The following is a 41,871-nucleotide window of genomic DNA, read 5'->3' as shown; positions in this document are numbered from 1 at the left end:
ACCCCCGGGTCGTCAAACGCAAAGTCCTCAAGTGGGCAGCCAAACGCGCACACCATCAACACCATCCACAACCCACCCAGCCGCCGAAATGCACCATCCTTGTTCACTAACTGAACGGTATTGGGGCTAAAGCAGCCACCCCTCTCACAGCCAGTGAGAACGTGAGCAGCAAACCCGCGTCCTTCAGGACCGGGTAGTTGATATTCAAGCTGGCCGCGGAGCGAGCGGTGGCCGACTCGGGCCTGCCGTGGACGACGTTGCGCGCAGCCCAGTTTCACGAACTGGTGCTGAGCATGCTGCAGAAGATGGCGAAACTGCCGGTGATCCCGGTCCCGGGCGGACTGCGCTTCCAGCCGGTCGACTCGGGGGAGGTGGCGGCGCGTCTGGTGGAACTGACGCTCGGCGCCCCGGCAGGCCTGGTTCCCGACCTGCCCGGGCCGACGGTGTACGGGATGGGCGATCTGGCGCGCAGTTACCTGCAGGCGACCGGCAGGCACCGGCTGACGATGCCGGTCCGGATGCCGGGCAAGGCCGGCCGCGCGTACCGGGACGGCGTCAACCTGTCGCGCGAGGCGGCGACGGGCAAGCGGACGTGGGAGGACTTCCTGGCCGCCTACCCGGGCATCTGACCGCTGGCGTCGGCGAGTTTCCCGCGCAGGTCCGCCAGGGTTTTGTTCAGCAGCCGGGACACCTGCATCTGCGAGACGCCCACCCGAGCGGCGATCTGCGACTGGGTCATGTTGCCGAAGAACCGCAGAACGAGGACGGTGCGTTCGAGGTCGGGAAGGGATCCCAGCAGCGGCTCGAGAACCACGTGGTCCTCGACGTGTGCGAGGGACGGGTCGACGTCGCCGATCGTCTCCGACAGCGGGCGCTCGTCCTCGCCGAGCGGGAAATCGACGGACAGGGTGCTGTAGGCGTCGGCAACCCGGAGGCCCCGGACCACCTCCTCCTTGTCGATCCCGAGGGCCTCGGCCAATTCGCTCGCCGTCGGGGCGCGTCCGAGTGTGGTGGTCAGTTCGGTCGTCGCGGTCGTGAGGGAAAGGTGCAGTTCCTGCATGCTGCGCGGGACGCGCATCGCCCATCCCGTGTCGCGGAAGTGCCTGCGGACTTCGCCGGTGATCGTCGGGACGGCGTACGACACGAAGTTCGCCCCGCAGCGGGCGTCGAAACGGTCGACTGCCTTGACCAGACCGATGCGGGCGACCTGGATCAGGTCGTCGAGGGGTTCTCCGCGACCGAGGAAACGCCGGGCGATGTGTTCGGCGAGCGGCAGGCACCGCTCGATCAGTCGCTGTCGCAGCAGTTCGCGGCGGGGGTCGGAGGCGGCGAGCCGGCCGATGGCCTCGCACTGCGCGGGCACGTCACGATACTGGTCACGCTCGCGGCGCGCGGTCTCGTTTCGGGCCTGCCGTAGCTCTACTCGTGCGGCGTCGGCGTCGGCTGCGGACTTCGTGCGATGCACCGGCTTCGACCGCGTGGGGATGCGTCGGATTTCGAGCGATGGTTCGACGAGCGGGGTGGACACTTTCATGGCTCTGCCCTTCTCTGACCTGCCGGCATCGGCGATGGCGTCGCTATTCGACGAGTGCGGGGGACGTGTCTGCGGCCTCGTCGGCGAACATCGCCTCGATCCGGGCCTTGATTTCCTCGGTGCTCATCGTGGCTCCGCCGCGCGTGGTGCTGGTGGCGGAAGCGTGGAATGCGGAGCTGGCGGGCATGAGGGCTGCGTCCTGTCGTGTGCGAAGAGTCTGTGTCTGGGTCTGTGTCGGTGTCGAACGGGTGCGGGTGTCGGGGTGTCCGGTCACGTCGGCAGGGACGAGAGGAGAGTGAGCGCGCTGAGCGCCAGCGTGGCGATCAGGCCGCCGGCGATCGCTCCGCCGCTGCCTGCACCGAGAACGAGGACCTCCCCGTCGTGGGGAGTGCTCTGAGGGTCGTGGGTGGTCATCTGCGGTTCTCCTTCGTGCGGCCTCGTCGTGAGAACTAATCTGCGTTGAAGAATATAGATTTGTTCTACAGCGGTCGGACGGGAAGTTCAAGCCGAATCGGCAAGATTGCTGGTCCAGCCCCGCGGGGGTGTGGGCATTCCGGAGCGAACCTGCGCGCCCCGCGGCATATTGTGTCCACCGGCGCTTGCTAAGGTTGATGTGCCCTGAGAAGAAGGGAGACCCGGTGACGTCCTCTCATATGCCGCTTCGTTCGCAGCGGGGTGTATACGGGATCTCGGTAACGTCGGAACTGACGGGTATCGGACCACAGACGCTGCGCCTGTACGAGCGGCGCGGGTTGATCACACCGACTCGCACGGGCGGTGGCACACGCCGGTACAGCGAGGACGATGTCGCGCGCCTCCAGAAGATCACCGAACTCGTCGCCGCAGGAGTCAATCTCATCGGCATCGGCCAGATCCTTCGGCTCGAGGCCGAGAACGCGGTCCTCGCGGCGCGGAACGCCGAACTCGAGCAACTCGTCCGATCCGAGGTCCCGGACCGCGCCTGAGCGGCGCCGGATCAGCTCGCAGACTGGTCGTTCGTGGGGTTGAACTCGTCGAACGACGCGTCGGCCGACTGCCATTTACCTTCGGCCCGGATGTCGGCGAACGCGAGGTCGAATGCGTCGACCAGCCACGCGTGCCCGGCGGTGGCCAGCAATTCGTCGGACGTGCCGTCGGCGGCGCCCTGGAACAGGCTGACCCTCCACTCGGACGCGTCCTCGACGGCGTCGGTCAGTCCGTCGGTGGCATTCGACGCGAGAAGGTACCGGTTGAACTCGAAGTCGACCCGGATCGCGTAGCCCGCACCGGTGTTGACCACGTTGGCCGGTCGCTGCGTGGCCGCGGCGAGCGCCGTGAGGGCGTCGCGGTAGCGATCTGCGTGTTCCTGAGTACGGGGCACCGTCTTCTCGTCTCTCGCACAGAGGCCGCGGCGCTCACGGCCACGACACCTCGACGAATCCGTCCGGGGTCGGTGGCGGTTCGYGTTCGGTTCGGGTCCGAGATTACGTGACCCGATGGTCGTCTTGGCGGCCGCCGGCCAGGCATGACGGGTCCGAGATGCAAAATCTGTATTTACGAATGCAGATTCATTTCATTTGCGTGTTAATATCAGGTGTTCCTTAAGCAGAAGGGAGCCTGTTATGACCATCGACGTCCTGCCCCGCTCACGTCGCGGGGTCTACGGAATTGCGGTGACGTCGGAGTTGACGGGCATCGGCCCGCAGACTCTCCGCCTGTACGAGCGGCGGGGGTTGCTCACCCCCGCCCGGACCAGCGGCGGCACCCGCAGATACAGCGACGACGACCTGATCAGGCTGGCACGCATCGCTCAGCTCATGGACGACGGTGTGAACGTCGCCGGCATTCGGCGCATCCTCGCGCTCGAATCCGAGAACGCCGAACTGGCGTCCCGGCTGGACGGGCCGGGCCGCACGCCCGGATAGTGATCCACCACTGCGCCGGGGAGGTGAACTCTGTACCCGCCAGGGCTCCGACTCTGGCCCCGCATTCGACTCCAGACGGGACAAAGAATCATGACCCTCACGGCCCACAATGCATTCCGCACGCACAGTGCCCGGCACGCGAAGGACCGGCAGGCAGAGCCCGACCGCCGCTTCTCGCTCGGAACCGCGCTCGTCGCCGCCCTCGTCGCGGCGGCGCCGGCAATGGCCGTGACCGGTTCGGTGGTCCTCGCGGCCGCCACCGCCGGATCCGTTCTCGTCGGCGTGCTGCTTGCCGCCTTCCTCATCTCGAGCCTGATCTGACCGCTCCGGATCCGCTCAGCGAAGTCCGGCGAAGAAGTCCCGGATGTCCGCAGTCAGGGTCGCGGGCTCCTCGAGTGCGGCGAAGTGGCCGCCGCGATCCTCGACGTCGGTCCACCGCGTGATCGCATGCTCCCGCTCCGCGTAGCGGCGGATGCCGACGTCGTGGGCGAAGACGATGACGGCGGTCGGGATGCCGGACACGGAATTGGCGGTGCCCCAAGAAGATTCCTGCATGTAGCCGACGTACGCGGCCGAGGACGCGGTGTCGGTCAGCCAGTACAACATGACGTTGGTGAGCAGGCGGTCGATGCCGACGACGTCGTGGGGGAGCGCCTCCCGCGGATGCGTCCACTCGCGGAACTTGTCGACGATCCAAGCGAGCTGACCGACCGGTGAATCGGCGAGCGCGGCACCGAGCGTCGCAGGTCGCGTCGACTGGATGGAGATGTAGCCGAACTCGTCGGTCAGGAACCGCAACACCCGGTCCAGGCGGTCCCGCTCCAGCGGTGTCAGGCTCGCCCGCTCCGCCTCGTCCACGTCGTGGACGGGAACCCCGATGTTGCCGTTGAGGTGCACCCCGGCCACCGCGTCCCGGGCGATGCGGGCGACCTCGGGCGAGACGCCCGCGCCGATGTCGCCGCCCTGGACCCCGTAACGGTCGTATCCGAGCCGGCTCATCAGCTCCGCCCACGCCCCGGCGATCCGGTGGATGTTCCAGCCCGATTCGCGGACCGGTCCCGAGAATCCGAATCCGGGCAGCGACGGCACCACCACGTGGAATGCGTCCGCGGGGTTGCCACCGTGCGCCACGGGGTCGGTGAGGGGCCCGATCACGTCGAGGAACTCGACGAACGAACCCGGCCAGCCGTGGGTGAGGACCAGGGGCAGTGCGTCCGGTTCGGGTGAGCGGACGTGCAGAAAGTGGATGTTCTGCCCGTCGATCTCGGTCACGAACTGCGGGAAGGTGTTGAGCGATTTCTCCTGTGCCCGCCAGTCGAACTCGTCGCGCCAGTACGCGACGAGTTCGACCAGGTAGGACGTGGGCACCCCGGTTTTCCAGTCGTCACCCGGGAGCGGGGTGCCGAACCGGGTCCGCGCGAGTCGTGCGGCGAGATCGTCGAGTTGCGCCTGCGCGATGTCGATGCGAAACGGTCGGATGGACTTCGTCGTGTCGGTCATGCAGACCACGCTACGAAGGATTGAGGACAGTTCCGGTCCTTGATCGAGGGACGGGTCAGCAGGCCCCGGTCTTGGCGGCGTCGTAGGCCTGGATCATCTGATCCTTGCGCTCCTGCGGAGCGTCCTTCCACTCCGCCGTCTCGGCCGACTGGGTGAAGAGGTCGTCGAGGGCCTTCGTGCGGTCGAACGTCTCGCCGCTCTGCTGCGCGCGGGCCTCGGCGCCCTTCGCGTACTGGAGGAGGCCTTTGCACAGGTCCGCGACGGCGGGCAGGCCTGCGGAGGACGCCTCGGTGGCCTCGGTCGTTGCGCTCGCCGTGGACTCGGCGTCGGTGGTGGTCGATTCGGAACTGCACGCCCCGAGCAGCAGGGCGGCCGGGATCAACAGCGCAACGATGGTTCGTGTCATGCGAAATACATACCAGAGGCAGGTGTCGGTCAGTGTCGGCCGGTCGCTCCCAGGCCGTCCCGAGCGGACAGCGTCAGGCGGGGCCGAGGGTGTAGTCGACGCCCGGACGGTCGCCCTTGCCCTTGTTGAGCCAGCGCCCCGGCAACTTGCCCGCCAGTTCACCGAGCGGCCCGACGGCGGCGCTGAGAACCCCCACCGTCTCCTGCAGCAGGTCGACGCTCGCGCTCATCCGCTCGAGGTTGGGCGCCAGCGCCGTCAACGTCTCGGACAGTGCCACGATCTGATCGAGCGGGCCGCCCTCGGCGATGAGGCGTTCGAACGCGCCGCCCTCTGACAGCAGTGTGTCGAGGATGCCGTTCTCGGCGAGCGCCCGATCCACCAGTCCGCCCGGCGCCGTGAGCCGTTCGACCGCGCCGTCCTGCGCAGTCAGCCGTTCGAGGGGTCCCTGCTCGGCGGTGAGACGGTCGAGCAGGCCGTCTTTCGCGAGCAGTCGCTCCAGGGTGCCGTCCTCGGCGAGGACCCGGTCGAGCGGGCCGTCCTTGGCGAGGACCCGCTCGAGCGGCCCACCCGGCTCGAGCAGTCGTTCGAGGGTGCCGCCCTCCGACGTGAGACGGTCGACGGGGCCGCCCGGGGCGAGGAGACGATCGAGCGGACCGCCCGGCTGGAGGGCCTGCCCGAGCGGCCGGTCGTTGGCCGCCAGCGACGACAGTTGGCTGATCACCTGCAGCGGGCTCCCCTGGGTGCTCATTCCCGTGACCACGCCGGTCCCGGCGACCGCGGTCCGCACCGACACGAGGGCGGCCTCGGCGATACCGAGACCGACATCGGCCGCCGCGAGACCGGCACGCACCGGGAGGGTCATCAACGACACCAGGTTCATGGAGTTACTGTAACCCGCGACACACAATCATCGAGCGTGTCGATCAGGTCAGTGCAGAGCCTTCAGTCCGACGACGCATCCCACGATGCCCAGGATCAGCAGAATCTTCACCGGCGTGGCACTCTCGGCGCCCGTCAGCATCGCGAACCCGACCGTCAGCGCCGCGCCGATGCCGACCCACACCGCGTACGACGTTCCGGTGGGGAGACTGCGCATCGCGTAGGCCAGACCCGCCATGCTGAAGACCAGGGCGACGCCGAAGACGATGCTGGGCCCGAGCTTGCTGAATCCCTCCGACCGGCCGAGGGCGGTGGCCCAGACAGCCTCCAGAACCCCCGACAGCACGAGCACGATCCACGCCATGACAAACCTCCGGGCACCGTCTTGTCGCTGGCCGGGTACGGTGCGCTCGTCCGGATGTCGTGTCGACGAATTCCACGGTACCCAAAGACGCGCTCCGCGCCCGTGAGTGGTGAGCGACTCCACAGGCTCGCTCCGCGCGCACGGCGCGGGAATGCACCGAATATCTCGCAGATCGAGACCTGCTGACTTATTGTCGAGCGCGACAGTGAATTCTGTGCGTATACCACGGAAGATAACGAGGAACATCATGATGCTCGGACTGCTCGCCGCAATCAACAGCGCTTTCACCCTCGGACTCGCCAACACGATCGGCACGTTCGGCGGAGTGGTGCTCAACCTGAACGTCGTCGCCTGAACTTCCTGCCTGTCAAGACAACTCCGGTCGCAACCCCGCCGTCGGCTCGACGGCGGGGTTGTCGCGTTGTGCGGCGACCGTGAGCGCCGGGGCGCGGGAGAGCAACTGTCCCATCCTCGCTCATGCGCCCGGAATTTCATCCTTTTTCGCTCGAGAAGAATGGGTGATTTTATTCAGGGAAATTGCGTGCGCGTGTCGCCACGAATTTGTCGAACGTGACTTAGTGTCATCCGCAACGCGTACGGACAGCGCGCAAACACCCCTTCACCGGGGCGACGATGGAGGTCATGATGCTGGGACTGCTCGGGGCGCTCAACAGTGGTGTCACACTCGGATTGGCCAACACGATCCTGACGTTCGGCGGGGTAGTGTTCAACCTCAATATCGTCGTCAACTGACGATCGGAATCCGTCCGGCCAGGGCCGGCCGCACCGGCTCACAGGAACCTCCCAGGAAACCTACAGCGACGATCCAGCGTCACGAGTGATGATGGGTTGCGTGAATGATAAGCCTGTCGAAGCCCGCGTCCTCGTCGTCGACGACGAACCGAACATCCTCGAGTTGCTCTCCGTGAGTCTCCGATTCCAGGGATTCGAGGTGGCGACGGCGTCGACCGGGGCCGAGGGACTCGACACGGCGCGCACCTTCCGCCCGGACGCCGTCATTCTCGACGTCATGATGCCGGGAATGGACGGGTTCGGCCTGCTCAAGCGGTTGCGCGCCGACGGTGTGGACGCGCCGGTGCTGTTCCTCACCGCGAAGGATGCGGTGGAGGACAAGATCAGCGGCCTGACCCTCGGCGCGGACGACTACGTCACCAAGCCGTTCAGCCTCGAAGAAGTGGTGACCCGGCTTCGCGTCATCCTCCGGCGGGCGGGCAAGGTGTCGGTGGAGGAGCAGTCGGCCCGCATCAAGTTCGCCGACATCGAACTCGACGACGACACGCGGGAGGTCTGGAAGGCGGGCGACCTGGTGTCGCTCTCTCCGACGGAGTTCACGCTGCTGCGGTACTTCATGGTCAACGCCGGCACGGTGCTGAGCAAGCCGCGGATCCTCGACCACGTCTGGAACTACGACTTCGGCGGTGAGGTCGGCGTGGTCGAGTCGTACGTGTCGTACCTGCGCCGGAAGGTCGACACCGGCGAGACCCCGCTGATCCACACCCTCCGCGGCGTCGGCTACGTGATGCGCGAACCGCGGCGATGACCGCGCCCGCGGCTCCCCGGGAGTCGGCCGAGGTGGTCGCCACCGTCCCGAACAGGCCTGCGCGACGGTGGATCCGGGCGATGCCACTGCGCATCACGCTCGTCGGCGCCGTGCTCCTGCTCGCTGCGCTCGGGCTTCTCGCGTCCGGTGTCGCGGTGACGTCGGCGCTCGAGAATTCGCTGACCAACCGCGTCGATCACCAACTCCACGAGGCCGCTCAGGGGTGGGCGAAGCCCGGCAAGTCGCGTCCGCTGCCGCCGCCCGACGAACCGAATCCCGGACGTCCGCCGAGCCCGTTCTACGTCCGCACGACATTGGCCAACGGCACCGTGCTGCGTGAGATCAACGACGAATCCGTCTCGCCCGCACTGCCGGAAGACCCCGCCTCCGTGCCCGTGACGGTCGGCTCGACCGACGGTTCCGACGTGCGGTGGCGGGTGCTGACCACCACCGCGCCGGACGGCATCGAGACGACGGTCGCGATGACGCTCACCGAGAACGACGAAACCGTGAACCGGCTGGCCGTGCTGCAACTCATCATCGGTGTGGTGGTGCTGATCGTGCTCGGAGTGGTCGCGTATTTCGTGGTCCGGCGCAGTCTGCGTCCCCTCGTCGAAGTGGAGGAGACCGCCGCGGCGATCGCGGCGGGAGACCTGCACCGACGCGTCCCGGAACGGGACGACCGTACCGAGATCGGGCGACTGTCTGTGGCGCTCAACGGAATGCTCGCGCAGATCCAGCACGCGTTCGCCGCCACCGAGGCGTCGGAGGAGTCGGCGCGGCGGTCCGAGGAGAAGATGCGGCGATTCGTCGCCGACGCGAGCCACGAACTGCGCACCCCGCTCACCACGATCCGCGGCTTCGCCGAACTGTATCGACAGGGCGCGATGACCGACACCGAAACCCTGATGAGCCGCATCGAAGGGGAAGCGTCGCGGATGGGTCTCCTGGTGGAAGACCTGCTGATGCTCGCCCGGCTCGATGCCCAGCGACCCCTCGAGACCCGGCCCGTCGACCTGCTGTCGGTGGCATCCGACGCCGTGCACGGGGCGCGCGCCGTCGCCCCCGAGCGGTCCATCGCCCTCGACGTCCGCCCCGGACCCGGGACACCGGAGGTGATCGGCGACGAGGCCCGGCTGCGGCAGGTCCTCGGCAACCTGCTCGCCAACGCCGTCAAACACACCCCCGCCACCGCGGACGTGACGGTCCGGCTCGGCACCACCGAGCACAGCGTCGTGCTCGAGGTGGCCGACACCGGACCCGGACTGACCGAGGAAGACGCGGCCCGGGTGTTCGAGAGGTTCTACCGCACCGACGCGTCCCGCACCCGGGAGAGCGGCGGCAGCGGGCTCGGCCTGTCGATCGTCGCGGCCCTGGTCGCCGCCCACCGAGGGTCGGTAACCGTCGACAGCCGGCCCGGCGAAGGTGCCACGTTCCGGGTGGAACTGCCGCGGTCGAGCTGACCGTCAGTCGGGGACGTTGGCCCCGTGGCCGAGTTCGCGCAGCGCCGCCTTGATCTTCGCCTGCGCCTCCTCGAGCGATTCCTGGGACGGATTCTGCTCGGCGTTGCTGATGTTGAAATCGCCGAGATCGTAGGCGGGGAAGACGTGCAGGTGCAGGTGGGGCACCTCGAGGCCGGCGATCAGCAGTCCCGCCCGCGGTGCGTCGAACGCCGGGCGGACGGCCTGCCCGATCGTGCGGGCCACGTCCATGACCTTGTTCCAGACCTCACCGTCGACGTCCTGCCACTGGTCCACCTCCTCGCGCGGCACGACGAGGGTGTGGCCCTGGGTCACGGGGGCGATCGTGAGGAACGCGACGACGTCCTCGTCCTCCCACACGAACCGTCCCGGCAGATCTCCGTTGATGATGGCGCTGAATACAGATCCCATGGCCGCCATTATGCGGCTTCGCCACCCGTGAGTACTTATTAACCTTCCGCGGTTAATAAGTACTCACGGGCGCGAAGCGCACAGGAAACTCCCAGCCTCCGTCCAGAGTGATCGCAGCGTCCGGGCCGAACCTTGGACGCATGACGACGAATTCCCTCTCCCGAGCACCGGGCGCCATGGGACGACTCGAGACCTCCGGAACCTCCGAGACCGCGCCCGTGCTCGACGTTGTCGTGCCGGTCTACAACGAGGAAGCCGGACTCGAACGTTGCGTGCGCCGGCTGCGGCGGCACCTCGACGAGAACGTTCCCTACACCGCCCGCATCACCATCGCCGACAACGCCAGCGTCGACGCCACCCTCGCCGTGGCCCACCGACTGGCCGCCGAGATCGACGGCGTCCGCGTCGTGCACCTCGACGAGAAGGGACGCGGCCGCGCCCTGCGCGCGGTGTGGAGTGCCTCCGACGCCGAGGTGGTGGCGTACATGGACGTCGATCTGTCGACGGACCTCAACGCCCTGATGCCGCTGATCGCACCGCTGCTGTCGGGGCATTCGGACCTCGCGATCGGCTCCCGGCTCGCCCGCTCCTCGCGGGTGGTCCGGGGCCCGAAGCGTGAGTTCATCTCCCGCAGCTACAACCTCATCCTCCGCAGCGCGCTGCACGCGCGGTTCTCCGACGCGCAGTGCGGGTTCAAGGCGATGCGGGCGGACGTCGCGCAGCGTCTGCTGCCGCTGGTCGAGGACACCGGATGGTTCTTCGACACCGAGCTGCTGGTGCTCGCGGAACGCGCAGGCCTGCGCATCCACGAGGTCCCCGTGGACTGGGTCGACGACCCGGATAGTCGCGTCGACATCGTCGCGACCGCTGTCGCCGACCTCAAGGGCGTGTGGCGGGTGGGCCGGGCGCTGTCCACCGGATCGCTGCCGATCGGCAGCTTGCGGGACAGCTTCGGACGCGAGCCGCTGGTGCCCGGGGTTCCCCGCGGCATGGTCGGGCAGTTGGCCCGGTTCGCGGTGATCGGTGTCGCGTCCACCGTCGCGTACGCGCTGCTCTACCTGGTTCTGCATCCGGTCCTGGGCGCGCAGTGGGCCAACGCCGTCTCACTGCTGGTCACGGCCGTGCTCAACACGGCCGCGAACCGCGCGTTCACGTTCGGGGTGCGCGGATCCGAAGGCGCCGCCCGGCATCAGATGCAGGGTCTGCTCGTGTTCGCCTTCGGACTGCTGCTCACCAGCGGTTCCCTGTTCGTCCTGCACTCGGCGGCCCCGGACGCGTCCAAGCACGTCGAACTCGCCGTCCTCGTACTCGCCAATCTCGTTGCCACCATCAGTCGTTTCATAGCCCTTCGCTGGGTGTTCCGGAACGCTCGCCCCGAAGGAGTTCACGCATGACGACGACCCTCGAACAACCGAAGGTCGAAACGCCCGAACCTCCTCCGGCCCGGCGGAGGTGGGAGCCCTGGGCGCTCGCCGCACTGCTCGTCGGGACGGCGGTCGCGTACATCTGGGGGCTCGGCGCTTCCGGCTGGGCCAACTCGTTCTATGCCGCCGCGGTGCAGGCCGGTTCGGAGTCGTGGAAGGCGTTCTTCTTCGGGTCCTCCGACGCCGCCAACTCCATCACCGTCGACAAGCCGCCGATGTCGCTGTGGCTGATGTCGCTGTCGGTCCGGATCTTCGGCCTCAGCTCGTGGGCGATGCTGGTGCCGCAGGCCCTGCTCGGCGTCGGTTCCGTCGCGCTGCTGTACGCGACGGTGAAGCGGTGGTTCGGGGCCCCGGCCGGTCTGCTCGCCGGTCTGGTGCTCGCACTGACGCCGATCGCGGTGCTCATGTTCCGGTTCAACAACCCCGACGCGCTGCTGGTGCTGCTGATGATCGCGTCCGTGTGGGCGATGCTGCGTGCCGTGGAGGACGGACGCACCCGGTGGATGGTGCTGACCGGCGTGTTCGTCGGGCTGGGGTTCCTGACCAAGCAGCTTCAGGTGATGCTCGTCGTTCCGCCGCTCGCCCTGACCTACCTCTTCGCGGGACCACCGAAGTTCGGCAAACGCCTCGCCCAGTGCTTCGCCGCGCTCGGCGCGATGATCGTCTCCGCGGGCTGGTGGTTGCTGACCGTCGAGCTGTGGCCGGCGTCGTCGCGGCCCTGGATCGGCGGTTCGCAGAACAACTCGATCCTCGAACTCACCCTGGGCTACAACGGTCTCGGCCGGTTGAACGGTGAGGAGACGGGCAGCGTCACGCCCGGTGGCGGCGCGCGTGGCGAAGCCGGAGCAGCAATGGGTGACGCCATGGCAGGCGGGGGCTTCCCCGGAGGCGGCCCCGGCGGTGGCGGCGGAATGTGGGGCAGCACCGGCATCACGCGCATGTTCGAGTCGGCTCAGGGCGGTCAGATCGCCTGGCTGATCCCGGCCGCTCTGATTCTGCTCGTCGCCGGTCTCGTAGTGCGTGGCAGGGCGCCACGCACCGACACGCAACGTGCGTCGTTCGTCGTGTGGGGCCTGTGGCTGCTCGTCACCGGGCTGACGTTCAGCTTCATGGCCGGAATCTTCCACGCGTACTACACCGTCGCGCTCGCACCGGCCGTGGCCGCGCTGGTGGCGATCGGTTCTGTGACGCTGTGGCGTCGACGCGACACCCTGTGGATGCGTGCTGTTCTTGCGGTGACACTGCTGGCCACAGCGGCCATGTCCTGGGTTCTGCTCGGGCGCAGTGCGTCGTTCGTGCCGTGGCTGAAGTGGGCCGTGGTCGTCGCCGGTGTTCTCGCCGCGGTGGCCGTGCTGATCCCGGCGCTGACCAGGGGACGGATCGCGGCCGTCGTCACGCTGGCCGCGCTGTTCACTGGGCTCGCCGGACCGACGGCGTACGCCGTCGACACGATCGCGACGCCGCACACCGGTTCGATCGTCTCGGCCGGACCCACCGTCGAAGGCGGTCGCGGTGGCTTCGGCGGAATGGGTGGCCCCGGTGGCATGGACGGTGCCGGACGCATGGGCGGGCGCACCGACGGCGGCGCCGCGCCCACGATGCCGGGCGGTGCGGCTCCCGGTGCCACCGACGGCGCAACGGCAGGCGCCGCCGACGGCATGGGCGGCATGGGAGCCATGGGCGGCGCTGCCGGGGGACTCCTCTCCGGCAGCAACCCCGGCGAGGAACTGGTGTCGTTGCTGGAGCAGGATGCCGGCAACTACACCTGGGTGGCCGCGGCCATCGGATCCAACAGTGCGTCCGGTTACCAGCTGGCCACCGAGGACCCGGTCATGCCGATCGGCGGGTTCAACGGCAGCGATCCGTCACCCACGCTGGAGCAGTTCCAGCAGTACGTGGCGGACGGGAAGATCCACTACTTCATCGCCGGCGGCCGGGGCGGCGGAATGGGTGGCGACGGCACCGCGTCGGAGATCTCCACCTGGGTGCAGGCGAACTTCACCGCAGTCACCGTGGACGGCGTGACCCTGTACGACCTCACGTCCTGACCGAAACCCCCTGTGAGTACTTGTTAACCGCCCGCGGTTAACAAGTACTCACAGGTGTGTCAGAGGGGGAACGAGATCTCGGGCGTGCGGCAGATGAGCAACCTCCGCACGAGCCCGGACTCGTCGAGCTGTGCCGAGGTGTTGAACGACGCCTCGAATTCGCCGTTCCGGGTGGTGCGTCCCAGTGCCAGTTCGACGTCACCCACCCGCGAGCCCGCGAGGATCTCGTGTACCAGCACGCTCTTCTCGCGTTGCTGCAGGTACCCGACGAGACCTGCGCGATCGCCGACGAATTCGGCTGCCTTCCCGCCGCCGGTGGAGAACTGGATCGACATCCGGAAGTCGTCGGTGATCATCGTCAGGACGCGGTCGGGATCGTCCGAATCCATGAACGCGAACCATGCGACCAGCACGGGCGTCGGTGACGTCCTCGGATTCAGGTCAGTCGCGCTTGTCATGTGCCAACTCCCTTGTGAGAATGCTGAATTCCGTGTCGAAGGACACTTCATATGCGTCGATGGTGCCGTCGGCGTCGAGGTGCATGGCGGCGAGGAAGTAGCCGGTCGTCTTCGTCTCGTTCTCGACGACGGAGCCGTAGGCGAACTGGACGTCGCCGGCGCTGCTCGTCCGGAGCAGCACGTGCCGCCGGTCGACCGGGGGTCGTCCCCGGAGGTAGTCGAGCATGTCGGCGCGGGTGTGGCCGCGACGGACGGTACCGGGAAGAACTATGGCGAACTCGATCGATTCGTCGAGCAGGGCAACCGCGTCTTCGATCCGGCCGCTGTCGAGGATCGCGTAGTACTGCTCGATCACGAGTGCATCGGTCATGAAATGAACTTAGTTCAACATGGGTGGGTCTGTCGAGAGTCCTTGCCGTCTCGTCTTCTGCGAAACTAAACTGAACTCACGTCAATTTATAGGAGAGTTCAATGCAGTCCTCCCATTCCAGCCCTTGGCCCGAGACCGAACCCGCGGCGATGACCCCCGTCGCCGAGCACGAAGACATCCGCGACGTCATACGCCGCCTGCTCGACCGCCACTCGACCCTCGAGGACGGCCGACTCGCCGCCCGGTCCCCGGTCGGCTATTCCCCCGAGTTGTGGTCGCTGCTCGTCGAGGAGATGAACGTCGCGGCCCTGACGGTGCCGGAGGATCGCGGCGGCCTCGGATACAGCGTGGTCGAACTCGGCATCGTTCTCGAAGAATGCGGGCGCGCGCTGGTCTGCGAACCGGTGCTCACGTCCGCCACGCTGGGAGTGCACGCCCTACTCGCGGCCGAAAGGTCGCAAACAGTAGACGAACTGCTCGACCAGGTCGTCCGGGGCGAACTCGTCGCGACGGTGACGGCCCTGAGTGGGCAGACCGATTTCGTCGACGCCGCGCGCGCCGGCGACCGATGGTCGCTGTCCGGTCGCGCGACGAATGTCGTGCAGGGCGGCGCCGCCGATGTCGTCGTGCTGCTCGCGCACGCCGACGACGGACCCGGCCTCTATGCGGTCGATCTGCGGACCGCGACGGTGCGGCGAACAGAACTTCCGGTGGTCGACCCCAGTCGACGGCAGGCGAATCTGCTCTTCGACGACGCGGAGGCGGTGCGGCTCGCCGGACCCGGTGACGCACCGCGCGCGGTCGAATCGTTGCAGAGCCTCGGAGTGATCGGACTGGCCTGCGAGCACGTCGGCGTGATCGACCGATTACTGGACAGTACACGGGAATACACCATGCAGCGCCGCCAGTTCGGGCGGGCGATCGGCTCCTTCCAGGCTGTCAAGCATCGACTGGCGAACACTCTCGTCGAGCTCGAGAAGGCGCGATCGGCGGCGCGGTACGCGGCCGCGGTGTTCGCGGAAGACCCGGGCGCCGCGGCGCTTCCGGCCGCTGTCGCGGGTGCGGTCTGCACCGAGGCCGTGATCGCCACCGCGATGGAGGCCGTGCAACTTCACGGGGGAGTCGGCTTCACCTGGGAACATGCGACGCACTCCTATGTTCGCCGCGCGCTCGGAGACGAACCGCTGCTGGGGGATTCGCGGGCGCACCGCGGGCGGATCGCGGATCTCGTCGGACTCTGACATCGGGCCGGCTGCTGCCGGCCGAATCCGACGCTCTTCGACCCCGCTATTGACGGAACACCTCCCACCCAGTAGAACTGAAGTGAATCCAGTTCAGTTTTCATCCCTCGAAAGGACCCCGACATGGTGGACACCGATCACATCGTTCTCGAGAAGGACGGCGACGTCRCCCGCGTGTGGCTCAACCGCCCGCACAAGAAGAACGCGGTCACCGTCGAGTTGCTGCACCGCCTCGACGAGATCATCGTCGAGGTCGACAACGACCCCGAACTCAAAGTGCTGGTCCTGCGTGGACGCGACGGCACGTTCTGCTCGGGATTCGATCTCGACGAACTGCGGGAGAAGTACGTCGGCTCCACCACCGCGATGGATGTCGCGGTGCTGTCGGCCCGGGTGTGCGACCGCCTGTACTCGATGAACACGCCGTCCGTCGCGGTCCTCGAAGGCTTCGTCACCGCGGGCGGTTTCGAGCTGATGATCTCCTGCGACTTCGCCATCGCGGCCGAGGACGCTCGTATCGGCGACTTCCACATTCGCCGCGCGCTGTTCGGTGGTGCGGGCCCGATCTACCGGCTCCCGCGGATGATCGGCATTCGGAAGACCAAGGAGCTCATGCTCACCGGCAAGCTCCTCACCGGCAAGGAGGCGGAGGCCTTCGACCTGATCAACGCTTCGGTGCCGGCCGAAGACCTCGACAAGCTCGTCGCCGAGTTCATCGCGCCGATCGTGGACAAGAGTCCGTTCATGATGAAGCTCACCAAGATGTGCATCGACCGCGGTCTCGACGCGGACATCCAGTCGCTCATGGTGATGGAGCACCTCGCCGTCGGCAACGCGCTGCAGTCCGAGGACGCACGCGAAGGCGTGAACGCGTTCCTCGAAAAGCGTGACCCGGTCTGGGTCGGTCGCTGACCCGAACGCCGCCGACGAATCCCGAGGAGAGATTGACGATGGGCGAGACACATACCGCGCCGGCACTCGGCGCGAGCCGGTGCTCCCACTGCTCGACGGTGGCGTTCCCGGCCACCAGCCTGTGCTCGCAGTGCTCACGACCGGCGATGTCGCCGGTTGCGCTGAGCACACGCGGAACGGTCTGGGCGTACACGGTTCAGCGGTTCGCCCCGAAATCGCCGCCGTATGTTCCGCCGCCGGACGGGTTCTCGCCGTTCGCGGTCGGCTACGTCGAACTCCCCGAGGGAATCAGGGTCGAAGCCGTGCTCGACTGCCACGACTTCGACGAGTTGGACGACGGGGCGCCGGTGACCTTGGTCGCCACGGCACCGGTGCCCCGGTTTGCCACCGACGCATATCTGAAGGAGACCCGCTGATGTCCACCGTGTCGATCATCGGGGCCGGACTGTCGAAATTCGGGCGCCAACAGGACAAGACCGGCCGCGGGCTCGCCCTGGACGCGATCGCGTCCGCCCTGGCCGACGCCGGCATCGCGTGGACCGACGTTCAGGTCGCGTTCGGTGGCAGTGACGGCTCCGGGCTCGCCGACACCCTGGTGTCCGAACTCGGACTCACCGGAATCCCGTTCACCAACGTCAAGAACGGTTGCGCGACAGGGGGTAGCGCTCTGGTGTCGGCCGTCAACGCCATTCGTGCCGGCGCCGCCGACATCGCGCTCGCGGTCGGCTTCGACAAGCACCCGCGCGGTGCGTTCGACCCGGCGCCACAGGACTGGGGTCTGCCCGTCGGCTACGGCGAGGCGGGTCTCATGGTCACCACCCAGTTCTTCGGCATCAAGATCGCGCGGTACATGCGCGAACACGGAATCAGCGCCCCCACACTGGCCGCCGTCGCGGAGAAGGCGTATCGCAACGGCTCCCTGAACCCGAATGCCTGGCGGCGTGAACCCATGTCCGCCGAGACGATCGCCGCCGCGGACATGGTCAACGACCCCCTGACCAGGTACATGTTCTGCTCACCCGGCGAGGGCGGTGCGGCCGTCGTCGTGGCGAGCGAGACCGCCGTCCGGCGACTCGGCGGACGACCGGTGCACCTGCGGGGCATTTCGGCGGGCACCCGCCGGTTCGGCTCGTTCGAGGTGTTCGGCCCGTCGATACAGGGCGCGGGTACCCCGTCGAGCGTGAGCACGTCCACCGCGGCGGCCGCATTCGAGCAGGCCGGACTCGGACCTTCCGACGTGGACGTCGCGCAACTCCAGGACACGGAGAGCGGCGCCGAGATCATGCACATGGCCGAATGCGGATTCTGCGAGCACGGCGAGCAGGAAAAGCTGATCGCCGCAGGGGAGACGGAAATCGGCGGGCGGATCCCGGTCAACACCGACGGCGGTTGCATCGCGAACGGGGAACCGATCGGCGCGTCCGGCCTCCGGCAGATACACGAGATCGTCACGCAATTGCGCGGTGAGGCCGGTGCCCGGCAGGTCCCCGGAAACCCGCGCATCGGATTCACCCACGTCTACGGTGCGCCCGGGATCAGCGCCTGCACCGTCCTGTCAGTCTGAGGAAGAGCCATGAATCAAGCAACGATGCCCGGCCTGGACCAGTTCGTGGACGGCGCCCGCGCGTGGCTGCGAACGGTCGCCGAACCGCGCACCCAGATCAAATGGGGGGTGGGACCCGACTCGGTCGCCGTCTTCGAGAACTGGACCGCTGCGCAGGAACGCGAAGAGACCGACCACATCCGGGCGTACGAGCAGACGAAGTTCGACGCCGGCTGGGGTTCGATGAACTGGCCGGTCGAATTCGGCGGACGCGGACTGCCGATGTCCTATGTGCTCGCCTTCCGGCGGGAGGAGAACTGTTTCGACGTGCCCCGCCGAACCGAAATGTTCTCGGTCACTCAGCAACTGGTCGCACCGGCCATCGCCCAGTGGGGAACGCCCGAGCAGTGCGATCGGTATGTGCGGGCGATGCTTCGCACCGACATCATCGCCTGTCAGCTGTTCTCGGAAACCGAAGCCGGATCCGACCTGGCGGCGGTCCGGACGAGAGCGGTCGAGCGGGACGGCCGGTGGACGATCACCGGGCACAAGGTCTGGACGTCCGGCGCCCGGGTCGCCGACGTCGGGGTCGCGGTGTGCCGCACCGACCCCGACGCGCCCAAACACAAGGGCCTCACCGTCTTCCTGGTCCCGATGGACGCTCCCGGCGTCACCGTCCGGCCGATCCGCCAGATGACCGGGGGCAGTTCCTTCAACGAGGTGTATCTCGACGGCGTCGAACTCTCGGACGACCACCGGCTGGGGCCGGTGGGGCAGGGCTGGCCGGTCGCATTGACCGTGCTGGCCGCCGAGCGCCTCGACGCCGGTAACCTCGGCCTGGCCAACGCGGACCAGGCCGTCGAACTCGCCCGCCACCTGGGCCGGGAGCTGTCCGAGATCGAGCGCGACAAGGTCGCGGATCTGGTGACGCGCAGCTATGTCCAGCGGGTGACGGGAATGCGGGTGGCCGCCGCCGTCGTCGCCGACAAGGACCCCGGCCCGGAGGCGTCGGTGGGCAAGTTGCTCGCCACCGACACCATGGCGCGCACCTCGGAGGTCGTCCGGATGCTGCTGGGGCGCGACCTGATCGCCGACTCGGGCGAGTGGGGAACGTTCGCGTGGACCGAGCACGTGCTCGGCGCACCCGGCTACCGCATCGCAGGCGGCACCGACGAGATCCAGCGCAACATCCTCGCCGAGCGCGTGCTCGGCCTGCCGAGGGAGCCCCGCCCGTGAGTGCAACGATCACCCTCGACGACCGTGTGGCGCGTCGCCTGCGCGAGCAGAACCCGGGCCTGGACGTCGGCCCGCTCGAGCCGCTGCCCGGCGGGCACTCCGGACTGACCTACAAGGTCCGGACCGGTGGGGGCGACCTCGTCGTCAAGGCTGTGCCCGAGGGGCAGCGTCCCATCGGGCGGCACGACATGGTGCGCCAGGCGAGGATCATGGAAACGCTCGGCGCCACAGCGGTTCCCGTGCCCCGCATCGTCACCGTCGACGAGGACGGTCCGGCGTGGTTCGCGATGGAGTGCGTCGCCGGGGAATCCCTCGAGCCGGTGCTCGATACACCGGCGGTCGAACCGGCCGTCGCTGCCGCGCGGATGCGCCGGGCCGCCGAGGTGCTCCCGCTGCTGCACGCGGTGCCCCTCGACACGATCCCGGCCGCCGGTGATCCGTTGTCGCCGGCCGCCGAGCTGGCGCGGTGGCAACGCACCCTCGGCGCCGTTCCCCCCGAACTCGTGAGCGGGGGCGAGGAGTTGCTGCGTCTGCTCGCCGCCGATGTCCCGGACGGGATGGCGCCCACGTTGGTGCACGGCGACTACCGGCTCGGCAACATCATCGCGCGGGGCACGGAGCCGGCGGCATTGATCGACTGGGAGATCTGGAGCCTGGGCGATCCGCGGGTCGAGCTCGGCTGGTTCCTCGTCTTCGCCGACGGTGTGAACTTCCCCGGTGTGGGGCGCGCGGTGCCGAACCTGCCGAGCGAGGACGAGCTGATCGACCTCTACACCGGGGACGCCCCGGCACTGCCGGACATGAACTGGTTCAACGCACTCGGCCGTCTGAAGATGGCGGCGATCATGGGCCACAACCTGCGCAGGCACCGAGAGGGCCGCCACCACGACCCCGATCAGGAACGGCTGCCCGACACCATCTCGCAGCTCATTCGCAGCGGCACCGCACTACTTGCCTGACCACTCTTTCGCGCACCGCTCGAGGCGCTGACAGGAACAGAAAGGACGACACGTGGACTTCGGATACTCCGCACGCACCGAGCGACTGCTCGAGCAACTGCGGACCTTCATGGAAGAGCACGTCTATCCGGCCGAGGCCGTGTACGACGAGCAGATCAGGTCGAACGACAACCCGCACGAACAGCCGAAGGTCATGCTGGACCTGCAGGCGAAGGCACGGGAACTCGGACTGTGGAACCTCTTCATGACGCACGGCGAATGGGGCGCCGGGCTCACCAACCTCGAGTACGCCCCTCTTGCCGAGATGGTCGGACGATCGGTGATCGGCAACGAAGCGATCAACTGCTCGGCACCCGACACCGGCAACATGGAAATCCTCGCCATGTACGGCACCCCGCAGCAGCAGTCACGCTGGCTCGCRCCGCTCCTGGACTGCACGATCAGGTCGGCGTTCGCGATGACGGAACCGGAGGTGGCGAGTTCGGACGCCACCAACATCACCTCGACCATCCGCCGCGACGGCGACGAGTACGTCCTGAACGGCCGGAAGTGGTACACCTCGGGCATTCTCGATCCCGACTGCAAGCTCGTCATCTTCATGGGCAAGTCCGATTCCGACGCCCCGACGTACCGGCAGCAGAGCATGATCCTGGTGCCGGCGGATGCTCCCGGCATCGAGGTGCTCCGCGATCTGCCGATGTTCGGCTACCGGGACCGGCTCGGCCACGGCGAGGTCCAGTTCACGGACGTGCGGGTGCCCGCCGACCACATGCTCGGCGCCGAGGGCGACGGGTTCGCGATCGCGCAGGGCCGACTCGGGCCGGGGCGCATGCACTACGCGATGCGGGCGATCGGCATGGCCGAACGCGCCCTCGAGCTGATGTGCCGACGGGTCCTGCAGCGCACCGCGTTCGGGGGACCCCTCGCCGATCGCGGTGTGGTGCGTGAGTGGATTGCGCGGAGCCGGATGGAGATCGACCAGATCCGGCTGCTGGTTCTGCAGTCGTCGTGGCTGATGGACACCCGCGGCAATGCCGCGGCCCGCTCGGAGGTCGCCGCGATCAAGGTGGCGGCGATGGAGGTTGCGCATCGAGTGGTCGACCACGCCGTCCAGGCGCACGGCGCCGCGGGCGTGAGTGACGACACGATCCTGGCCCGGCTGTACGCGATCACCCGGGCACTGCAGATCGCCGACGGCCCGAACGAAGTCCATCTGCGCACGATCGCGCGCCTCGAACTGAAGAAGTACGCATGAACACGACACAGGAGTTGACGGGCAAGGTCGCACTGGTCACGGGCGCGACCCGCGGGCTCGGATACGCCATCGCCGGCGGCCTTGCCGCCGCGGGAGCCACCGTGATCGTGTCGAGCCGCAAGGAGGAGGCGTGCGTCTCCGCGGCCCGTGCGATCGTCCGGGACACCGGTGGAATCGCCGAACCGCTCGCACTGCACGTCGGGAAGTGGGACGCGATCGAAACCGCGGTCGACCACATCGTCACCCGATTCGGGAAGCTCGACGTCGTCGTGAACAACGCCGGCATCGCACCCCTGTCACCGACACTGGAGTCGGTGTCCGAGTCGCTCTTCGACAAGACGATCGAAGTCAACCTCAAGGGACCGTTCCGGCTGATGGCGGTGGCCGGCGCCAGGATGAGCGCGGCCGGAGGCGGTTCGATCATCAACATCTCGAGCATCGGCGCGGTGCGGCCCAGCCCGCCCGAGGCGATGTATGCGGCGTCGAAGAACGGCCTCAACGCGCTGACGATGGCGTTCGCGCAGGAATACGCGCCCCGGGTGCGGGTGAACTGCATCATGCCGGGCGGATTCGCGACCGACATGGCGGCCGACTGGGACGACGAGTTCGTCGGCAAGATCGTCGACCGGCTGCCCGCCGGACGGCTGGGGCATCCGGATGAAATCGCCGGCCTCGTCGTGCATCTGGCCGGGGACCGTGCCGGCTACACAACAGGGGCCGTGATCCCGGTAGACGGCGGACGCACCGCCGTCTACTGACGCGCGTGCCACGAACAGGAGTAGGAGCCAACCACATGCAGGTACCCGAGCTGTTCCAGCTGAGCGGTCGCGTCGCCGTCGTCACGGGTGCGTCGTCCGGACTGGGGATGGGATTCGCGCGGACGCTGGCCGCGGCAGGCGCCACCGTCTACGCGGCCGCCCGCCGCATCGATCGGCTCGAGGCACTGGCAGCGGAGGTCGACACCGTGGTCCCGGTCGAATGCGACATCACCGTCGACGCCGACCGCCGCCGCCTCGTCGACCGCGCCCGCGAGCGAACCGGCCACGTCGACGTCCTGGTCAACAATGCCGGCAAGCCCGGACCTCCGAACGCGGAGGACGAAACCGCCGACGGGTTCTCGTCGATCCTCGACGTCAACCTCGCGGCGGGTTTCCATCTGGCCACGTATGCCACGTCGACCGTTCCGGAGGGCGCGGGGATCTCGATCATCAACATCTCGTCGGTGATCGGTCTGGTGTCCACCGCTCCCATCGGCGGTGCGAGCTACGCGGCGTCGAAGGCGGGCATTCTCGGGCTGACCCGCGAGTTGGCGGGTCAGTGGGGCAGGCGGGGCGCCCGTGTCAACGCCGTCGTGCCCGGGTGGTTCGATACCGAAATGACGGACGGACTGTTCGGCAACCAGCGCTCGGCCGACTGGGTGCGCCGCAATACGATGCTCGGCCGCGGTGGCCGGGCGGGCGAGGTGGACGGCGCCGTGCTGTTCCTCGCATCGGATGCTTCTTCGTATGTCACCGGACAGACGCTCGTCGTCGACGGCGGCTGGGCAGCCAGGTAGGCGACAGGACCATGGACATCGAGATGATGCGTGCAGTGCGCCTGACCACCTGGGGCCAACCGGTGGAGGTCCAGCGCGTCCCAGTCCCCGAACCGCGGGGCGCCGAACTGCTGATCGAGGTCCGGGCCGCCGGGCTCTGCCGATCCGACCTGCACGTCATGGACGCACCCGCAGGTGCGTTCGACTACCCGCTCCCGCTCACACTCGGGCACGAGGTGGCCGGAACCGTGGTCGGCGCGGGACCGGACGCCGACAGGTCGTGGATCGGCGAGTCCGTGGTGGTCCACGGTGTGTGGTCCTGCGGGGAGTGCCGCAACTGCAGGCGGGGCCGGGAGAACTACTGTCACGACCTGCGTCCGCGGGCGGACGGCAGGCTCGCGGCGATCGGCAACGGTCTCGGACACGACGGCGGCCTCGCCGAGGCCATGATCGTTCCCTCGGAACGGTTCGTGGTGCGCACCCGGGGGCTCGCTCCCGAGAGTGCCGCCCCGCTCGCCGATGCCGCCCTGACCGCCTACCACGCGATCCGAACGAACCGGGACCTCGTCGACGGCCACTCGGTCACCGTCGTGGTCGGTGTCGGGGGGCTGGGCCATCTCGCTGTCCAGATCCTTCGCGCTCTCGGCGCCGGCACGATCATCGCGGTCGATCCACGCGAGGACTCGCGCGACCTCGCCCTCCGGTTGGGGGCGGACCGGGCGGTGTGCGAGGTGGCCGATTCCGGCACAGAGCCTCGCTTCGCCGACGTGGTGTTCGATTTCGTGGGATCACCGGCCACGATGGAATCGGCGGCGCAGTTGCTCGGCCCCGGTGGCCGCCTGGTGACCGTGGGCAGCGGGGGCGGCCGGCTCACGGTCGGCAAGGACCTCGGACTGCCGGGCGGCTGGCAGGTCAGCGCCCCGTTCTGGGGAACCCGCGCCGACCTCGAGGCGGTGGTCGATCTCGCGCAACGAGGTCTGCTGAGCGTCGAATCGACGTCTTACCGATTGGACGACGCCGTCGACGTGTACGACCGGCTGCGCCGCGGAGCGATTCGCGGGCGCGCCGTCCTCGTGCCGTGACCGACGACGTCTGCGCAATACCGCGCATGATGACCGAGAATGACAGTGGTTCGCTGAACAGGAGGATTGCGGGATGTGGGAGTTGGCTCGCGAATTCGTTGCTCGCGCAAAGAATTCGCCCGATGAGATCGTGGTCGTCGACGCCTCGGGCGAGTACACCGCCGCGCGCATCGCCGCGGCGGCGACAGAACTTGCCGCACTTCTGGACACCGCTCGCGGGGGTTCGCCCACCGTGCTCGTCCAAGCGGACAACAGCTGGCGGACGCTGACTGCCGCACTCGCCGTCGGTCTGCGAGGCGGCGTCGTCGCAGTGTTCAGCAGGCACGCCACCCCGTCGGAGTTCGCCGTGGCCCTGCACGACATCGCACCCGACGTGGTGATCGCCGACCCCGGGTCCCTTGCGCACTGGGGCGCGTCGGACGACCACTTCAGCGAAGAGGCGACCGCGCTGGACGGCTGGTCGATGCGCTGGTCGCGGACACCGGTCAGCGACGTCGCACGGTGGAACGGCGGAATCGCGATCGCGATGACGTCCGGGTCCACCGGACACCCCAAGTGCGTCGTGCAGTCGGAATCCGCGATCCGTTACGCCTGCCGCTGCACGATCGACGCCGTCGGCCTCGAACCCGGAGACCCGGTCGCCGCGTTCGTTCCGCTGTCGTCGGTGGCCGCATTCTGCTTCGGTCTCTACCTCCCCACGATGCTCGCCGCGCCGATGGTCTGCATGGACGGCTGGAAGCCTGCAACCGCCCTCGAGGTGGTCAGGAAACACCAGGTTGCCTGGACGATGCTCGTCCCGACCATGGCGCTTCAGCTGGCTGTCGCGCCCGACGCGGCGGGCGCGCTGACCTCGCTGCGGGCGATGACCGTGGGCGGCGGCCCGATGGACGCCGGTGCGCTCGGTCGCGCCGAGCAGATTCTCGGGACGACGTTCCTGCGGGTGTTCGGGATGTCCGAGTGCCTCGGGCACACCACCCCGCTGCCGTCGGACGCGCCGGACATACGCCTCGGACGGGACGGCAGGCCGTTCCCCGGCACCGTTGTCCGAGCCGTCGACGAGCACGGCGCTCCGCTGCCACCGGGGCGGGTGGGCGACGCTCAGGTCAATGGGCCCTCCCTCTTCGTCGGTTATGCCCGAGCCGGGGTTCCCGCGCCGCCCGGACTCACCGCGGACGGGTTCCTGCCCACCGGCGACCTCGTCGAGATCGCGGACGACGGGAGCATCCGGGTGATGGGGCGGCAGAAGCAGATCATCATCCGCGGGGGCCGCAACATCGACATCAACGAGGTCGAAGCCGCCATCGCTCGCATCCCGACCGTGTCCCAGGTGTGCGTGGTACCGGTGCCGGACGAACTGCTCGGTGAACGCGCCGCGGCCCTCGTCGTGAGCACGGGTGCAGCAATTACCCTCGGTGAGGTGGTTGCGCACCTCGGTGACATCGACTTCCCCAAGTTCAAGTGGCCGGAGTTCGTATTCACGATCGACGATCTGCCGCAGAACCGGGTCGGCAAACTGTCTCGACCGGATGCGGTGGACCTCGCAACACGCCTGCTCGCCGGTAGCGAGACCACCTGATCTCCACCCGACCTGACCTCAGTTCAGGTAGTCTTACCGATACCGACCCGACGACAAATGGATGGGGATCCCGTGTCCGTAGAAGCCATGACGCTCCGCGATGGTCCGCGTTCCAAGCGCGGGCTCATCCTTACGGCCGCAATCGAGCGCTTCGGGGAAGTGGGCTTCGAGCACACGAAGTGGGCGTCGATCGCCGACGAGGTCGGTATCGGCCAGACCGCGCTCTACCACTACTTCGAATCCAAGGCACACTGCCTGCTGACGATCATGCGTCTCGAACTGGCGCAGTCGCTCGAGCGATTCACGACCGCGATCGAGGGCATCGACGACCCGGTCGAGGCGTTGAGCGCCGCCATCACCAGCGCCCTGGAAGCGACCCCCCGCGACGCCCTGCAGCGTCGGATCCTCCAGAGCCACATGGATCTGCTGGCCACGCCCCGTCAGTCCGAGAAAGAAGAAGCCGAGCGCCAGACGTCACGGGCGCTGGTGAATTCGATCGAAGAGGCATGGTCTCTCCTCATCGCGAAGGGGATGGGCGCCGGGGCCTTCGCCGATGCCGATGCGCGTTTGATGGCCCGGCTCGTCCTCGGACTCGTCGTCAGCGTGTGGCGCTGGTACCGGCCCGACGGCGACATGACACTCGACCAGCTCAACCGGCACGTTCGCGACGCCACTCTGCGTATCGTCCGCGCGTGACCCGCGGAGATCGGAGAGTGGCTTTTGCACACCCTCGATAATTGAACCTAATTCATGTCAGTAATGGAGAGATGATGTACAACTTGATCGTCCTGGCCGCCCGTCCGCACGACTGGAGCCACGAGCAGTTCATCCAGTGGTGGCGCGGTGAGCACGCCGACGTGACCTATCCGCTTCCCGGCCTGCGACGCTGGCAGCACACCGAAGTGCTGGACGCGATGGACGACAGGTCCCGGGAGTGGGACGGTGTGTCGATCCTGAGCTTCGACTCCCGCGAGGACCTCGACGCCGCGCTGGCCAGCCCGGAATGGCAAGCCGCAGTGGAGAACGTCGGCAAGATGCGCGGAAAGCGCATCCTCGTCATGGGCGAGGAGAAGACGATGGTCGAAGTGGACAGCGCAACATCATGAGGGCGGGGTGGATGGAGCCGGGCTGCTACGAGGTGGCGCCCGGTGTGCATCGAATACCCCTCCAGATGCCCGGTGACGGTCTCGGGGCCGTGAACGTCTACGCCCTCGAGACCCCGGACGGTCTGGCCCTCGTCGACGGTGGCTGGCGAGTCGGCACGACGTTCGAGGAGATGGAGCGGGCACTGCTCCGGATCGGCCACGGCACCGAGCAGATTCACGACATCTACGTCACCCACGTGCACCGCGACCACTACACGTTCGCCGTCGAACTCCGCCGCCGTCACGGTTCACGCGTCCACCTCGGAGTCGCGGAGGCGGACGGTCTGGCAGCGGTCGGCGCCCTCGGCAGCAACGTTCCGACGGATTCGCTGAACGAACTCCGCCGCGCGGGAGCCCCCGTCCTGGCAGACACCGTCGAGGCCCTGACCGCCGCGGAACCGTTCTACCCCGCGGACTGGGAAGAACCCGACCACTGGCTCGCCGCGGGTCCACTTCCGATCGGCCGGCACGCCCTCGACGTCGTGCACACCCCGGGCCACACCAAGGGACACATGGTGTTTCACGACGTGGATCAGGGGCTGCTGTTCAGCGGCGACCATGTCCTGCCCTCGATCACGCCGTCGATCGGCTTCGAGTTGGGCGAGTGGGACCTGCCGCTGGGGCGCTACCTCGACTCGCTGTCCCGGTTGCTCGACCGCCCCGATTCGCAACTTCTGCCGGCACACGGAGATCCGACACCGAGCGTGCACCGTCGAGTAGAAGAGCTTCTCGCGCACCACGACCAGCGATTCGATGCCATGCGCAACGCGCTGATCTCTCTCGGGCAGGGGACCGCGACCGCCGTGGCACACGTGGTCACGTGGACTCGTCGCGAAAGGCCGTTCACCACGCTCGACCCGTTCAATCAGATGATCGCCACCTGTGAGACCCTCGCGCACCTCGACACCCTGGTCGACCGCGGCCGGCTCACCGTCCGAAAACGAGACGGCCACGACGTCTTCTCCGTCGTCTGAGTCGACGTCGTCTCCGTGGTCTGAGTGGAAAGGATTCCCGTGCAGAGTCGTGAGCTCACACTGGCACACCATCCCCAGGGGAGGGTTCGACCGTCGGACTTCCGCCTCGACGTGGTGACGGTTCCCGAAGAACTCGGGCCCGGTGACATTCTCGTGCGCAACTCGTGGTCGTCGATCGACCCGTCCGTCAGGATGCGACTCGGCCCCACCGGCCCCGCCGGCTACCTGCCGCCGTTCCGCATCGGGGAGACGCTGACCGGGTTGGCCGTCGGGGAGGTGCTCCGGTCCCGTGCCCCCGGCTTCGCGCCGGGCGACACGGTGCTGCACATCAACGGTTTTCGTGAGTTCGCCGTGATCCGGCAGGACGGTGACACCCTCGCCGGGGCCGGTGGTGTGACGCGACTCGACATCGGCGAGCACCCGCCGCAGGCATATCTCGGAGCGCTGGGCAGCGCCGGGCTCACCGCGTACGTGGGATTGCACTGCATCGGTGAACTCGCAGGCGGAGACGTCGTGTGGATCTCGTCGGCGGCCGGAGCGGTCGGCAGCCTCGCCGCCCAGATTGCCAAGCTCCGAGGTCACTACGTGGTCGGCAGCACGGGATCCACCGAAAAGGTCCGGTTCCTGCTGGAAGAACTGAATCTCGATGCCGCGTTCGATTACCACACGCCGGACCTGACGCGGGCCCTCGACAGTGCGGCACCCGACGGCATCGATCTGTATTTCGATAACGTGGGCGGAACGCATCTCGGGGCCGCCCTGCATCGCCTTCGGCCGGGAGGCCGAGTGGCCATGGCCGGCGCCGTCGCGTCCTACGACGCCGAGACGGCGGCAGCAGGTCCGGACAACCTCTTTCAGATCGTGTCGAAGAGCCTCACGGTGAAGGGTTTCCGGGCCGGTGCCTACGACCACCTGCTCGGCGACATGCGAGCCGAGGTCGGGGCCTATCTCCGCGACGGGCGGCTCGTGGCCGAGGAGACCGTGTTCGACGGTCTCGAGTCGGCGCCGGACGCGATCGTTGCGATGCTGCGCGGCCGCACCGTGGGAAAGACGCTGTCCCGTCTGCGGTGACGACCCAGCCACACAGCAAACCTGGCCACAGCAAACATGGCCTCCGCATCGCGCGGAGGCCATGTTCGTGTGCCGGGGTTCAGGCAGCCGTCCACCCGCCGTCGGCGTAGATCTCCGATCCCGTGATGAAGGTGGAGTCGTCGCCGGCGAGGAAGGCGACCGCGGCCGCGATCTCCTCACCGCGCCCGAGCCGGCCCATCGGCGTGCCGGCGAGCATCTCGCGGTGACGCTCGGTGCCCTCCCACCGTTCGAGCAGCGGTGGCGTCGCGATGAATCCCGGGTGCAGCGAGTTGACCCGCACGCCCGCTTTCGCCCAGTGCAGGGCAGCGTTCTTCGTCATCGTGCGGACGGCGCCCTTGGCGGCCGCATAGGCGACACTGTTGCCCAGGCCACCCACGGTTCCCAGGATCGAGCACATGTTCACGATGGAACCGCCGCCGCTGCGTTCGATCAGGGGGCCGGCATGTTTCATGCCCAGCCACGTGCCGGTCTGGCCGATCCCGATCACACGATCCCAGTGCGCTCGGGTTTCGTCCTCGGCTGTTGCGACACTGCCGATGGCAGCGTTGTTGACCAGGGCGTGCACAGCGCCGAACTTTCCCTCGACTGCCGCGACGACCGCCTCCCACTGCTCCTCGGAGGAGACGTCCAGGGCGTGCGCGGCATGTCGCTCGGGCTGGGCGAGAGTGCGGAGCAGGTCGTGGCAGGCCGATTCGTCGAGATCGGTGACGACGACGTGGGCGCCTTCGTCGGCAAGCCTGCGGACTATCTCGACGCCGATTCCACCGGTCGCACCCGTCAGCAGGACGACCTTGTCGCGAAGCCGGTCAGGTCCCACACTCATCTGTACTCCTCGTCATTCGTTCGGATCGGGCAGGACATACCGATATCACAGGTTGCTCAACACGTTCCGGCCACCGACGAGCATCGCGAACACGACGCCGATGCTGGTCACGGCCGTCATGAGCAGCGCCATCGCCGCCACCAGCGGGTACGAACCGTTCTCCCACAGGTCGAACAGCAGCGTGCCCATCACCTGTGTCGTGGCGGCACGGACGAGCAGCGAGGCGGCGAACTCGTGGGTCAGCAGGATGAACATCAAGGCGACGGCACTGAGCACGGTCGGTCTCATCAGCGGCAGGATCACCCGGAGATTGGTGACGAACGGGCTCGCGCCACTGGTCGCCGAGGCCTCGGCGTAGGTCTCCCCGAGCGACAGCATCGCCGTCATCTGCATCCGGGTGGAGAACGGCACCATGAGCACGACGTACACGAGGATGATGACCGCTTTGGTGCCGTAGAGGATCAGCGGAGGCTGCGTGTAGGTCAGCAAGAACCCGACACCGAAGATCACCGCCGGAATGCCCAGGGGGAGAGCCGTGATCACGTCACCGATGGTCCCCAGGACCCGGTGCTTGCGGCCTCGCACGAGCAGAGTGGCGGTGAGATAGCCGATCGGCACGCAGATCGCCACTGCGACGACGGAGGTGAGAAGACTGGTGAACACCGAGTCGACGATGCTCGCCGTCTGGAAGAGTGCCCGGAAGTTGTCGAGCGTGAACAGATTCCAGGACAGCGATTCCGACCAGTACGGAGACACCGCCACGATGGCGAGCCCGATCAGCGGAACGACGAGTGCGAGAATCGCGTACACGGAGATCGCGGCGGCGGCCCAGACCGAGCGACCGGTGTTCGGTGCGAACGCTTTTCCGCCGTGGGTGACGAAGCGCTTCTGATTGCCGAGAAGCATCTTCTGCGCGAGCACGACAACGATTCCGAAGATGACGAGCGGTGACCCCGCGGCCGCCGCGGCCGCGAAATCCGCAGGCGACTCCGACACACGGCGGTACATTTCGGTGGTGAGCACCTTCACACCCGCGTTCTGCCCCAGCAGGAGCGGCCCCGTGAACTGGCCCAGTCCGAGAAGCAGCGCGATTCCGCCGCCGTACACCAGGGACGGGCGGAGCAGCGGAAGCACGACGCGAAAGAACACCCCGAGCGTCGACGAACCGCTGATCTGTGCGGCCTCGAGGTGCTCCGAACTGATGTTCTGCATTCCCGCGCTCACGAACAGGTATACGAACGACGTGAGTCCGAAACCGGTGAGAATGATGATCCACGGCGTGCTGTAGACGTCGATCGGTCCGGAATCCACGGTGTTCCACCAGGGAAGCTTGCGCAGGAGTGCGTTCAGGTACCCCGGCCCCGGAGAGAGGAGGAATGCCCACCCGACCACGTTGGCAACCGCGGGCATCACGATAGGCAGGATGGGGACGATCCGGAGAAAGCTCAGCCGGCGTGGCAGCCTGGTGGCCGCGAACGCGAGCACCGTTCCCAGCACCATCGCGATGGCGAGCGACGTGACGGCGAGGGCGATGGTCGTCCGGATGGTCTGACCGATGTCGTACCGCCCGTACTGGGCCTGATATCCGCGAGCGCCGTCTTGGAACGCCAGCGACTGCAGCCGGAACAGCGGGAGCACGACGAGGTACGCGAGAAACGCCAGCAGCGCGCCGTACCCGAGCCGGGTCCGCCACACCGCGCTGACGACGAGCGGCCGCGCGCTACGGCTCACGGCGACGGTAGCCATCATGCCTCCGATCGGGCTGCGGCCCGAGCGAGCTCGGGAGCGTGCAGATCGACGTGCCCGTCGGGGTGCGGGAACACCCGTAGTGCGCTGGGGGAGAAGCTGACCACCAGAGGAGATCCCGTGGCGGCGCCGCGCAGCCAGGACCCGTGCCGTCCCGCATCCGCGCGCAGGTACAACCGCTCACCGCCGGCGTCGACCGTCACGTCGAAGTAGCGGCCGCCGTACTCGGAGGTGACGAGTTCACCGGTCAGGCCGACATCGCCCGGGGCGACCTCGTCGAGCGAACGGTGCAGTGCGAGGTCGTCGGGGCGCATTCTTCCCAGGGCCGCGTCGCCGCCGATGTGTCCGCCCTGGATGCCGGCCGCATCGAGATCTACCGGGGTGCCCGCGCGCGTCGTCCAGCCCTCGTGCCGCCGGACGAGCTCGAGTCGGTTGGCCATGCCGATGAAGGCGGCGACATAGTCGGAGGACGGCGTCTCGTAGACCCGCTCCGGGGTGTCGTACTGCTCGATCTTGCCCGCCTTCATGATGGCGAGCCGGTCTCCGAGCGCGAACGCCTCGGCCTGATCGTGGGTGACGAAGACGGCTGTGAAGCCGAGACGTTGGTGGAGCTGATGGATCTGGGACCGCACCTGATCGCGCAGTCGCGCATCGAGATTGCTCAGGGGTTCGTCGAACAGCACCAGGTCGGGTTGTGCGACCAATCCGCGCGCCACCGCCACCCGCTGTTGCTGCCCACCGCTGAGCTGGGAGGGATACCGGTCGAGCAGGGCCCCGCAGTCCACCATTCCCGCAGCGGTTTCGACCTGGCCGGACGCCATGGCGCTCTTCATCCGGCGGACCTTCAACGGGTACCGGATGTTCTCCCGCACCGTCATGTTCGGCCACAGCGCGTAGGACTGGAAGACCATGCCGATGTTGCGTTTGTACGCCGGAACATTGATCCGGGCCGATGCGTCGAAGACGGTGTGGTCCTTGAACGTGATCGACCCGCCCTCGGGTGTCTCGAGGCCGGCGATGCAGCGGAGCGTGGTCGTCTTCCCACAACCGCTCGGGCCGAGCAGGACGAGGAATTCACCGTCCTCGATGTCGAGGTCGAGCTGGTCGACGATGGTGTTGGACCCGAAGGTCTTGGTCAGGTTGGAAACCCTGAATTGCGATGTCACCTGGCACCTGCTTGGTTGCGAGTGGTTTGTCTTGGAGGGCGTCCGTCCGGCTCCCGGGTTCGGAGCGCCGGTCGGAGATAAAATGAATTCAGTTCATTTCAGCGTAGCGGTGGGAAGCCCGGCGGGCAAGGAGTTGCCCGGCCGGGCCGTCACGACGACGAGAGCTTGGGAGTCCTGGCGCCCGCCGACGTTCCACCGTCGATCATGAGGTCGGTGCCGGTGACGTAGCTGCTCTCGTCGCCCGCGAGGAACAGGATGGCCTTCGCCACCTCGAGCGGCAGACCCCGGCGCTGCATCGGAATGCTTTTCACATACGCATCCATGTCGTCGTCGGCGAAACCTGCGCCCGCGGTGATGGCCGTGTCGATACTGCCCGGGCACACCGCGTTGACCCGGATGTTCTTCTCCGCGAACTCCAGCGCCGCAACGCGGGTCAGGGCGCGAACGCCGAACTTCGACGCGCCGTACGCACCGAGTTCGGCGGTCGCGAGGACACCGCGCAGCGAGGACAGGTTGACCACCGACCCGCCTGCGGTCATCGCGGCGCCCGCGGCCTGCAGTCCGAGGAACGTGCCCACCAGGTTGAGATCGATCATGCGTCGCAACTCGGCGAGCGAGGTGTCCATGATCGACGCCTTGGACGCGGCGCCGGCCGAGTTGACGAGAATACGCAGCGGGTGGCCGCGGTCCGCCATCTCGGCGGTCACCCGTGACCAGTCAGCTTCGTCGGTCACGTCCAGATGCCGATAATGGGCTCTCGCACCGAGTTTCGCCGCGACACTGTTGCCCAGGTCGTCGTCGACGTCGCACAGGTACACCGTCGCGCCGTGCGCATGGAAGAGTTCCGCGGTCGCGGCGCCGATTCCTCGTGCCGCACCGGTGACGAGAGCGCAGGTGTCACGCAGTCGCACATCGTCTGAAGTCACTGGATGAATCGCTTTTCCCAGTCGGCCTGGTATTCGGTGAGCGATTCGGGCGTCAGATCGGACGGGTTGGGCAGTGCGATGTCCTGGGCCCGCGCGACGCTGCCTTCGATGCCGGGAAGGGCGCTCGCATAGCCGAGCGACAGCGCCTTCTGGCCGGCCGGGGTGACCATGAAGTTCGCCAGTACCTGAGCCGCATTCGGGTGCGGCGCCGCGGACAGGGCATGCGTGAACCAGGGTGTTCCCCACGGCGGCGTGGGCAGAGCCCAGTCGACGGGCGCACCCGATTCCTTCTCCCGCACCAGGGGTTGCACCACCGGGGTGGCGACGATCTCGCCGGACGTCAAGGCCTGGGCGACTCCCAGCGCGCTCGGGTAGATGCGCGGTTTCAGTTCGGCGAGTTTCTGGAGATAGCCGGGGCCGAAGTTCTTTTCGAAGAAGCGGTAGAAGTCGACATAGGAGGCGATACCGGACGGGTTGACGATGCCGATCTTGCCCTTCAACGCCGGGTCGAGGAGGTCTTCCGGCTTCTGCAGACCGCCGGGAAGTGCTGTCGTGTTCCATCCGAGGGAGAACACCGCCGCGCTGGTCAGGAAGAACTTGTCGGAGATGATGCTCTTCTGTGGTTCGTACTCCGGCGCGTCGAACGCCGGGCCGACGAGGTCGGCCGAGTACGTGCCCGACTCCGCGGCCGTCTCGATCCAGGCGGAGTCGGTGAGCATGTGGACGTCGGCCGTGCCGCGTTTCGTCTGATTCTCGACCTCGACCTTCGGGTTGATGTCGGCGTCCGTTCCCCGGACGTATTCGAGGGAGATCTCGGGATACTCCTGCTCGAACGCCACTTTGAGCGCCTCGAGATTGGCGGGATTCTGGCTCGAGTACAGCAGTACGCTGCCTTCGCTCTTGGCTGCCGCGACGACGTCGTCCCACGTCCCCGACACTGGTTGACTGACACCGGACCCGCCGGATCCGCAGGCGGCGGAAGCGAACGCGGCGACCACCGCGACCGCCATCAGCTTTATCGGCACACTTCTCATGGCATGAACGTCCTTCCGGAATCGGTTCGCCGGATGCGAAACCGTGTATTTGTTTTGCGGAGCGAGGGATTGAATGCGCGGCGACGGCCTACGACGAGAGCCTGTGAAGCAGCGCGGCGACCTGATCGGGAATCGTCACCATGGCCATGTGGCCGGATTCGAGAAAGACGGTATCGCCGCCGACGACGGCGGCCGATCGCTCCTGCAGTTCGGGCGGATAGCAGGCGTCCTTCGTCAACCGTACGTATGTGCGGGGTATGTCGGCCCGAAGGCCGGACAGATCGACGGACTCGGTGAGTAACGCGGCGGAGTCGTCGACCAGCTGGTCGATCATCCAGCCGGTCTGCTCGGCGTCCATGTCGTTGCAGAGCATCGCTGTGGCGCCCCCGGGATCCTGGCGATAGACACCGCCTTGTACCGACTCTTCCACTGTGGCGCGGACGTCCGGGTCGATCTGGTCGAGCACTCGCGTGCCGTCGGCCGGGACGACGGCGGAGAGGAAGACGACGTGCCGCAGTCGGCCCGCGAGCGCCGGCATGGCCGGCGTGGCCGTCACTCCGGCGAATGAATGTGCGACCAGAACGATGTCCTCGAGGTTCGCCGCCTCCACATCCTCGACGACGGCCGCGGTGCAGTCGGCGAGGGTGACGGACCGCGGGTCGGCGGACCGGCGTCTACCCCGTCCGGGGAGATCGACTGCGAGAGTGTCGCCTTCGAGCAACGGCAGGAGTGGGTCCCAGCAGGAGGCGCCCATTCCTGCGCCATGGATGAGAACGAACGACATGATTCCCCTCAAATTGAACTGATATCAGTTTGAATCTAAAGAAGTTACCGTGTGATGTCAATCACCTGCTAGCGTGAAGTGAATCCAGTTCAGTTAGGAGCATTCATGACGTCTCCACGTGCTGCTCGGCCGCTGCAGCTCGGCCCGCTTCGGTTGGCGAACCGACTCGTCGGGACGGCGCACGCCTCGGGAGCGGTCGCCGGCGGTGTCCCGTCGCCCGGCGACGCAGACTACTGGCGCCGCCGGGCAGCGGGCGGGGCCGCGATGCTGATCGTCGGCGGCACCGTGGTGTCACCGAACTCGGCCAACCGCAACGGCAACATCACCGAGGCCTGGCGTCCGGAAATCGTCGCAGGCCTCGAGGCCCGGGCACGGGCGATCACGGAGGAGGGGGCCGTGGCGGCGTGCCAACTGGTCCACCTCGGTCGTGAAACGCTCGGCGCCGAACTGTGGAGCCATCCCGTGGGGCCGACCGTCGTCCGCTCGCCTCGCGAACCGACGCGTCCCCGCGCACTCGGGCCCGCCGAAGTCGACGGGATCGTCGACGCCTTCCGCACATCCGCTGTTCACGCGTGGTCCGCCGGATTCCCCGTCGTCGAACTGCACGCAGCCCACGGATACCTGCTGGCGCAGTTCCTCTCGCCGGTCACCAACTTCGGCCCCGACGCCACGACGGTCTCGCAGCGGGTGCGGATCCTCGACCGCATCGCGGCCGCGGTCCGCGACGCGTGTCCCGGTCTCGTCCTCGGTGTGCGCGTCTCCGCAGAAGGGGGCGAAGAAGCCGGCCTCGGCATGGACGGGCTGTGTGAGCTCCTTCCGTACCTCTCCGGCTTCGACTACGTCAACGTCACTGTCGGCGTCCGCACCACCTACGTCCGGGACATGGCCGTCACCGACCCGCCGCTGCTCGATGCGGTCGGACGGCTGCGCGCGGCCACCGCGACACCGCTGCTCGTGTCACAGTCCTTCCGCACCGGTGCGTCCATCGACACCGCCCTGCGGTCGGGTGCCGACCTCGTCGGCGTGGCACGACCGCTGATCGCGGACCCGCACTTCCCGCGGAAGATGCTGACCGGCCGGGAATCCTCGATCCGCCCGTGTGTGTCCTGCAACGAGGACTGCCGGGCGTTCGACCCGGTCCTGCTCTGCTCGGTCAATCCGGAACTCGCTCCGCCGGGCGAGTCCGCACGCCCGGCGTACCCGCTGACCCTCGGCCCGACGCGCCGGTCCACGGACCGGCGCCGGATCGCCGTCGTCGGTGCGGGCCCGGCCGGGCTCGAGTGCGCGACGCGGCTCGGACCCGACCACGACGTCACCCTCTTCGACGGTCGCGACCGGATCGGGGGCCAGCTCGCGATTGCCGCGGGCGCACCACACCGCAGCGGCTGGCGTCGCCTCCTCGACTACTACTCCGACAACCTGTCGGGGGTGACGATCCGGCTGGGCCACCGGGTGAGTGCCGCCGAGCTGGAGGGCTTCGACGACGTGGTCCTGGCGGTCGGGGCCGAGGAGACGCTGCCCCGTGAAGCGGCAGGAACGACGTCGCTGCTCACGTCGCAGGCACTGGCCGGGGGAGGGGAGCCCCTGCGCGGCGCCGGCCATGTCGTCGTGGTCGACGACGGATTCGGGCTCTGGCCCGCGGCGAGTTCGGTCGAAGCCGCACTCGCCGCCGGCGCCGACCTCGTGACGGTCCTGACGCCGGCCGCGGCCTTCGCGTCGGGCCTTCCCGCAGAGGGGCGCGTGCAGTATCTGCGCCGGCTGTCGGGCCAACCGGTCGACGTGCGCGTGCTGTCGTCGATCGTCTCGGTCTCCGACGGCTCGGTCGAGTTCGAGAGCACGCTGTCGGGGGCGAGGACCCGCCTCCACGCCGACCGGGTCGTCGTCGCCGGCGAGCGGCGCTCGGCCGACTGGTCGCTCCTCGCGCCCGACAACCCACGCGTACACGTCATCGGCGATGCGCTCGTCCCACGCAAGGTCGCACACGCCGTCGCCGAAGGCCATGCTGTCGCCCGTGAGTACTTGTTAACCGCCGGCGGTTAACAAGTACTCACGGGGGCAGCGGTGTGGTTGCGCTCACACTCGCGGTCCCTTAGGTTACTGAACTGAAGTCAACTCAATTCGAATCGGCCGCCCTCGGAGGCATCGTGGATCAGTTGTTCATCACCTTGACCACCGGCATCGCCAACGGTGCCGTGTACGGTCTCATCGGACTCGGATTGGTCATCATCTTCCGATCGACCGACGTCATGAATTTCGCAATGGCATCGCTGTCCACTCTCGCCATCTATGTTGCTCTCAGTGCATACGGGGCCGGCGTGGGCATCGTCGTCGCACTGGTCGTCGCGGTCGTTTTCGGAGCCCTCAGCGGAGTCGTGGTGCGGGAAGCGCTGATCCGTCCACTGGGGCAGGGAAAGCTCTTCGCCGCGCTCGTCGTCACGATGGGCTTGTCGATCATTGTCGAGCATCTGATCGGCCAGTACTGGGGAGAGCAGCCGCGACGCTTCCCGCAGCTCATCGACGGCACGATCTCGATCGGCAACTCGAATCTGATGCTGCAGGACATCGCCACGATCGTCCTCGCCGCGCTGGCCGTGTCGGCCATTGCGTACCTCTTCACGCGTACGCCGCTCGGATCTGCGATGCGCGCGGTCGCCGAATCTGCCGAGACCGCCGAGATCATGGGCATCAACGCGCACAAGGTCGCGCGGACCGCCTGGGCTCTCGGCATGGCGCTGGCGGTGCTGGGAGTCTTCCTGTACGCCCCGAAAACCGGGGTGTCGCCGGTGATCCTCGCCCCCGTGTTGTTCCGTGCTTTCGCAGGCATCCTGCTCGGTGGCCTCACCAGCATGTACGGCGCCGTCATCGGTGGGCTCATCATCGGTGTCCTGGACAACCTCGCTGCAGCCTATATCTCCGCCAGCTTCCGCGACACGTTCGTCTTCTGTGTGGCGGTGCTCGTGCTGCTCATTCGTCCCCAGGGCATCTTCGGCCGCCAAACCTTCGAGAGGGTCTGATATCCATGGTCACAAAAGACATCTCGGCCCAGCCCACCGGACGCACCGCCCAGCGGCTGTACAGCGCCGGTCAGCTCCTCGGAGGCCCGGCTGCCGCGCTCCTCACGCTGGTGGTGCTGTCTTCCGGACTCGTACCGGGCTACCAGATGTACACGGTCGGACTCGCTGCCGTGTACGGACTGATCGTCCTGTCCATCTCGCTGCTCGCCGGGTGGACGGGTATCTGGTCGATCGGGCACCCCGCAATGGTTGCGATCGGCGCGTATGCAACCGCCTACGGCAGCAGTCACGGTTGGGGACTTGCCTTCACCTCCGTTGTCGCCGTTGTCTTGTGCGCACTGCTGGGAGGCTTCCTCGGTTTCGCCGGCTCCCGCTTCTCCGTGCTGTACGTCGCCCTTCTGACGTTGGCGTTCACCTTGGTGATCCTCGAGATCATCGGTGCGTGGAAGAGCGTCACCGGCGGCGACCAGGGAGTGCCGGTCGAGACGTTCGAGACCGCGCTCGGCGACCTCGTTCCGTCGTCCGACGAAGTCACCTACCTGGCCGTCGGAATTCTCGGTCTCGCGATCGCGGTGTCGGTGTTCCTGCGCCGCACGACCATCCGTATGCGTATGGTCGCCGCCAAGACGCACCCCCTGGCGGGCAGGTCGATCGGTATCGCTCCCGAATTGCAGTCGAGCCTCGGCTTCGCGATCAGTGCGGGTGTCGCGGGCCTGTCCGGTGTGCTACTCGCCTTGCTGTCGGGCTTCATCAGCCCGGAGGGCTTCTCGATGGTGTTCGCGGTCAACCTGATTGCCGCGACCGTCCTCGGCGGGACCGGCAGTGTGATCGGTGCCGTTCTCGGCGGCGCGTTCCTGGCGTCCGCACCGACCTTGGCGTCGTCCCTGTCGATCGACCAGCCCTACCTGATCGGGGGTGTCCTGATTCTCACCCTGCTGTTTCTCGCCGATGGAATCGTCCCGACGGCCGGGAAGCTGTTGCGCCGATTCGTCCCGGTCACCCGGGCACTCGGCCGCCCGGCGCCGTCCCTCTCGGGACCCGATCTCGTCGACACTGCGGGATCGGGCGCGAACCTGCGGGCCGATGCCGCCGAGGCGGCCGTGCTGAGGACGGAGGCACTCGGTGTCCGATTCGGTGGTCTTCAGGCCGTGCACGATATCGATCTCCGCGTCGGTGCGGGTGAGGTGCTCGCGATCATCGGGCCGAACGGGGCCGGCAAGACCACGTTCGTCAACGCCCTGTGTGGCCTGATCGGTGGCGGTGAACTCGAGGGGACGATGGAACTCGGTGGCCGACCGCTGAACGGCGTGCGGGCGACTCGTCGACGTTCGCTCGGCCTCGGCCGGACATTTCAGCATGCCGAACTTTTCGCGGAACTGACCGTTCTCGAGAATGTCAGTGTCGTCAACCGTTGGGAGCGCCGTGCCGATCGCGACTCTGCGTTGCAGGTACTCGCAAGTGTCGGGTTGGCCGACCACGTGCACCGACTCCCCGGAGAACTGCCGTTCGGGCTGCAGAAGCGGGTCGATCTGGCCCGTGCGGTCGCGGCGCTGGCCGACAACCCGCGATTGATGGTTCTCGACGAGCCGTTCGGTGGCCTCGACGCGGACGAACGTCGGACCCTCGCAGAACACATCCGCCGGCTCTCGGATTCCGGTACCTCGGTGGTCATCATCGACCACGTCCTCGACGATCTGTTCGCCGTCGCGGATCGGGTGGTGGCGTTCGACTTCGGTGAGCTGATCGCCGATGGAACCCCGGATACCGTTCTCCAGAACCAAACGGTCCGCGACTCGTATCTCGGAAACATCGACACCACACTGATCGCACCCGACATCGACCGAGCGGCGACGCCGTTGATCTCCGTGCGGGGGGTCGAGCACCACTACGCGGGTGTACGTGCGTTGTCCGGCATCGATCTCGACGTCCACGCGGGCGGCATCCTCGGCATCGTGGGCGCGAACGGCGCCGGCAAGAGCACCCTGGGCCGGATCCTGCACGGCGACCTGCACTCGACCGGCGGCACCCGGACGGTCACTGGCACAGATGCGCTGCGGCTCAGCCTGGTTCCCGAGGGGCGTGCCTTGTTCCGCACCCTGTCGGTGCGCGAGAACCTCGAGGTCRCGGCGTACGCCGCAGGAATCTCCGGCCGCCGGTTGCGCACTCGGCTCGAAGAGTTGCAGCACGGACTCCCCGAACGTGTCCGCACCCGCATGAACATCCCGGCAGGCTCGCTGTCCGGCGGCGAACAACAACTGGTCGCCATCGCCCGTGCGCTGATGGCCGACCCCGAGGTTCTGATCCTCGACGAACCTGCGCTGGGTCTGTCCCCGGCCATGGTCGACGAGGTCTACTCGCAGGTCAATGCTCTGGCGCGTCGCGGCATCACGACCATCCTGCTCGACCAGTCCCTCGCCCGCGCGCTCGAATCCTGCAGTGAGATCGTTGTTCTCCGTCAAGGTGAGGTCGTCGCGCGCGGCAACAGCGGCACGCCGGGATTCGGTCAGATCGCGGAGGCGGCGTACTTCGGTACCGAGATCCCCGCGCACATCGGGGAAGTGTTCGTACCAAAGCCGTGACGGCCGTGGGCGTTCCGCGAAGCTGAATCGCCGTCCGGATCGATCAGGCTCGGAGAAAAGGAGAACGGAGAAGATGAACAAGTCTCGGACGGCAGGACACGGCAGATTCGACGGCGCAGTAGCCCTGGTAACCGGAGGCGGATCAGGAATCGGAGCAGCCGTTGTCGCGCAGCTCGTCGACGAGGGTGCTGCCCGCGTCTACGTGGTCGACATCGTGGTCGACGAGCTGCGCCGTCGGTACGGCGACGATCCGAAGACGATCGTCCGAGTGGTCGATGTCTCGGACCCGGCGGCCGTCGACGCCGCCATGGCGGAGGTCGTCGCCGCCGAGGGCCGGCTCGACGTCGTCGTGCACGCCGCCGGTGTGGACGACCCTGAGTCCAAGAAGATCATCACGGAGGCGACTGCCGCCGGCACCCCGATCGACCTGACGGCGAACCTCACCGATGCACGGTGGCGTCGTGTGATGTCGGTCAACCTGGACGGAACATTTCACGTGGTGCGCTCCGCAGTGCGGGAAATGAAGCCGAAAGGTGGCGCGATCGTCGTGATCGGCTCGTCCTCGGCATTCGACACCTTGACGGGGTACCCGCACTACGCGGCGTCCAAAGCGGCCGTCCATGCTTTCTGCCAGGCCGTCGCCAAGGAGGTCGTGGCCTTCGGCATCCGGCTCAACCTCGTCGCTCCCGGACCGACGGAGACCGGCATGTCCGCTCGCACACCGGAAGAACTGAAAATGCAGTGGGTCAACAACACACCGGTGCCGTACGCGACACCGGACGAGATCGCGGACAACGTGCTGTTCCTCGCCTCGGAACAGGCCAGGAACGTCGTCGGTGCGGTGTTGCTCAGCAACCGTGGGCGATTCACCGTCTGAGCTCCACCCCCACCGACAACTGTGTCCCGCCCC

At 67.5% G+C, this 41,871-nt stretch carries 44 protein-coding genes and 1 riboswitch; of the genes, 27 read left to right on the top strand and 17 right to left on the bottom strand.

Annotated elements, in window-relative coordinates; translation table 11 throughout:
- The first annotated feature begins 197 nt into the window (after positions 1 to 197).
- Positions 198 to 629, top strand: a complete 432-nt coding sequence (locus AC1DWT_RS28425; protein ID WP_241031470.1) for an SDR family oxidoreductase — start codon at positions 198 to 200, stop codon at positions 627 to 629.
- On the opposite strand, the gene AC1DWT_RS28420 is transcribed toward AC1DWT_RS28425, so the two are convergent.
- From AC1DWT_RS28420 to AC1DWT_RS28410, 3 genes are all read right to left on the bottom strand, one after another.
- Positions 614 to 1,534 carry a SigB/SigF/SigG family RNA polymerase sigma factor gene (locus AC1DWT_RS28420; protein ID WP_095863254.1) on the bottom strand — a complete coding sequence of 307 codons (921 nt, stop codon included), beginning with the start codon at positions 1,532 to 1,534 and terminating at the stop codon, positions 614 to 616. The genes AC1DWT_RS28425 and AC1DWT_RS28420 overlap by 16 nt on opposite strands.
- A 43-nt stretch (positions 1,535 to 1,577) precedes the next feature.
- Positions 1,578 to 1,721 carry a hypothetical protein gene (locus tag AC1DWT_RS28415; RefSeq protein ID WP_167372177.1) on the bottom strand — a complete coding sequence of 48 codons (144 nt, stop codon included), beginning with the start codon at positions 1,719 to 1,721 and terminating at the stop codon, positions 1,578 to 1,580.
- Between the two features lie 83 nt (positions 1,722 to 1,804).
- Positions 1,805 to 1,948, bottom strand: a complete 144-nt coding sequence (locus AC1DWT_RS28410; protein WP_167372176.1) for a hypothetical protein — start codon at positions 1,946 to 1,948, stop codon at positions 1,805 to 1,807.
- Positions 1,949 to 2,172: 224 nt separating this feature from the next.
- On the opposite strand from AC1DWT_RS28410, the gene AC1DWT_RS28405 reads away from it, so the two are divergent.
- A complete protein-coding gene (locus AC1DWT_RS28405) occupies positions 2,173 to 2,499 on the top strand; it encodes a MerR family transcriptional regulator (protein ID WP_083395631.1) in 327 nt (108 codons plus the stop codon).
- Between the two features lie 11 nt (positions 2,500 to 2,510).
- On the opposite strand, the gene AC1DWT_RS28400 is transcribed toward AC1DWT_RS28405, so the two are convergent.
- Entirely contained in the window at positions 2,511 to 2,894 is a 384-nt protein-coding gene (locus tag AC1DWT_RS28400; protein WP_072942853.1) for a hypothetical protein, read from the bottom strand.
- A 241-nt stretch (positions 2,895 to 3,135) separates the two neighbouring features.
- On the opposite strand from AC1DWT_RS28400, the gene AC1DWT_RS28395 reads away from it, so the two are divergent.
- Both AC1DWT_RS28395 and AC1DWT_RS28390 read left to right on the top strand, forming a co-directional pair.
- On the top strand, positions 3,136 to 3,438 hold the full coding sequence (locus tag AC1DWT_RS28395) for a MerR family transcriptional regulator (RefSeq protein ID WP_072942855.1): 303 nt from the start codon (positions 3,136 to 3,138) through the stop codon (positions 3,436 to 3,438).
- A gap of 90 nt (positions 3,439 to 3,528) precedes the next feature.
- Entirely contained in the window at positions 3,529 to 3,759 is a 231-nt protein-coding gene (locus AC1DWT_RS28390) for a hypothetical protein (RefSeq protein WP_072942857.1), read from the top strand.
- Positions 3,760 to 3,774: 15 nt separating this feature from the next.
- Here AC1DWT_RS28390 and AC1DWT_RS28385 read toward each other — a convergent pair whose 3' ends face one another.
- The 4 genes from AC1DWT_RS28385 to AC1DWT_RS28370 all read right to left on the bottom strand — a co-directional run bounded on the left by AC1DWT_RS28385 (position 3,775) and on the right by AC1DWT_RS28370 (position 6,587).
- Positions 3,775 to 4,938 (bottom strand): epoxide hydrolase family protein, encoded by a 1,164-nt coding sequence (locus AC1DWT_RS28385; protein ID WP_072942859.1) that lies wholly within the window; start codon positions 4,936 to 4,938, stop codon positions 3,775 to 3,777.
- 55 nt (positions 4,939 to 4,993) lie between these two features.
- Positions 4,994 to 5,344 carry a hypothetical protein gene (locus AC1DWT_RS28380; RefSeq protein ID WP_072942861.1) on the bottom strand — a complete coding sequence of 117 codons (351 nt, stop codon included), beginning with the start codon at positions 5,342 to 5,344 and terminating at the stop codon, positions 4,994 to 4,996.
- 73 nt (positions 5,345 to 5,417) lie between these two features.
- A complete protein-coding gene (locus tag AC1DWT_RS28375) occupies positions 5,418 to 6,224 on the bottom strand; it encodes an ABC transporter (protein WP_072942863.1) in 807 nt (268 codons plus the stop codon).
- Between the two features lie 48 nt (positions 6,225 to 6,272).
- Positions 6,273 to 6,587 (bottom strand): DMT family transporter, encoded by a 315-nt coding sequence (locus AC1DWT_RS28370; protein WP_072942865.1) that lies wholly within the window; start codon positions 6,585 to 6,587, stop codon positions 6,273 to 6,275.
- A gap of 10 nt (positions 6,588 to 6,597) precedes the next feature.
- A riboswitch (guanidine-III (ykkC-III) riboswitch) is annotated at positions 6,598 to 6,659 on the bottom strand.
- Between the two features lie 772 nt (positions 6,660 to 7,431).
- On the opposite strand from AC1DWT_RS28370, the gene AC1DWT_RS28365 reads away from it, so the two are divergent.
- Both AC1DWT_RS28365 and AC1DWT_RS28360 read left to right on the top strand, forming a co-directional pair.
- Positions 7,432 to 8,148 (top strand): response regulator transcription factor, encoded by a 717-nt coding sequence (locus AC1DWT_RS28365; protein WP_167372175.1) that lies wholly within the window; start codon positions 7,432 to 7,434, stop codon positions 8,146 to 8,148.
- Between the two features lie 80 nt (positions 8,149 to 8,228).
- Complete coding sequence (locus AC1DWT_RS28360) at positions 8,229 to 9,611, top strand: sensor histidine kinase (protein ID WP_072943153.1); 1,383 nt, start codon at positions 8,229 to 8,231, stop codon at positions 9,609 to 9,611.
- Between the two features lie 3 nt (positions 9,612 to 9,614).
- Here AC1DWT_RS28360 and AC1DWT_RS28355 read toward each other — a convergent pair whose 3' ends face one another.
- Positions 9,615 to 10,040, bottom strand: coding sequence for an HIT family protein (locus AC1DWT_RS28355; protein ID WP_174705505.1), 426 nt, complete (start codon positions 10,038 to 10,040; stop codon positions 9,615 to 9,617).
- 140 nt (positions 10,041 to 10,180) lie between these two features.
- On the opposite strand from AC1DWT_RS28355, the gene AC1DWT_RS28350 reads away from it, so the two are divergent.
- Positions 10,181 to 11,434, top strand: a complete 1,254-nt coding sequence (locus AC1DWT_RS28350) for a bifunctional glycosyltransferase family 2/GtrA family protein (protein WP_095863256.1) — start codon at positions 10,181 to 10,183, stop codon at positions 11,432 to 11,434.
- Positions 11,431 to 13,512: an ArnT family glycosyltransferase gene (locus AC1DWT_RS28345; RefSeq protein WP_095863257.1), complete on the top strand. Its 2,082-nt coding sequence runs from the start codon at positions 11,431 to 11,433 to the stop codon at positions 13,510 to 13,512. The genes AC1DWT_RS28350 and AC1DWT_RS28345 overlap by 4 nt, the downstream gene beginning before the upstream one ends.
- A 59-nt stretch (positions 13,513 to 13,571) precedes the next feature.
- On the opposite strand, the gene AC1DWT_RS28340 is transcribed toward AC1DWT_RS28345, so the two are convergent.
- Positions 13,572 to 13,970, bottom strand: a complete 399-nt coding sequence (locus AC1DWT_RS28340; protein ID WP_095863258.1) for a hypothetical protein — start codon at positions 13,968 to 13,970, stop codon at positions 13,572 to 13,574.
- Entirely contained in the window at positions 13,954 to 14,340 is a 387-nt protein-coding gene (locus AC1DWT_RS28335; protein ID WP_095863259.1) for a hypothetical protein, read from the bottom strand. Before AC1DWT_RS28335 ends, AC1DWT_RS28340 begins: the two co-directional genes overlap by 17 nt.
- A 101-nt stretch (positions 14,341 to 14,441) precedes the next feature.
- Between AC1DWT_RS28335 and AC1DWT_RS28330 the strand changes: the two genes are divergently transcribed.
- The 15 genes from AC1DWT_RS28330 to AC1DWT_RS28260 all read left to right on the top strand — a co-directional run bounded on the left by AC1DWT_RS28330 (position 14,442) and on the right by AC1DWT_RS28260 (position 28,868).
- On the top strand, positions 14,442 to 15,581 hold the full coding sequence (locus AC1DWT_RS28330; RefSeq protein WP_179377640.1) for an acyl-CoA dehydrogenase family protein: 1,140 nt from the start codon (positions 14,442 to 14,444) through the stop codon (positions 15,579 to 15,581).
- Positions 15,582 to 15,704: 123 nt separating this feature from the next.
- Positions 15,705 to 16,493, top strand: a complete 789-nt coding sequence (locus AC1DWT_RS28325) for an enoyl-CoA hydratase/isomerase family protein (protein WP_477923210.1) — start codon at positions 15,705 to 15,707, stop codon at positions 16,491 to 16,493.
- Between the two features lie 38 nt (positions 16,494 to 16,531).
- Positions 16,532 to 16,909, top strand: coding sequence for a Zn-ribbon domain-containing OB-fold protein (locus AC1DWT_RS28320; protein ID WP_072942877.1), 378 nt, complete (start codon positions 16,532 to 16,534; stop codon positions 16,907 to 16,909).
- On the top strand, positions 16,909 to 18,057 hold the full coding sequence (locus AC1DWT_RS28315; RefSeq protein ID WP_095863261.1) for a thiolase family protein: 1,149 nt from the start codon (positions 16,909 to 16,911) through the stop codon (positions 18,055 to 18,057). The genes AC1DWT_RS28320 and AC1DWT_RS28315 overlap by 1 nt, the downstream gene beginning before the upstream one ends.
- Positions 18,058 to 18,066: 9 nt before the next feature.
- Complete coding sequence (locus AC1DWT_RS28310) at positions 18,067 to 19,272, top strand: acyl-CoA dehydrogenase family protein (RefSeq protein ID WP_241031471.1); 1,206 nt, start codon at positions 18,067 to 18,069, stop codon at positions 19,270 to 19,272.
- The gene (locus AC1DWT_RS28305; RefSeq protein WP_072942880.1) at positions 19,269 to 20,231 is read left to right on the top strand and encodes a phosphotransferase family protein; all 963 of its coding nucleotides are present in this window, start codon (positions 19,269 to 19,271) and stop codon (positions 20,229 to 20,231) included. The genes AC1DWT_RS28310 and AC1DWT_RS28305 overlap by 4 nt, the downstream gene beginning before the upstream one ends.
- A gap of 52 nt (positions 20,232 to 20,283) precedes the next feature.
- Positions 20,284 to 21,486 carry an acyl-CoA dehydrogenase family protein gene (locus AC1DWT_RS28300; RefSeq protein ID WP_072942881.1) on the top strand — a complete coding sequence of 401 codons (1,203 nt, stop codon included), beginning with the start codon at positions 20,284 to 20,286 and terminating at the stop codon, positions 21,484 to 21,486.
- Complete coding sequence (locus tag AC1DWT_RS28295) at positions 21,483 to 22,244, top strand: SDR family NAD(P)-dependent oxidoreductase (RefSeq protein WP_072942883.1); 762 nt, start codon at positions 21,483 to 21,485, stop codon at positions 22,242 to 22,244. The genes AC1DWT_RS28300 and AC1DWT_RS28295 overlap by 4 nt, the downstream gene beginning before the upstream one ends.
- A gap of 35 nt (positions 22,245 to 22,279) precedes the next feature.
- A complete protein-coding gene (locus AC1DWT_RS28290) occupies positions 22,280 to 23,041 on the top strand; it encodes an SDR family NAD(P)-dependent oxidoreductase (protein ID WP_095863262.1) in 762 nt (253 codons plus the stop codon).
- Positions 23,042 to 23,067: 26 nt separating this feature from the next.
- Positions 23,068 to 24,102, top strand: coding sequence for an NAD(P)-dependent alcohol dehydrogenase (locus AC1DWT_RS28285; RefSeq protein WP_477923217.1), 1,035 nt, complete (start codon positions 23,068 to 23,070; stop codon positions 24,100 to 24,102).
- 73 nt (positions 24,103 to 24,175) lie between these two features.
- Positions 24,176 to 25,678 carry a class I adenylate-forming enzyme family protein gene (locus AC1DWT_RS28280; protein WP_072942888.1) on the top strand — a complete coding sequence of 501 codons (1,503 nt, stop codon included), beginning with the start codon at positions 24,176 to 24,178 and terminating at the stop codon, positions 25,676 to 25,678.
- Between the two features lie 87 nt (positions 25,679 to 25,765).
- Positions 25,766 to 26,374 (top strand): TetR/AcrR family transcriptional regulator, encoded by a 609-nt coding sequence (locus AC1DWT_RS28275; RefSeq protein ID WP_083395629.1) that lies wholly within the window; start codon positions 25,766 to 25,768, stop codon positions 26,372 to 26,374.
- 74 nt (positions 26,375 to 26,448) lie between these two features.
- On the top strand, positions 26,449 to 26,784 hold the full coding sequence (locus AC1DWT_RS28270) for an EthD family reductase (RefSeq protein ID WP_174705508.1): 336 nt from the start codon (positions 26,449 to 26,451) through the stop codon (positions 26,782 to 26,784).
- 11 nt (positions 26,785 to 26,795) lie between these two features.
- A complete protein-coding gene (locus AC1DWT_RS28265; RefSeq protein WP_095863264.1) occupies positions 26,796 to 27,797 on the top strand; it encodes an MBL fold metallo-hydrolase in 1,002 nt (333 codons plus the stop codon).
- 39 nt (positions 27,798 to 27,836) lie between these two features.
- The gene (locus AC1DWT_RS28260) at positions 27,837 to 28,868 is read left to right on the top strand and encodes an NADP-dependent oxidoreductase (protein ID WP_477923206.1); all 1,032 of its coding nucleotides are present in this window, start codon (positions 27,837 to 27,839) and stop codon (positions 28,866 to 28,868) included.
- Between the two features lie 79 nt (positions 28,869 to 28,947).
- Here the strand turns inward: AC1DWT_RS28260 and AC1DWT_RS28255 are convergent, their stop codons facing one another.
- The 6 genes from AC1DWT_RS28255 to AC1DWT_RS28230 all read right to left on the bottom strand — a co-directional run bounded on the left by AC1DWT_RS28255 (position 28,948) and on the right by AC1DWT_RS28230 (position 35,368).
- Entirely contained in the window at positions 28,948 to 29,712 is a 765-nt protein-coding gene (locus AC1DWT_RS28255; protein ID WP_095863266.1) for an SDR family NAD(P)-dependent oxidoreductase, read from the bottom strand.
- Between the two features lie 45 nt (positions 29,713 to 29,757).
- Positions 29,758 to 31,458, bottom strand: coding sequence for an ABC transporter permease (locus tag AC1DWT_RS28250; RefSeq protein WP_072942897.1), 1,701 nt, complete (start codon positions 31,456 to 31,458; stop codon positions 29,758 to 29,760).
- Positions 31,458 to 32,624, bottom strand: a complete 1,167-nt coding sequence (locus AC1DWT_RS28245) for an ABC transporter ATP-binding protein (RefSeq protein ID WP_095863267.1) — start codon at positions 32,622 to 32,624, stop codon at positions 31,458 to 31,460. Before AC1DWT_RS28245 ends, AC1DWT_RS28250 begins: the two co-directional genes overlap by 1 nt.
- A gap of 149 nt (positions 32,625 to 32,773) precedes the next feature.
- Complete coding sequence (locus AC1DWT_RS28240; protein WP_477923203.1) at positions 32,774 to 33,550, bottom strand: SDR family NAD(P)-dependent oxidoreductase; 777 nt, start codon at positions 33,548 to 33,550, stop codon at positions 32,774 to 32,776.
- Positions 33,547 to 34,584: an ABC transporter substrate-binding protein gene (locus AC1DWT_RS28235; RefSeq protein WP_095863269.1), complete on the bottom strand. Its 1,038-nt coding sequence runs from the start codon at positions 34,582 to 34,584 to the stop codon at positions 33,547 to 33,549. The genes AC1DWT_RS28240 and AC1DWT_RS28235 overlap by 4 nt, the downstream gene beginning before the upstream one ends.
- A gap of 88 nt (positions 34,585 to 34,672) precedes the next feature.
- A complete protein-coding gene (locus tag AC1DWT_RS28230) occupies positions 34,673 to 35,368 on the bottom strand; it encodes an alpha/beta fold hydrolase (RefSeq protein WP_072942904.1) in 696 nt (231 codons plus the stop codon).
- A 105-nt stretch (positions 35,369 to 35,473) separates the two neighbouring features.
- On the opposite strand from AC1DWT_RS28230, the gene AC1DWT_RS28225 reads away from it, so the two are divergent.
- From AC1DWT_RS28225 to AC1DWT_RS28210, 4 genes are all read left to right on the top strand, one after another.
- Positions 35,474 to 37,408, top strand: coding sequence for an oxidoreductase (locus AC1DWT_RS28225; protein WP_095863270.1), 1,935 nt, complete (start codon positions 35,474 to 35,476; stop codon positions 37,406 to 37,408).
- A gap of 104 nt (positions 37,409 to 37,512) precedes the next feature.
- Positions 37,513 to 38,382 (top strand): branched-chain amino acid ABC transporter permease, encoded by an 870-nt coding sequence (locus AC1DWT_RS28220; RefSeq protein WP_072942908.1) that lies wholly within the window; start codon positions 37,513 to 37,515, stop codon positions 38,380 to 38,382.
- A gap of 5 nt (positions 38,383 to 38,387) precedes the next feature.
- Positions 38,388 to 40,961, top strand: a complete 2,574-nt coding sequence (locus tag AC1DWT_RS28215) for a branched-chain amino acid ABC transporter ATP-binding protein/permease (RefSeq protein ID WP_477923200.1) — start codon at positions 38,388 to 38,390, stop codon at positions 40,959 to 40,961.
- Positions 40,962 to 41,034: 73 nt separating this feature from the next.
- Entirely contained in the window at positions 41,035 to 41,838 is an 804-nt protein-coding gene (locus AC1DWT_RS28210; RefSeq protein WP_072942912.1) for an SDR family NAD(P)-dependent oxidoreductase, read from the top strand.
- Positions 41,839 to 41,871: the final 33 nt, after the last annotated feature.

It is taken from the genome of Rhodococcus sp. P4_B6, from assembly GCF_056402215.1.
The sequence above is the reverse complement of the archived record's forward strand: the minus strand, read 5'-3'. Positions and strand labels throughout refer to the sequence as shown.

Coding starts and splice junctions, on each gene's coding strand:
- AC1DWT_RS28420 (WP_095863254.1), bottom strand. CDS start 1,534: ATGAAAGTGTCCACCCCGCTCGTCGAACCATCGCTCGAAATCCGACGC.
- AC1DWT_RS28415 (WP_167372177.1), bottom strand. CDS start 1,721: ATGCCCGCCAGCTCCGCATTCCACGCTTCCGCCACCAGCACCACGCGC.
- AC1DWT_RS28410 (WP_167372176.1), bottom strand. CDS start 1,948: ATGACCACCCACGACCCTCAGAGCACTCCCCACGACGGGGAGGTCCTC.
- AC1DWT_RS28395 (WP_072942855.1), top strand. CDS start 3,136: ATGACCATCGACGTCCTGCCCCGCTCACGTCGCGGGGTCTACGGAATT.
- AC1DWT_RS28390 (WP_072942857.1), top strand. CDS start 3,529: ATGACCCTCACGGCCCACAATGCATTCCGCACGCACAGTGCCCGGCAC.
- AC1DWT_RS28385 (WP_072942859.1), bottom strand. CDS start 4,938: ATGACCGACACGACGAAGTCCATCCGACCGTTTCGCATCGACATCGCG.
- AC1DWT_RS28380 (WP_072942861.1), bottom strand. CDS start 5,344: ATGACACGAACCATCGTTGCGCTGTTGATCCCGGCCGCCCTGCTGCTC.
- AC1DWT_RS28375 (WP_072942863.1), bottom strand. CDS start 6,224: ATGAACCTGGTGTCGTTGATGACCCTCCCGGTGCGTGCCGGTCTCGCG.
- AC1DWT_RS28370 (WP_072942865.1), bottom strand. CDS start 6,587: ATGGCGTGGATCGTGCTCGTGCTGTCGGGGGTTCTGGAGGCTGTCTGG.
- AC1DWT_RS28365 (WP_167372175.1), top strand. CDS start 7,432: ATGGGTTGCGTGAATGATAAGCCTGTCGAAGCCCGCGTCCTCGTCGTC.
- AC1DWT_RS28360 (WP_072943153.1), top strand. CDS start 8,229: ATGCCACTGCGCATCACGCTCGTCGGCGCCGTGCTCCTGCTCGCTGCG.
- AC1DWT_RS28355 (WP_174705505.1), bottom strand. CDS start 10,040: ATGGGATCTGTATTCAGCGCCATCATCAACGGAGATCTGCCGGGACGG.
- AC1DWT_RS28350 (WP_095863256.1), top strand. CDS start 10,181: ATGACGACGAATTCCCTCTCCCGAGCACCGGGCGCCATGGGACGACTC.
- AC1DWT_RS28345 (WP_095863257.1), top strand. CDS start 11,431: ATGACGACGACCCTCGAACAACCGAAGGTCGAAACGCCCGAACCTCCT.
- AC1DWT_RS28340 (WP_095863258.1), bottom strand. CDS start 13,970: ATGACAAGCGCGACTGACCTGAATCCGAGGACGTCACCGACGCCCGTG.
- AC1DWT_RS28335 (WP_095863259.1), bottom strand. CDS start 14,340: ATGACCGATGCACTCGTGATCGAGCAGTACTACGCGATCCTCGACAGC.
- AC1DWT_RS28330 (WP_179377640.1), top strand. CDS start 14,442: ATGCAGTCCTCCCATTCCAGCCCTTGGCCCGAGACCGAACCCGCGGCG.
- AC1DWT_RS28320 (WP_072942877.1), top strand. CDS start 16,532: ATGGGCGAGACACATACCGCGCCGGCACTCGGCGCGAGCCGGTGCTCC.
- AC1DWT_RS28315 (WP_095863261.1), top strand. CDS start 16,909: ATGTCCACCGTGTCGATCATCGGGGCCGGACTGTCGAAATTCGGGCGC.
- AC1DWT_RS28310 (WP_241031471.1), top strand. CDS start 18,067: ATGAATCAAGCAACGATGCCCGGCCTGGACCAGTTCGTGGACGGCGCC.
- AC1DWT_RS28295 (WP_072942883.1), top strand. CDS start 21,483: ATGAACACGACACAGGAGTTGACGGGCAAGGTCGCACTGGTCACGGGC.
- AC1DWT_RS28290 (WP_095863262.1), top strand. CDS start 22,280: ATGCAGGTACCCGAGCTGTTCCAGCTGAGCGGTCGCGTCGCCGTCGTC.
- AC1DWT_RS28285 (WP_477923217.1), top strand. CDS start 23,068: ATGCGTGCAGTGCGCCTGACCACCTGGGGCCAACCGGTGGAGGTCCAG.
- AC1DWT_RS28280 (WP_072942888.1), top strand. CDS start 24,176: ATGTGGGAGTTGGCTCGCGAATTCGTTGCTCGCGCAAAGAATTCGCCC.
- AC1DWT_RS28275 (WP_083395629.1), top strand. CDS start 25,766: ATGACGCTCCGCGATGGTCCGCGTTCCAAGCGCGGGCTCATCCTTACG.
- AC1DWT_RS28270 (WP_174705508.1), top strand. CDS start 26,449: ATGTACAACTTGATCGTCCTGGCCGCCCGTCCGCACGACTGGAGCCAC.
- AC1DWT_RS28265 (WP_095863264.1), top strand. CDS start 26,796: ATGGAGCCGGGCTGCTACGAGGTGGCGCCCGGTGTGCATCGAATACCC.
- AC1DWT_RS28255 (WP_095863266.1), bottom strand. CDS start 29,712: ATGAGTGTGGGACCTGACCGGCTTCGCGACAAGGTCGTCCTGCTGACG.
- AC1DWT_RS28250 (WP_072942897.1), bottom strand. CDS start 31,458: ATGGCTACCGTCGCCGTGAGCCGTAGCGCGCGGCCGCTCGTCGTCAGC.
- AC1DWT_RS28235 (WP_095863269.1), bottom strand. CDS start 34,584: ATGAGAAGTGTGCCGATAAAGCTGATGGCGGTCGCGGTGGTCGCCGCG.
- AC1DWT_RS28230 (WP_072942904.1), bottom strand. CDS start 35,368: ATGTCGTTCGTTCTCATCCATGGCGCAGGAATGGGCGCCTCCTGCTGG.
- AC1DWT_RS28225 (WP_095863270.1), top strand. CDS start 35,474: ATGACGTCTCCACGTGCTGCTCGGCCGCTGCAGCTCGGCCCGCTTCGG.
- AC1DWT_RS28210 (WP_072942912.1), top strand. CDS start 41,035: ATGAACAAGTCTCGGACGGCAGGACACGGCAGATTCGACGGCGCAGTA.